Genomic DNA, 57,671 nt, shown 5'->3' with positions numbered 1-57,671 from the left:
AGAGAGGACTAGGAAACGGATCCGGTGACCAGCGAAAACTATAGGCGGGGGAAAGACTTGTTGAAAAGAGCCGTTGTGAAAGGGGTCTGAATGTGAAAGCGAATGAAGCCTTAGTCATGAGGGGTGCTAGATTTCGAGCATTCGAGACCTGTAAAATAGGGGTCATTTAGGGGCTTTGATTTTTCCAAATAGGGTCAGTCAAGGTTTTTGAACTTTTCAGTCGCTTGAGAACAATCCGACCATTGGCGGTCATGCTCCGCGCTATGGCAGATGAAAGGGACGAGCCAATCCGTGGGGTGACGGCCCACCTATGTTCTGGTTCGCACCGGAGGTTCCACAATGCGAATCGCCGGGTTCGTCCTTAAAGGACGAAGATTTGCCTCCCTGCGTGTTCCTTCCTGGTCTGGCAGGACAGGGCAGGAATGCCCTTGCTCCGTTTTTGATCAGGTAATCCAGGGGTCGAGTTCGCAGAGGCCGCCGCCGAGGTAGAGGTGATGCCAGAGTTGGGTGGCGAGCACGCCGACAAAGCTGACTTCCCAGCCCATGTGCGGTGGCAGTCGGCCGGGATAGCGGCGCAGACGTTCGCGGATGTGGTGGACTTTGCGGACGTCGAAATACCCCGTTTTTTCCAAGGCTTCAGTGCTCATGAGTTGCTGCACGAAGGGAGGCTCGGGATCGAGGAAGGAACCGGAGTAGCGCGCGCGAAAGATGTTTTTCGGACGCTGTGCGATTTCTGGCGGCAGGATATTTCCGGCAAATCGTCGGAGGAGATCTTTGTCACGGCGCAGGCCGCGCAGCTTGAACTCCGGGGCCAGGTTGGCGCAGTAATCGACGAGCTTTTCATCGAGAAAAGGAAAGCGCGTCTCCACCGAGTTTGCCATGGCGGGGCGGTCTCCTTTGTGGGTCATGAGAAGGCCCGGGAGCATGACTTGATAACCGAGATAGAGGGAACGGTTGAGCGGGTCCCAGTGCTTCATCCGCTCAAGGTTCAGTGACAGGTCGTCGGTGGCAGTGTGCCCTTCGAGCCGGGATTCAAATTCCTGCGAGTAAACGCCGTCGCCGGACAAACTACAGAAGGCGTAGAGGTCGGCCATGGCGTGGTAGCCGCCCATCTGCTCGTAGCGTTTTTGGTAACGCGACCACGGGTGATGCTTGGGGCGTTCGAAAACGCTTTGTCGCCAGCGGTTGGCGAGGCCGATCCGGTCGAGCGGCGCGATGTAGCGGCTGGCTTTGAGCCAGGGATAACCTGCCAGAGCTTCATCGGCACCCTCCCCTGTTAAGGCCACCTTGTAGCCGGCGTTTTTGACCGAGGTGGCGAGCTGATAGATGGCGGCCGATGAGGTATCGATGACCGGGCATTCCGCTGCGATGACAAGGTCGCGGTAGCCATTGGCGATCTCCTTTTCCCCGCACTCGATCTGGGTGGGCAGGCTGCCGATTCGTTCCGCCGCCATCAGCGCGCGGTCGGTCTCGTCGAGCTTGGGATGCCGCATCCGGATGGTGAAGGTCGGGATCGGGCGCTTGAGTTGACGGCTGGCTAACAGAGCCACGGTGGTCGAATCGACGCCGCCGGACAGGTAGCTCACGACCGGGACATCCGCCCGCAGTCTGAGGCGAACGGCTTCTTCGAGATGATCGCCAAACTCGGTGACTAATTTCTCCGGAGCGCCTCCTTGTTCGGCGCCTTGATCAGGAAAATCCATTTGCCAATAGCTGTGTTCACGGATCTCTGCGGGACGACTCGCGGTGGGCAGGTCGATCTTCATGAAAGTGCCCGGTAGCAAGGCGGAGACGCCGGCAAACATCGTTCGCGCCGTCCCCATGGCGAAGAAGCTGAAGATATGATCGAGTCCGAGGGGATCGACTTCGGCCGCGACACGACCCGAGGCGAGCAGTGCTTTGATTTCCGATCCGAAGTAGAGTCTTTGGTTGCGTTGGGCCCAGTAGAGCGGGCAGATCCCAAAGCGGTCACGGGCCAGAATCAGGGTGCGTTGTTTGAAATCCACCAGCGCGAATGCGAACTGGCCGTGCAGGTGTTCGAACATCTCGCAGCCATACTCTTCCCAAAGGTGGACGAGGATCTCCGTATCACATTGGGTTTTGAAACGGTGCCCTAGCTTTTCGAGGCGCTGACGCTGCTCGGGGTGGTCGAATAGCTCGCCGTTGTAGACCACGGCGACATTGCCATCTTCATTGAAGATCGGCTGCTGACCGTCTTCGAGGCCGACGATGCTCAGCCGGCGCGACGCCAGACCGATGCCGGGTCTCGTCAGTTGCCCGCCCTCGTCGGGACCACGATGGATGATCGCGTGGGCCATCCGTTCGAGTTCTTCGGGTCGGACCTCCCGCGGTCCGGCGAGGTCGATGATTCCAGCAATGCCACACATCCTGCAGTTCAGCTTTTCTGGGTGGCGGGGGAGTCTCCCCCAAAGTGTGCGACAAGAATCATTCGAGAATTTTTTTCACGGCGTGATGCCAACTATGTTCCGGCGGGTCACTCTTGACACGGATCCCGGCTTATCAAGCTCGGTCTTCTCATCAGAACGCCGACATTTCGACCTTCCATACCTTTTTTGGTCGTATCGGCTTGGGGACAGGGCTAAGGGTTTTCTCTCAGGGTATGAAATCGCTACTTCTGACTCTTATCACATTCCTTCCTTTTTCGACGATCACCGCCGGCGAGAAGGTGACGGTGACCGTTGAGGTGAGCAATATTCCCACTGCTCAAGGAAACCTCCTGATCGGGATCTACGATTCCGCCGGTACTTTCGTGAAGACGCCGCTGCCCCAGTCGCCGAAGATCCCCTTGAAGAGTACCGAGCCGATCCGAGCGCGGATCAAGGGGGTGAAACCGGGAACTTATGCCATCGTGATCATCCACGACGTGAATGGAAACGGGAAGCTCGACAAGAACTTCATCGGGATGCCCAAGGAGCCGATTGCCTTCTCGCAGAATCCGAAGATTCCAATGGGTCTCCCTTCCTTCGACGCTTGTTCCTTTGTCGTCGATGGGGAGGATCTCTCGCTCAGCATTCCGTTGAAATTAAAGTAAGGCGTTTTTCTTGCCGATTGACCGACCAAGGACAGGTCCGTCATAGTCCACGCAGTGAGATTCCGGTTGAAGGCGATGGCCTGGGCAATGGCCATGGGCTTGATTGGAGGTAATGCGTCGGCCCTCCAGAACGATGCCTTCGGGAGTGCTACGGATCTTGGTTCCGTGGCGTCCGTCCGGGTTTCGTTCGACTCGCGTCCTGCCACGCGTCAGGTCGGCGAACCTTCACATGGCGGAGATAGTTACACGGGTTCGGTTTGGTGGCGTTGGACGGCACCGGCCGACGGTTTGCTCTGGCTTTCCCTTCCCCATTCATCGGCCGACTCCGGGACGCGTGTGGTCTACACCGGGGAAAGCCTGGGTTCACTCATTGAGGTCGCCGACGACTCCTATGGGCGGCTGGAGGTAACGGTCGAGGCGGGGCAGTCGTATGCGATTGTCCTGGCCGAAGAGGTCTTGGGGCAGCTCGAGTTGGAGTTTCATCCGGTGCCGTCGAATGATGACTTTGCGAACCGGCAGGACATGGGTGCCAATGCAGTGTGGTCGGTCGGCGGATCGACTGTGGCGGCGAGTCGGGAAGAGGGTGAGCCGTTGCCAAAGGGGGACAGCACGCAGGGGCCATCGATTTGGTGGAAATGGGAAGTGCCGGAGGACGGACTGGTAAGTTTTGATCTGATAGGGACGGATGAGGCGTACTGGAATGTGGGTGTCTACTCGGGTGAGTCCATTGAGGCTCTCGAAGTCGTCCACGAAAGTAGCCGCTACTCCAACACGTACGCATCGTTGAGCCGTTTCCGCGTCGCCAGGGGAGAGAGCCTTTCCATTGTGGCCGCGACCGATACCACTGGAAAGGCTGGCGACATCCGGATCAACTGGAGTTTGGAACCAACGCGTTATCAGGGAAACCCGGAGTCGGCGGTCGATTTGGGGATGGTGACGGAAGCAGTCGGCGAGGGAATTACGACCGCTGTGGGCAATGTTTTGGGTGGCTCGAATCCGCTGATCTGGTGGGCGTGGACGGCGCCCGCCAACGGGTCGTTGCAATGGCAGCTGGGTCAGGTGGGTGAGGGCTCGGCTCCGACTTCGGCGGTCTATGATGCGGAGTTGAATCGCTTGAACATCCGCGATTCCGATGGCGGCTACTACTGTCGTGCTGGAGAGACGTATTTTCTCACCGCATCGACCAGCCAGCAGGATCAGGTGACGTATGCGCTGTCTTTCACCGCCGCGGACGCCAAGGACGACCTCGCAGCGGCCGCCCCGCTCGTGATGGGAGACAACCCGTATGACCTGAGCACTGCAGGGCTTGAGGCGAACGAACCGCAAGGTTCCTCGTGGCCTTGGGATCGGTCGGTCTGGTGGTCGTGGACGCCGCCATCGGACGGAGTAATCTTTCTTGAGGTCGATGGCCGCTACGATAAGCCCCATCTCGGCTTATGGCTGGAGTCGAACCTTGCCGAGCCGCTCGCGTTTCAGAGTTTCCCCCGGCAGCTCAGTATGACGGTCGAGGCCGGTGCTCCGATAAAGATCGGGGTGCTTGGGGATCTCTACAACAATGATGCACTGGGTCCCGACTTGCTCCGAGCGAGCTTTATTCCGGCGGTGGGTGATCATGATGATTTCGCCGATGCAATCGATCTTGGCGATGGTTTGCGGGTGCTGGGTTTCGGCGATACCGAAAATGCGACCAGCGAGCCGGGTGAGACCGTGCGGCCCTATGGCGATGCGAGTTTGTGGTGGAAGTGGACGGCACCGGTCGACTGTTATGTTCGGGCACGCAATGGTCGACCGGGATCGAACATGGACAGTTTCGTTTCGAGGATTTCTCTGCGCATGGGAAGCGCGGTGGATACGCTGGTGGACTACACGCCGGGATCGCTCGTCCCGGCGGGCGAGGTGCTGTGGATTTCACTCGGAAACTGGAGTGGCACGTCCCTTCCGGTTTTGTTTGAGCTGACGGCGTTGCCCGCACCTGCGAACGACTCCTTTGCTGCGGCGACGGATCTCGGTGGGATCGATGAGTGGGATGAGCGCTTGGTGCTCGATGGTGCGAGTCTCGAGACGGGCGAGTCCCATCCGACGAGTGGTGGCAGTCTCTGGTGGCAGTGGACAGCGCCGCGCGATGGGAACGTCGAATTTTTTGGTCCGAACTGGCATGTTTATCATGGGACGGCAATCGACGCGCTGCAGCGCCTTGGCTCGTCGAGTTCGACAGAGTCGTGCCGCTTCGCTGCCGTGGCGGGGCGCCGCTACTACTTTGCTTTGGTGGGGGCGTCCGGGATGCCTGCGGCGGTGCGGATGAAGCTTGGACCCATCCCCGGGGGTGACTGGTTCGATGATCCCGTGGTGGTGAGCTCGGCGGGAGACTTCGAGCTGACTCCCCCGCAAGGAGGGACGCTTGAGGCGGAAGACCTGCTCTGGTTCCCCGATGTGACCAAGACCTTCTGGTGGCGTTGGGAGGCGAGCGAGGATGGTTCTCTGGCACCCGAGGATTCGGTGGGTGAAGGGATTCCGTGGTATCTTTTCGAGGAAAGCGGAGGAGCGCTCGTGCCGGTGAACGACTGGGCCGTTTCGGCGGGGCGAAGCTACCGTATCGCCTATGCGTCGAAGTTCGAGGGATCGGCGCGTCGGTGGCTGTTTCATGCGGCGGTGGCGAATGATGACTTCGTAAATGCGCTCGATCTTGGGACTTCGACTGAATGGACCGACGATCAATCGATCTGGAGCGCGACCGTGGATGCCGGGGAACTCGAACTTCTACCGACTTGGGCAAGCTTGGCGACGGGCGGCACGTGGTGGAAATGGACGGCTCCTTCTGATGGTGCCCTGACGATTGAGGCCCGAATGCTCGGCTCATTTGGAAGCTGTGCCTTGGTGGTGGGAAGTGGCTCGGATCCGGCATCGATGGAGGTGCTGCTGAGCCCCGGCACCTCGATGGGATCAACCCGATCGGGAACCGTGCGGGTCAAAGGGGGGCAGCAGCTTGCGATTCTCGTAGGAACGAGATTCTGGCGGGACGAGGGAGACCTGCAGCTCACTCTCGAGTTTGCTCAAACGCCTCCGAACGACCACTGGACCGAGGCCACCGATCTCGGTTCTGCGGCAAGTGCTGTTGGCTCCGGAACGAACGTCGGTGCGTTGCGGGACGAGTTCGAGGAAACCTATCTGGGAGGTGCGGTCTGGTGGAGTTGGGTGGCGTCCGCTACCGGCAACGCCTTCGTGACGGCGGATTTGCTGAGCGATGGTGAGAGGCTTGCTGTGTTCCGAGCCGAATCTGGATCGGACCCGGTTGCGGCAGCAGTGACTCCGGCGTCGGCGGCCAGTGGGCAGACGGCCCTTTCGTTCCGGGCGACCGGCGGCGAGCGTTACCTGTTTCGAGTTTCATCGGATTCAACGGACGTCGGTTTGATCGAGATTGGCGTGCAGCTTGGAGAGATGCCTGAGAACGATGATTTCGCCGGGCGTATCGTCCTGCCGGGTGATGAGTTACCGCAGCTTTCCGGCAATCTTGGAGGGGGCACGCTGGAAGTCGGCGAGCCGGTCTCCGGGTCGTGGACGTCTTCGGCATGGTGGAGCTGGACTCCGGATGAATCGCAAGGGCTGCTCATCACAGCAAACGACATCGGCGTGGGCGTGCTTCGAGGTGAGGATCTGGCAACGCTTGAATGGTTGGCAGGTCCCCGGTCGGGGGCGTTCTCGCTGGAGTTTGTCGGTGGTGAGACTTATCACCTCGTGGCTCTTTCCGGAACGAATTCCAGTGGCGTCTTCGAGGTTGATTTCGAGAGGATCGAGCGCGCTTCCAATGATGATTTTGCCCAAAGAATCGACCTTGGAAATGAAGTGCCTTTCGAGTGGTCGGGGCACAACTACTTGACGACGGTTGAGGAGGGCGAGCCGCTCTCCTCAACGTCAGCACGCAATTCGATCTGGTATGCATGGACCGCCCCTGTCACCGGTGTGTTTCGGATAGAAGGCTCCGGTTCCGGGCTGTTCACTCATATCGGTGTCTATCGTGGAGATGCGGTCGATAGCCTAACAGAAATCACGAATCGAAGTGGAGTCGTTCTGTTTGAGGCAAGCGAGAATGAGGTTCTGATGTTTTCGATAAGATCCTCGGCTGTTGAAGGGGCAATGGACTTCCGGATCGAAGTGGGGGCTCTTTCCGTGAACGACGATTTCGCGGATCGAATTTTGATTGAGGATTCTTCACTCGTCCTTGAAGGAGACACGGCGTTTGCCAGCGTTGAGCCTGGAGAGCCATGGGCCGCCTCGAATAGCTTGTGGTGGGAGTGGGTGGCCCCTCGCAGCATGGAACTCGGGTCTGCGATGACTGTCCGAGGGGGAAGCTTGTTGCTCAACGTCTACGAGACGACCTCGCCCGATCCGGAACTCTCCGATCTTCGCTACAGTGGGGGGGTGCCTGGTGACATTAGAGTCACTGCCGGAAGGCGCTATTTTTTCCAAGTAACCAGTCGATTCCAGTCCACCGTCGGATACGATTTTCGAGTTGAGCTTTTCGAAGACGTTTTCGGTAAACCTTCGCCTGCCGAACCTCTGAACAATCGCTTCGCGAACCGGTCGGATCTTGGCAGCGAGGTCGGGATCAAGGTCGCGGGCAATGTGTATGGCGCGACGCTCGAGCCAGAGCAGTCGGGTAGAGACTACGACGGATCGATCTGGTGGTCATGGACGGCACCGACAAGCGGTGTGTTCGGACTCCGGCCCGGACAAGGGAACTACCCTCGACCGCTGACCGTTTACACAGGTGACGAGCTGTCATCCCTGACTTCGATTGCCAGCAGCACCTTCCGCGACCTTTGGTTTGAGGCGGAAGCGGGAGTGAGCTATGCCTTCGAGTGGCGTTCCTCTGATATCAGGTATCTGGATTGGCGAAGCTTTGTCTCGTTCGAGATTATCGAGGCTCCCGCCAGTCCGGCGAACGACGACTTTGCCGGAGCTTTTTCTCTCGATTCCGGATGGGGCGCGTTTGCGACCGGGTTGAATGTCTTGGCGACTTCCGAAGTGGGCGAACCATCGCACGGTGGAAGCCCTGCTACGGCAAGCGTGTGGTATCGGTGGACGGCAGAAGAAACCGGTCGGGCAGAGGTGTCCTGTTTTGGGGTGGTCCTGCGGACGGGGGTCTATCAGGGCAGTGGATTTGGAACCTTGATCGAGATCGCTTCCGGAACAGAACCGATCGAATTTGATGTGGTGGCGGGTCAGGAATATTGGATTGCTCTCGACTCCGAGCAGCCATTCTCGTTCTTGATTCGGGTTAATGAGGTGGTGGTTCCGCCAAGCAGCCCCGATTTCTTTGCCGATGCGGAGGAGCTTTCGGGAGCGGTGGCGAGCGTGGAGGTATCAACGGTCGGGGCGAGTCTCGAGGAGGGTGAGCCGTATCATACCGGGAGCATTTTTCAGGGCGGCTCGGTCTGGTATCGCTGGACGGCACCGGCCAATGGCCCGGTTGAAGTCTCCGGCATGGATTCCTCGAGTTATCATTTGGCGGTATATCTCGGAGACGAGCTTGCTTCACTCGCTCCCATCGCTACCGGTCTGGATTATACGCGATTGCGGTTTTTCGCGGAGCTGGGCACGGAATACCGGATTGCAGTTTCGGCGTCCTCTTCGGTGAGCGCGGAATTTCAGCTTCAGCTCGAGCAAGCCGCCACCTTTCCAACAAACGACCGGCTCGCGGAGGGCACGATCCTGCTAGGGCTGAGCGGTACGGCCTCGGGGGACCTCAGTCTGGCTTCGCGGGATGCAGGTGAGCCGTGGCATGCTTCGTCCCCGTGGGAGGCGACCGTTTGGTATCTCTGGACGGCGCCGGTCGACGGCAGCTGCGTGTTCGAAGTCAACGGCAGTGGTGATGAGTGGCTGGCGGCTTATCAAGGTGATTCCTACAGTGCGTTGCTGTTTGAGGCTTCAGGCAAGCAGCAGGTCGGATTTTCAGTCCAAGCGGGCAAGGTCTATTCGATTGCGGTTGGCGTGCCGTCGTATGAAGACGCAGGTGGATTCGAGATCTCCTTCGATTGCCGCGAACATGCTTCGAATGATGCCTTCCTCAGCTTGAGTGATCTGGGGACGACGAGTTCGGCAATGCTTTCCGGACGCCTGCTCGGAGCGACTCGAGAGTCCATGGAGCCGAATCATGGGGGTGGGACAGGAAGTGGCTCGCTGTGGTGGCGCTGGACCGCACCTGCCGACGGGATCTGGATTCTTGATGGAACGGGGAGCAAATCTTCGGCTGCAATGGCGATTTATCAAGGTGAGGAGATCAATGAATTGCTCAAAAGGGCTTCCGTCTCGAGGAATGGTGGAGATCTTCTTGTTTGGAAGGCGCAGGCTGGTGAAAGCTATTTGATCGTGGTCGATGGGCTGCCGGAAAATGGTGGAGTGGGAGAACTCGAGGTGATTCTTGAGCCGATTTCGGCGCCGAACGATGCCTTCGCAGGTCGGCGACTACTGTCACCCGGGCTGCCGGCTGAGGATCGAATCGTGGTGAATGGAGCAAGTAGCGAAATCGGTGAGTCGAGGAATATGGGAACCGATACACTGTGGTGGGAATGGCAGGCTCTTGAGGACGGCTGGGTCGATATCGATCTAACGGAGTGTGAGAATGCTGCCAGGCCGTGGGTCGGAGTCGGTTCGGAAGTTTCGCTGTTAGGTGAGGTCGCGCTGCAAGAGGTTGCCAGCGATACCTGGAGTTTCAAGGCCGTCGCGGGCAGTCGCTACCAGCTCGCGATTGGATCGCGCTATTCAAACCGGGTGATCACGGGCGAGGTCGTTCTTCTGATGACCGAGGCAGATCGTGCTTCAAACGACATGTTCGCGGATGCTTTCGAGCTGCCCGCAGAACCTGGATTGATCGTGTCCACCAGTCGCGGTGCCGGACTCGAAGCTGGAGAGCCGGTCATCATTCAGCCCACCAACCGCTACCGTTCACTGTGGTGGCATTGGACGGCACCGCGCGACGGGCTGGTTGGGTTTGAGACTGGAAGCGGTGAGTGGGCGGCAATCTTCCATGATGCGGAGGAAATCGCTGAGCTCGTCGAGCTTGGCGAAGTCGTTCCCAACTCTGGCCGATTCCGGGTGGAAAGAGGTCACCGCTACCGCATTTCCGCTGGTGATCGAATTGGGCGAGCATTTGAGATCAAGGTTCTCTTCGGACCGCGTGGGGACCTGTTCGACCAGCCGGTTGAGCTGGGTTCCGCTTTTGAAGTCCGGCGTGACGATTCCCTGACGGGAGGATCCCATGAACAAGGCGAGCCGCTGCACTTCAATTCCCCTCCCGACCGTTCGCGGTGGTACCGTTGGATTGCCCCGTCGGCAGGTCGCCTTGAAGTTGGAATCCTCGCCGAAAGTGCGATTTGGGTTTCGGCCTATTCCGGAGGCCAGATCGATCGGCTCCGCTGCCTTACAGAAGGCTTGAATGAGATCTCGCTCGATCTCGTCGCCGGACAGGAACTTCGACTTGCGGTCGATACTTCATCATCGGTCGCTTCGCCGGACTATCGACTCACGCTCTCGTTCCTTCCCGTCGGCTACGAGGAGTGGCGGGATGGCTACTTCGCCGCAGACGAGCAAGATTCCGGACCGGATGACGATGCGGATCACGACGGGCGCAGCAACTTCCTTGAGTTGAGCATGGGCACGCATCCGAAGATCTTTGATCAAGGGGCGGCGATGAGTTTCGACTTCGTTGATGGAAAGGTGCGACTGAATCTTCGCCGAACCGCTGGGCAGTCCGACTGGTCGCACCACTTCGAGGTTTCGGAAGATCTGCGGGTCTGGACTCCGACGACCTTGCTGGAGCACGTCGACTCGATCACCGACCACGGTGATGGGACGGAGACCTTCCACAGCTTGCTACCGAACTTCGGGCCGGCCACGCAATCGCGATTGCATTTCCGCCCGGTGGCGACGGGCTCGGGTGGCTAGTTCGGGTCAGTTGCGATTCGAGGCTGTCAGGGTGGCCGGTGTCGAAGGGGTTGCAGCGCTGCTCATGCTTGCTGCCGATTTTGCCTGAGCTTCAGAGGCAGCTCTGGTCTGTTCGGCAATGATTGCTTCCTTCCTTTGGTAGAGATTCCAGGTGAAGGCGATGGCGACGAGGAGGAAGGAAATGACTGCGAGATTCTGCAAGAGTGCCCAATTGACCTGCTTGGCTTTGACCGGTGCCGGAGGAGCGGGGCGAGGAGCTGGGCGGTAGGAGGTGATCAGTCTTGGCTGACTCCAGCTTTCAAGAGCCTGGAGAAAATCGCTGATGGTCGGGTACCTCATGGCGGGATCGGCGGCGGTGGCTTTGGCGTAGATCTTTGCCAGTCGCGGATCTCCAAGGACTGCTTGGTCGAAGCCCGTAGCATTCGGATGAATGCCGGTGAGCAATTCCTTCAGAATGATCCCTATGGAGTAAATATCTGAGCGTGGGTCATCTTCCGTAGAATGACCCCCTGCTTCCGGGGCCGCGTAGCCGTTCGGGTCCGATGAAATGTTCTCGCCGGGAGAGTTGCTCGGGCGAGCAACTCCGAAGTCACCGATCTTTGGTTCACATTTTTTCGTCAGAAGGATGCTGGTGGGCTTGATGTTGCGGTGGACGATCCCGTTTGCGTGGGCGTGGGCGATCCCCTGGCAAGCAGCAATTGCGATCTCCACGGCTTGATGAATTTCAATTCGGTGGCCGTAGGAGGAATGGTGGAGGGATTTGCCATGCACATACTCCATGACTTTGTAGAGCAATCCGTCAGCGTCACCGTAGTCAAAGACCTTGATCAAGTTCGGGTGGGAAAGCCGGGCCATGGCCTTGGCTTTGGACTCAAAGGCTTCACGGAAGTGTGGGTCGCTACCAAGCCCGTGAGGGAGGATCTTGATGGCAACGTCACGGTCAAGGGAACGCTGGCGAGCCTTGTAAATGGCCCCTGTGCTTCCTTCAGCGATGAGGAACTCGAATTCGTAAGCTGGAAGAAACTCGGAAAGGCGCTCCACGGTCGGAGCGGTGCAGGAGACAGGCTTCATGGGGTGCTGGGGTGGTTGAACTGAGCCAGAGGAAAAACCTGAAAGTCTTGCGGTCCAGATTATTTATGTTGCCGAACAATGGGAATCTAACGGTTTTGCTCGTTGGCCTCTACCCGCGATGACGTAGGGAACGATTTCCGAGTTGAGCATCGCCCTCTTGGAGAGTGATCGCTTTCAGTGGTTCATTGCCGAACGACCTGTGGCTGCCACGGTTCCCGAGCATTTCGCCGCAGCGCTTGCGATTGAAGGAGTTGCATTTCAGCAGGACTTGCTTGTCACCTTCCGAGATCAGGAAGATCAGGATCTAACGGGTCGGCTTTTTATCTGAAGCATGGCGGTCGGAACGATTTCGATCTCCGCCGATCTCAGCGCTGACATTGATAATTCCCCTCGCTTCTCGGGGGGAGTCATAGGATTGTCCGAAGCGCCATCGATTTCTCGCAGCAATGTACTCTCTCCTCAGGTCATTGGTCTTAATTGGTCTTCTCACCGCAACGGGCTGGGCTGATTGGCCGGAGCCATTGCGGGACTCGGGATTTGATGGCAGTCACACTGTGGATCAGTTCGGAGCAGTCGGGGACGGCTGGCTTGCAATGCGGTTCGGCTACAAGGTGATCAGAGTCCTTGATACCGAATCGGGCGAAGAGCTTCTTTCTTTGGAGGTGCCCCGTGACGATCTCCCGGACCCGTCCGGCAACGGGGACAATCTATTCATTGAGAACTTTGACCGTAATCCTGTCGCCGACGGTGATCGTCTGGCGGCTTTGTGCAGGGCACGTGTCAAGCGGGATGGTCTCTGGATCGGTTGGAAGCTGGTGGTCATGACATGGGAGGTTCCCGACGGACGTCTGGTCGGCCTGGAAACGATGCCGGACGGTAATATCAGCGAGACCTTCACCTCGCTCCGGCATGGCCGGCTCGTGGTCTTCGTGCCCGGTCCAGAAGCTGCCTTCTACCAATGGGATGCCGAGAACATGGACCCGCTACCTGCAATCGCACTGCCTGATGGAGTCAAGGAACCCGATCCTGGTCCAAGCTGGCACGGGTATGGGAGGGCCTGGCACGGCGATGATGTGCTGGCTTACTTTCCCTTCGTCGAAACAAGTGTTTTCGTTTCCGTCGATCTTAAGGCGGGAACAGTGAAGCAGTTTGATTTTCCCGAGGGACGGAGGACCATGCACTCTTCCGTGGAACCCTCAGGCTTTGGGAGGACGGTTCTTGTCCCCATTCAAGAAGGGATGAGCGGCCAAACGTTTTTCGTCGGATTCTTCGATGTGGATTCGGGAAGTTTTGAGGGTGAGGTTCGACTTGTTGAGGCTCCCGCATCAAATAGGATGCTGATTGGCGCGAGTGACGACGGCCGTTGGCATGCCTTTGTGGGAAGTCAAGAGACCCATGTCTTTTCGGGAGACGGAATGAAGCTTACGGAGGTGGAGGGTCGCGGGATCGGCCTGCGTCCGATGGCGGGGTCCAATCGCTACGGACTTCCCTATGCCTTGCGCAGCGGGCGCCTGTGGCTGTTAAGAAGCGGACCCTCCGCAGATGGGGAGCTTGCCTTCAGCATACCTTATTCGATTGATTCAGACGCAAGCCTGACTTTTGAAACAACTGCAACACCGGAGGCCGACGGGTTGATGAGCTTGCATCTTCAACTCGACCGACCGGCCAGCCGAGAGATGACGGTCGTGATCGACACGGGTTCAGGCACCGCGATCGAAGGAGAAGATTTTTTGCCGTTTCCCCGACAGGTTCGCTTCGCCGAAGGTGAGGTGAGTCGGACGGTCGAAGCGGTGCTGCAGCGAGATCAGGAGATCGAGCCGGATGAATGGTTCGAGGTGACGCTCACCGAATCCTCAGGGATCCTCAACATCGTTGATCCGGTGAGGCCTTGTGTGATCAAGGGGTCCGAAATTTCTAATATTGGCTATACTGAAAGTTGGCTGTGGAGGGATTCCGTCGGGCCGAGAGATACCGCGCTTTCGGGAGGCTTCCTGATTCAGACGAACCGCTACGTCGGCTTCGACTACAGCGTCCGCCAGCCAAAGGTCTTCCGAAAACCCTTGCGAGGAGGATCATGGATGCCAAGTGCGGTATGGGTCGAGGACACGATGGACTCATTTGACGTCGCCACCATCAAGGATTCGTCGAGAGGCACACTGTTGGTGGTTGAGACCAGCTACCCCGAGGTTGCGACCGTGTATGATGGGGCCACGGATACCGCGATTCACAGGAGGGACGATGGAGTCTATTACACGAATCATGCCGTGGATGCCGATGCCTTTCTCTATGAAGAACTCTACCAGCTCGAGGGCGCGTGGGAGGCGACCTGGGATGGCGGCCCGGGTTCGAGAAGGATCACGACCAAAAGGACGGGAGCGGATTTCCGCTACACCAGCCGATTCATTGTCGAACTCGGTCACTCCAACGAAGTCAGATTGTATTCCAGAACGACCGGAAACCTGGTGGGGCAAATTCTTAAGGGAAAACCGTGGATTGGTGAACCGAAGTTGGATACCGACGGGGAGTTTCTCGTCTTGCATGGCGAGCGGGTCGTGGTTTGTGACCTGAGTGGGACGTCGGAGTCAGGTCCCGTCGGAGTGCCGAGTCACGTATTTCTCGAGTCGCCCGGTTCGGAAGCTTCAGAATTCCAGAAAGTAATCGTAACGAATGGCAAGGTGGTCGCGGCGAGAATCGTGGAGGGTGGCAAGATCTTGCTCGATGTGTTTGATGCGCGAAGCGGTGAGTGGCAGGGCGGTAGCTCATGCAGCCTTCCGGATCACCTCTATCAAATTACCTACCTTCGGAGCCTTTCGGGCGAAGACGGCAGCGTCATCGCTTCCTTTGAAAATGGAGAAAGGTTCGAACTGGCCCATTTCGAGTTGGACAAGCTTCTGCCCGGAGTGGAGGTCGCCGACGACCATCGCGAGGGAGAAGGTGGGATTGCGGTGCGATTGAATGAGGCGGCCCCGTTTGATCTGACGGTCGAGGCAAGTTTGGTCGCTCCCGATGCGGAGATGTCATCCAGATGGCAGGGGGGCGGAGCGGCGGTGGTGATCCCGGCTGGCAGAACGAGTGCCTACCTCCCCCTGATGCTGGTAGATGACGGGACGCCGAAAACGGATGGTGAGGTGCAGATCGAAGTGACGATTCAGGGTGGAGGAGTGACGAGTGTTCGGAGGTCGGTGGTGGAATTTCGTGACGACGATTACCTTCCGCTCGAAGGCCTCACACGAATCCCTTTCCCTAAAGTCGAGGGAATCCATGCTCTCGGCGACGGCTGGGTCGCGAATCATCTGGACGCTGGCTTGCCCAGTTTGGATTCGTTGCGGTGGTCGAGCGATATCGAATTTCAGACGCATTATCCGGTGGTTCCGCTGGACAATCCGGTGGCCTTCCATGTTGTGGGAGCTGCCGAAGACTGGTTGGCGATCAGGACGGCTCCGATCTATGGCCCCACCTTGGCCTCCGGGCTGGCTCCGCAACTCATCGTGTTCAAACCCCAGTTCCCCGAAGCTCCGGTACACTATTGGAAGGGTGTTTATGCCATCGATAATTTCGGGTCCGACGTCACGATCAGCGGTGATCGGATCTGGGTGGGTATTCCAGGAATTGGGGCCGATCAATCCACTCGCCCGCGCGCCGGATCAGTGAGGCGCTACGATCTCGGCAATTCCCTTCTGCGGAAAACGATTCGCCCTCCAGCCGATGTGAAATGGAATTTCGGCAAGAGAATGGTGAACAATGGGAAATACCTATGGATCGCATCCCCGGGCACTTCTGATGGCCGGGGGGCAATCACGCAGTATGGAATCCAGGATGAACGTTTCAGGCACACAATATGGGCCCCCGAGGGAAATCCCAATGCGCACCTCTTCGGTGAATACATGTTTCAGAATGATGAATTACTGATCGTTCACCTGCCTGACAAGGTCTACCCACCCACGTATAGTTCGCTCTTTGGATACTCGGCAGAGAGCGGAGATTTGCTGTGGACACTCAGTGGTGAGCTCAGCCCGGACGAGCGGAATTTTGGATATGCGGCCGAGTTGATTGGAGACGATTTGATGGTGCTTGCCAGCGATGTCGGCTGGACATTCTACGGACTGAAGGATCCGACGAATCCTCGCTTGCTGGTTCAACTTCGTCGGCCGGAAAATTCGAATCGATACAACTATTCCTTTCGGGGCAACCTTCCCTATCTCCATGTGAGTTCGCAGATTGTCGGTGGTGGGACCGAGCACTATCTGCTCGATCTGCGGCAGACCAGCCAGTTGTGGCCGTATGTAGGAAGCGCTTCGGATTCGCGGAATTGGAGCAGCGTTTTTGAGACGGGATCCGAGTCGCTCGTGCTTCAAAGGGGAGCCCGCTCGTGGGCTGTGGAGCTTCCCGGGGCATTGGTTCCGCCCGTGTCCGGGGAGCTGATCATGGAGTGCTCTGAAGACCTTCTGGTCTGGCACGAAGTGCTGACGCTTTCTGAATCCGGCGAGTGGCAGCTCCATCAGTCTGCAGCGAAAAGTCACGCACTGCGCAACGACGGCGCGAGCCTTGAGATTCTCGGGGAGCGCCCTGCCTGTTTCCTACGGTTCAACCATCGTCAAGGACCTTGACGATGGTTGAAGGCAAAGAGGATGGGAACGATCCTATTCCTTCTTCTTCAACAACGGAAATAGCACCACGTCACGGATGGTCGGGGCACCGGTGAGCATCATGATGAGGCGGTCGATGCCGATGCCGATGCCGCCGGCAGGGGGCATACCGTGTTCGAGGGTCTCGATGAAGTCGTAGTCGATCTTCTGCTCCTCTTCGCCGCCGGCCTGGTGTTCGAGGCGGGCCTTCTGGACGTCGGGGTCGTTGAGCTCGGAGTAACCGGGGGAGATCTCCTGGCCGTTGATGATGAGTTCGTAGACTTCCACCGTTTTGCCGCCGGGCGTGACCTTGGCGAGCGGGATGAGCTCGCTGGGGACGCGGGTGACGAAGCAGGGATCGAAGGTGTGTTCCTCGACCTTCTTTTCGAAGACTTGCTGGATGACTTCGTAGTCCTCCATGTTTTCGGAAAGCTGCACGCCGAGTTCGTCGCACTTGGCGCGGCGTTGCTCGGGGGTGATGTCGAAGAAGTCTTCACCGGCGACGCCCTTGACGAGGTCGTGGTAGTTGGCGCGCTTCCAGGGACGGGCAAGGTTGATGGTGCGAAGCACTTCGCCGTTCTCGTCCTTGTGCTCGATTTGCAGGCCGCCGCAGAATTTCTCGGCGAGGAAGCAGGTCATTTCTTCAACCAGCTCCGCCATGATTTCGAAGTCGGCGAAGGCCTGGTAGGCTTCGAGCATGGTGAACTCCGGGTTGTGACGACGCGAGATGCCTTCGTTGCGGAAGTTGCGGTTGAGTTCGAAGAGTTTGGTGAAGCCACCGACGAGCAGGCGCTTGAGGAAAAGCTCGGGCGCGATGCGCATGGTGAGCGGCATGCCGAGGGCGTTGTGATGCGTCTCGAAAGGGCGCGCGGCGGCGCCACCGGCGACGCTTTGAAGCATCGGGGTTTCGACTTCGAGGTAGCCACGGGCGTGGAAGAAGTCGCGGATGGCGGCGACCATTTGCGAGCGCGTGACGAAGATCGCGGCGCTTTCTTCGTTCGACATCAGGTCGAGGTGGCGCTTGCGGTACTTCAGTTCGCGGTCGGCGACGCCGTGCCACTTGTCGGGCATCGGGCGCAGGGCTTTGGAAAGGATGGTGAAGTTCTCGACTTTGACGGTGGGTTCACCGGTGCGGGTCATGAAGGTTTCGCCTTCGATGCCGAGCCAGTCGCCGCGGTCGAGGCATTCGAAGATGGCGAGCTGGTCTTCAGGAAGTTTCTTGACGGCGATGAAGCCCTGGATGTTGCCGAGCACGTCGGCGATGTGGAAGAAGCAGGACTTGCCCATGTTGCGCAGGCCGGTGATGCGGCCGGCGACCTTGACCTGCTGGCCTTCTTCGAAACTGGCGCGCAGCTCGGCGGGGGTATGGGTGGTTTCGAAGGCCTGGCCGAAGGGATCGACACCGAGGTCGCGAAGTTTCGCCAGTTTACCGCGACGAACGGCGATGAGTTCGGCTTCGGTGGACTGGGGTTCTTGGGGCGTCGCTTCGGCTTCGGACATGCGCGGAAGAGACCAGAGACCAGAGGTGGTAGGCCAGAGAAAAGAGCGGTCGCTTCAACCGCTGGTGAAGCCGAAGGATTCGACCCAGGCTTCGATGTCTTCGGCGGCCGCGGCTTTTTCGGAAATCATGAGGGCGGCTTCGCGCTGACCAATGTCCTCGGCGGCTTGGGCTTCTTCCTTGAGGCGGCTGACGTAGGAGTCGCGGATGGCTTCGGCCTTGGTGATGAAGCGGAGGTCGATGACCTTTTGCTTGTTCAGGTAAAAGCGGGCGATTTCCCAAAGCGGTTCGGGGTAGGTGGCATCGGGCTTTTCCGGGATATCCGCGGGAAGCCGGTCATCCTTGACGGCGGCTTTGATCTTCAGAACGCGGGGGGTCCAAGCAGTGATCTCCGTGTTGTTTCCGCGACGGCGAAGCCAGACATCCAGCTTCCAGAGATACTCTTCCGAGTTTTCGGCGGCGGCTTTGCGGCGAGTTTTGTCGAGTCCCTTGAGCAGGTCATTCGCACGCGCGGCGAGCAGGTCGAGATCGACGATCGATGCCGGTGTGGGCTCGGCTTCGTCGCTCCACTCGATGACGAATCCGGATGCGATGCTGTCCTGACCGGCGGGTGCCCAGCCTGATTTCGGTTTGATGAGTAGGGCGTCACCGCTGCCCGGGGTTGAGGAAGGCGACCAGCGGGCGAAGGTCCAGGGTTGGAGGTCATTCCAGTTCCAGAGGGGCTCGGTGAAATTGGCACCGAGCCAGAGGCCGTCGGGGGCGACGAGATTCTTGACGCGCTGTTCGAGCCAATCGGCTTCTTCGGCGGTGGCCGCGCTCATCAGTTTGCCGCCGCCGAGTTTGGCGAGTTCGACCGCCGTCGAGTAGGGGTGCGATTCTTCGACGACGAGGAAGCGGCGGTCGCCGAGGTCTTCGATGCCAGGCGGGAAAAACGGTTGACCGCTTTGCTGCGATGCCCCGCTGGCGGTCAGGAGTTCGCGAATTCGGGTCGGGTTGGAGCCGTCGCGATGCCATTGGATGAAGAAGGGGTGGTTGGTTTCCTTGGCTCTTGCGTGAATCTTGCCGTGGATGTCGATTGCGGCGAACTTGCCGGTCCCGGTCGGCGGTGATCCGAGTGGCCATGGTCGTCCACTCACCTGCTGCCATTGTTCGGGCGTGGTGCGTGAGGCTCCGATCCATGCGGCTTGTTTTTCGGAAGTGGTGGTGGAGTCGCTCGGGATGGCCTCGGCCAACCATGTCCGGAGCTCATCATCGGTCAATAAAGGGAGGTGGCCGCCGAAGGCTCTCGCCATCCGGCTTGCCGACTGCCAGGAGGTCGCTCTGGTGACGAAGAAGTAGTGCGAGTCATCCTTGGTCAGTGTGCCGACAGGGAGTTCGCTGAAGTCACCTGCATTGAGCTTGTCGCGGAGCCGGAGCAGGGACTGGGCAGGCGTTTCAGTCGGTTGGGTGTCGACGACCGGCGGAGGTTCGGGTGCCACCGGTTCGACTGGCTCCGTTGGTTCGATGGGAAAGGCGGGCGGGGTCGGTTTGGGCGGCGTGACGACGATTGGCGGCAGCTTCTGGGCCTTGGCGCGCGCGGCTTTTTCTTCGGCGACTTCCTTGGCCAAGGCGGTGGCCATTTTTTTCCGCTCAAGCAACTTCCATGCCCCGAAAATGGCGGCGAGCAGCACGACGATGATTGCCAAATTGCGGCCCAGAGAGTGGCTTGCCGAGTGGTCGGTGACGGGGCTTGGTTTCGGGGATGAATTTTCCGACGGAGCTTCTTGGAGCTGAAGCCATGATTTCAAGTCAGCGGCCAGTGAGTTGGCGGATTGGTATCGTTCGGCCGGGTCGGCGTGGCTGGCTTTGGCGCAGATTTCCTGGAGTCGGGAGTCTGAAATGTTGGTTTGCGCCGTTGGATCGGTTTCGGGAGGGATTCCGGTAAGTAGCTCACGGAGAATGACGCCGATGGCAAAAATGTCGGAGCGTTGATCGCCGTGTTCCGGTTGCTGGATCACTTCCGGGGCGATGTAGCCGGGCGTGCCCATGGCGAGACCCTCGCCTTGATGGCCGGCAGCCATTGCCAGACCGAAGTCGCCGATCTTGGGTTCGCGTTTCGGCGTGAGCAGCACGTTCGCGGGCTTGAGATCGCGGTGGACGATGTCGTGTTCGTGGGCCTGCCCGATTCCCCGACAGATCCCAATGACGAGTTCGACCGCCTGCCGTGGATCAACCTTCTTCATGTGGGCGGAGTAGTAGAGGGATTTTCCCGGAACATACTCCATGACAATGAATAACAATCCTTCGACATCACCGTGGTCATAGATGGTGATGAGGTTGGGGTGAGTGACTTTCGCCATCGCCTTGGCTTCGGCTTCGAAGGAAGTCCGAAATTGCGGATTGGCCCCCATTTCCCGCGGCAGGATCTTGATCGCGACGTCGCGATCAAGTGAGCGTTGTCGCGCCTTGTAGACGGCGCCCATGCCGCCTTGGGCGATCAGGTGATCGATATCGAATGCAGGGAAAAGCTCAGCGATCGATTGGATCGATGGGGCTTCAAAAGGAGCGTCCGACATGCCGGGAAGAGACCAGAGATTCGCGCAAGGATGCCAGAGAAAAAGCGATCAGAAACGGGGCTGAGCTTTTTAGGTCCTTGTGACGGGTAATGTTTTGAGTCTTGTAGTAAACTCCCATGCGAGCGCGCTGAAGATGGTGATGTTGGTGATGGTGGCCAGATACCACAGGCCCTGAGTGAGCCATGCATTGTCGTAGAGCCGATAAACGAAGTCCTGGCTGGCGGGGAATACGGTGTGAATCAGGTTGAGGATCAACCAGAACGCGCTGGTGAGGAGACTGAGGCCGATGCTGATCACGACGACGAGGAAGGTTTTACTTTTGGTAAGAACAAAACACTTCCAGCACCCGAGTGCGAGGAGTGCGCTACCGATGTATCCCGAGAGGGTGAATAGGGAGCCAAGGGATCGATAGATGTCGAAATCCATCATGAAGGTGTCTGGTGGAGGGTCTTCTCATGGTGGCGGAGGATCTCTTTCTTTGCGAAGAAAAAGATGCCCATTCCAAAGAAGAACAGGGCGACGCTGTGAAGTGAGAAGCTCAAGGAAAACAGCCTGGAATAAAGCTCTCCGACCCGAACCTGGTCGATCAGAATCGTTGTGCCAGCCGAGCTGTAGGGGTTGTTGGCTTCGGGGAAAATCTGGAAGAGCCAGTCCTGAACCTGCTGGGTGCCGACGACCATGTGGATGGCCTGGGGAATGTGAAGGAGGGGCATCAAAACACTTCCAAGCAAAAGCGTCTTAGGCAGCTTCCGACGCTGGTGGTATTTCAGAAGAACGGTGAGCAGAACAAGCGGGGGGATTGTCGATGAAAGCAGGTAGGGAAGTTGCATGGCAGTCTTCAGAATTGCCAACCGAGTCCGACGGTGAAGCCGAGGGCGTCGATGCCGGGGTTCGGGTTGGTCTGGCCGCCATTGGAATGGTGGACGAAGTACGCTCCGACTAGTAGTGAGAGGTCTTTGGCGATCTCCCGGCGCAAGCCGAGCTGGGTGAACCAATTGAGAGTGAAGTCCTGACCCTGGCCGCCGGGGATGCGGGTGGAATCGGTGAGGCCGACGCCGCCGCCGATGGAAAAGAAGATGGAAGTCTTGGCATCGGCGAACCAGTACTCGACGGAGGGGGCGCCGGAGATGCCGAGGTAGTAGGATTCGGGGCCGACGGTGATGGTTTCCATCATCAGCGAGAAGCGTCCGCGGACGATCAGGCGTGCTCCGTTTTCATCCTCCCACCAGGTCAGGTGGGTAGGAGTGCGGAGAGTGAGCTGGGTGGGAACGATCTCGTAATCGATGGAAGTATTCGAACCGACGTTCCAGGTGTAGCCGGATTCGAGGGTCAGCTCCCAGGCCTCGGCGGGGTGGGATACCTTGCTTTCGAGTGCGCAGGAGGTGATGTGCTTGCGGTTCTCGAGATCCCTTTCGAGAATTTCACCGGAAAATGCGCTGATGGGAGTGAGCAGCAATAGAATGGAGAGGATTGGTTTCATCGTGGCGGCTTTCATTTTCACGGCAGATCATCTTCGTCGCCCGGGACGGGTGGAATGAAGTCTTCGCGCATCAGCAGCAGCTGGATGTCGAGATCGGGTAGCAGGTCGTCGGGAGTGCGGACGACGGTGGTGGCGTAGGGGGCGATGCGATCGAGTTCGGCGACGGTGCAGTGGACCATCGAGGTGATGATGTCGGCGTCGTACTTTTCTTTCTCGAAAACGTTGGTGATGCGGAAGACGAGGCGGGAGCGGTCGAGGTCGAATTCGAAACCGCCGAGGTTGAGGGATTTGTTGGCGCGGGTGAGCAGTTCGAGCAGCGCGGGTTGGTGATCGTCATCGAGCGGCAGTGGCATTTCACCGATGATGGCGAGGGCATTCATCGGGGTGTAGGCCTGGGCGATGAGTTCGATGCGCGTGTGGTGACCGGTGAAGACCGCGCGCAGGACGTCTTTGCCTTCGACGGGTTCGCAGTGCCAGCTGTTTTGGCCGAAGGCTTCTTCGACGGAGAGGATTTGAAGTGAGGGTGGGCGCATGGGTGAGGGTGGGAATTGAACCGCAAAGACGCGGAGAGGCAAAGGTTTGAGATGGAAATGTGGCGGTGTGCCGGACGGGAAGGTCCCTATTTTTGTGAAGTGGCAAGGCGGCCTTCGAGAGCCCGGACGAGGAGCGGGCGGATGGATTTTTCGATCGGGGAAAGGGCAAGATGGATGCCGCTGCTTTGGTCCTCGGCAAAGTGGAGGGTGATGACGTGTTCGCCAATTTCGATTTCCGTGATCTGGCTCCAGGGGATCATCTGCATGCCGCTGGCGGGTTTGAAGAAGGGAAAGATCTCGACGCCCAGAGGGGAGAGAATCAGGTAGGCGTGTTTGGTGCAGCGGATGGCGATCCGGATGCAGAGCCAGCTCAGGGTCAGGGGAATGATGGCCCAGAGCGGATGGGGCAGGGCGGGGTTCTCGGATCGGTAAAAAAGAAGAACCAGCAGGATGATCGTCGTGATGCCGAAGACGGCGGCGGCGATCCAGAAGGGGACGGCTTGGGCGGCGCGGGTGAAGCGGAGCTCCTTTTGGGGTTCGGCGACGGCCATCGCAGCGGAGTATTTGCCGGTAGCGGGAAAGGTCGATCTTGTTTTCCGCAAGGTGCTGGGAATGATGGTGGCATGCGGCGAGTTGGGTTAGGGATGCTGATCTTGGGACTGCCATTGGCGGCGGATCCGAGGGTGGACTTTGCGCGCGGTGTGCTGGAGGAGGCACGGGGAAATGAGGGGATGTCATGGTTCGAGTCGGCGCTTGAGGCGGATCCGGATGCGGAGCCTCTTGTCAGGCGGGTGGCGGATCGGCGCTTTGTCGAGGGCGATCTGGAGGGGGCGGCGACGCTTTACCGCGAGTTTGCTGAAAGGCATCCGGATGAGGTGGGGCCTCAGGTGGCCTACGCCGACTACCTGCGGCAAGCCGCGCCGAACGATGACCTCGCGGCGAGACTGGCGACGGAGGTTCTGGAGCGTGCGCTACTGCTTTCGCCGGGCAGTCTGGCGATCAATCGTCGGCTGTTCCGCCTCTACGAACAGCGGGGCATGAGGGAGCAGTCTCTCGCCATGTTTGATCAAGTGAGTGAGGCGGATGGGGTCGAAGCTGCGCTGGCGAGTGCGGAGATGGCGCGCACGCTTTTTCCTGCTGACGATCCTGAGGCGAGGGTGAAGCTCGACGGCATCTTCGGGCGGGCGATGCGGCGGAACGCGGCGAATCCTCAGTTGGCGCGGGCGGCGAGTGAGTATTTTCGGAAATCGGGGCGCATGGCTCAGGCGGTGGAGATGCTTGAACTCCATGCCGAGGCCGCGCCTGCGTCGCTTGAGTTGAGGGTCAGGCTGGGGGTGCTTCTATTGGCGGCGGAGCGGATGGATGAGGGCGAGCATGTTCTCAAAGAGGTGCTGAAGATCGACCCGCGGCAGGCGCTGGCACACCAGGCATTGGCGAAACTTTATCGGCGGAAGGAGAAGGCCGACGAGGCGCGTCCCCATGCGGCGGAGCTCCTCAAGATTCGCGGAGGAGATGCGGATGAGTTCGTGACCCTGGCGGAGGAGTTTCTGGAAGCAGGACAGGTGAGGGAGGCACGGCTGTTGTTAGAAAAAGGTCTTTATGATCATCCGGACGAGGCGGGGATTGCGGTGCAGTTGGCGATCGCGACACGGCGTGATCCGGAAACGCGTGCTGGAGCGGCGAGATTTTTCCGTGAAGCCGAATCGCTTTCCGGAGTCGATGGTCCCGCGACTGAGCCGGAGTTCTTGAGGGAGTTTGCGGAGTGCTTGCTGGAGGATGGAGCGGTGCGCCCGGCGGAAGATCGGCTGCGTGCGGCGATCAAGGCCTATCCCGCTGAGGCCCGCCTGGAAATGGCGGCGGCGATGAGACGCTTGGCCGAGATCTGGCTTTCTGAGAATCGCAACGAGGCTGCTGCGAAATCCCTGCAGAAACGGGCGGATGCGCTGGAGAAGTGATGGGTCGGGAGTCGCCATTTTTCCGTGATAACCCGCGATCCCGGGGGTTGCGCCTGCGGGAATCCTCAAGTATAGACCCGTCGTCCTAGTGCTCAGATGAAATTGATTCTCAAGCCATTCGGCATTCTTGCCTGCCTTCTGGTCGTCCTGCTGTCAAGCTGTGCGGATCGAAATAGCGTGACCTACGGCCCCGACGGGAAGCCGATTAGGGATGGCCAGCATTTCAATCCCTACGAGCCCGGGACTTACGATCACTTCAAGGCTGAGAAGGATTATCCGAAAAACATGAAGGTCTGGCGGGATGAATCGGTGCTCGCCCGCACCGGACCTGCGAATGCCCGGATCGTGGTTTCCCTCAACATGCAGCGGGCATTTCTGATGAACGGTCAGGATGTCGCGATGGACTACCCCATTTCTAGTGGAACATCGAGTCGCCCGACGCCTCCGGGAGAGTATGTGATTCTTGAGAAGATCGTGGACAAGGCTTCGAATGCCTACGGCAAGGTCTACGATGCCGATGGTAACCGGATTTACGGTGAGGAGACGCCGGCAGCGGTGCCGGAAGGGGGCAAGTTCGTCGGTGCGCCGATGCCGTACTGGATGCGCCTGACCTGGGATGGCATTGGTCACCACATTGGGCCGATTCCCAAAGGACGCTACCCGGCATCCCATGCCTGCATTCGTGGTCTGCGTGCGGCGGTGCCCACGGTCTACGAGAAGGTCAAGGTGGGCACTCCCGTGGTGGTTCGGTGAAGCTGTCGAGGAAAGGAAGATTTACACCCCGCCTCTAACCGTGTTCTCTTCGGAGAAACGGGTCAATGGATGAGGAAGAGGCAGGATCAAGTCGGCGGACACGGGGCAACGAGCAGACCCTGAGGGTGGCTCTTGCCTTCTCGGGGATCCTCGGGGTGATGTGGCTGATGGTGATGGAAGCGGCACCAGTGGCAAGGGTGGCGGCCGGAGGTGTTTCGATTTTGGCGATCGCAGCGCTTTCCTGGAACCACCGGCGTAAGGCGGGCGATGCCAACCGTGAGTCCGAGATCCTTGCGGAGCGGCTTGTGAATCAGAACCAGCAGCTCAGTTCCGAGCTCAGGCAGATCAAGGACCGTCACAGGCTCCTGGATCACTATTTTGAAACGCTGATGGAGCACATTCCATCGAACATTTATTTCAAGGATCTGGAGTCGAGGTTCCTGATGGTGAACCAGAGCACGGCGGAGAGTTTCGGATTTGCCCATCCGGCGGATCTTGAAGGAAAGACGGATCATGACTTTTTCGACAAGGTGCATGCGGACTCGGCGCTGGCCGATGAGAAGAAGATCATTGAAACCGGGAAGGGTATAAGCGGTTTCGTCGAGCATGAAACCTTCGCGGACGGGAAGGAGGGTTGGGTGCTGACGACCAAAATGCCTTTCCGTGATCGGCACGGAACGATCATCGGGACCTTTGGGATGTCGAGTAACGTTACGGAGTTGGTCGAAACACAAAACACGCTCGAACGTGAGCGCAATGTCCTGCGATCGCTGATCGACAGCTTCCCGGACAGGATCTTCGTGCGGGATCCGGGCCGGCACTATCTGGTGGTGAACAAGGCGATGGCGGATTGGGTGGGCGCGAAGTCGCCCGAGGCGATGCTCGGCAAGACTCCGGCAGACTTTTTCCCGAAATCGGTCGTCGAACAGGGAGCGGCGGAAGAGCTCGAGATCCTTGCCAGTGGCACGCCGATTCTGAATCGCGAGTGGCGTTTCAAAACCCACGATGGAGAAATCCGTGATATGGTGACGACCAAGGTTCCTCTGCTCGATCCGGATGGGAGGTCGTGGGGTATTGTGGGAATGGACCGTGATGTGACGGAGACACGGCGTGCTCGTCAGATTCTGTTAGAGACGGAGCAGCGGCTTCAGGAGATGATGGATAACAGTCCGGCAGTGGTGTATCTGAAGGATCTCGAAGGTCGCTATCTGATGGTCAATCGCGGTTATGAGGAGCTGTTTGGAATCGACCGTGATGATGTGCTGGGGCGGACGGATCACGAGTTCATCGGAGATCGCGAGTTTGCCGACAAGTTCCGGGAGAATGACCTGAAGGTGATGGAGGCAGGCGAGGCCTTGCAGATGGATGAGGAGCTCTACGTGGAAGGCGAGCCGCGTTGGTATGTGACGGCGCGGTTTCCGCTCAGGGATATCGATGGCAAGATCCATGCGGTGGGGGGTATTTCAACGGACATCACCGACCGCAAGCGGGCTGAAGAGGAGACCCGCCAGTTGAACGACGAACTGGTGAGCGCCAACGTGGAGCTGCAGCAAGCGCAGGAGCAACTGATTCAGGCAGAAAAAATGGAGTCGGTAGGCCGATTGGCATCGGGCGTGGCCCACGAGGTCAAGAATCCGCTGGCGATGATCGGCATGGGCCTCGAGCTTCTGGCGCGGAAGATTCCGGAGGACGATGAAAAGGGACGTGAGACGATTGAACGGATGAAGCGTGGAATCGACCGTGCCAAGAAGATTGTCAAAGGCCTGGTCGACTTCTCATCCGCCCGTCAGTTGTCGCTCGAACCCAAGGACCTCAACGAGGTCGTCCGGGATTCTCATGCCTTGGTGGAATATCAGTTGAAGAAGGCACGGGTGAGGGTGATCGAAGAGCTCTCTGAAAGTTTGCCGGAAGTGAAGCTGGATACCACCAAGTTGGAACAGGTCTTGGTGAATTTGATGATCAATGCGTCCCATGCAATGCCGGATGGAGGCGAGATTACGCTTAGGACCTACGCGACCACGCTTGAAGATGTCCGGCGTGACGAGGGATTGAGGACGGCGGGTCATCTGCGGGCCGGAGACTCAGTGGTGCGGATCGAGATTGATGACACGGGCACCGGAATCAGTGAGGAGAACGCAGGGAAACTCTACGATCCCTTTTTTACGACCAAACCGACGGGGGTCGGCACGGGCTTGGGGCTTTCGGTATCGCGCAAAATCATCGAGTTGCACCAAGGCACGCTTGAGTTGGCGAACCGGCCGGAAGGGGGCGTGCGTGCGACGATAACGATGAAGGTCTGAAGGATAAATCTCGACCGTGACGAAGCGATGGCTTGCAAGGTCGTTGGCAAGGGGCGTATTGCTGTTCAATGCGATCCACCCGAATTCTCATTGTCGATGACGAACCTGACTTCACCGCGCTGCTCAAGGAGAATCTCGAGGAGTCCGGGGATTTCATGGTTCGTCAGATCAATGACTCTTCGCAGGCCCTCAAGGCGGCCCGCGAGTTTCGCCCCCACTTGTGCATCATCGATGTGGTGATGCCCGGTATGGATGGCGGGGATGTCGTGGCACAGGTCCGTGCCGATCCGGAACTGGCGAAGGTGCCAATAATGATGCTGACGGCTTTGGTGGAAGAGAATCCGAATTCAAGCGACGGAGAGACCCTGACCGGCGGCCTGCCCTTCGTCAGCAAGACTTCGGGATTCGAGACGATTCTCGCCTGCATCGAGAAGCACCTTGAGGAAAAGGACTGAATCGGCCGTCCGGTTTTTTGAGGAGAGGGCCTGGTTTAGGATTCGTCTCTCGCGAGATACTTTCGGGACTGGAGGACATACTTTTCGGCCCAGTGCCGGACGCCCTGTTGCTCATCCAATGACAGGGTTCGAATGACCTTGGCGGGTGTCCCAAGTACGAGGGATCCCGGAGGAATTTCAGTGCCACCGGTGACAAGCGCCCCGGCTCCAATGATCGAGCGTTCCCCGATGACGGCCCCATCAAGTACGATCGCACCCATGCCAATGAGGACTTCGTCTTTGATTGTGCAGGCATGGATGATGGCGGAGTGGCCAACGGTGACCAGTTCTCCGACGTAGCAGCCGTAGTCGTCCGCGAGGTGGACGACGGCGTTGTCCTGGATGTTTGATCTTGGCCCGATCACGATTTCGTTGATGTCGCCGCGCAGGGTGGTGTTGTACCAGATGCTTGATTCCTCGTGAAGTTTCACCCTTCCGATGACGTCAGCGCTGGCGGCGACGAAGGAGCTCGGATGGATCTCCGGCGAGTAGGTTTCGTAGGTTTCGATGGCCATTGGTGATAGGCTGGCACAGAAGGCTTTGGAGGGCCAGTGATGAGGTCAAGCTGGCCCGATGATTCGTCGATCAGATGGCTATTGTCAGCCGGTCCGTGGTGCTGGTGCAAATATTGGGAATCCTGCCCCTTGACGGATCGCTGGGATGCCCTTTGCTTGCGGTCTGCCGAATCACCTTTCCTGACCCTTCCGAGAATCCCATGCGTGAAACCCTAGTCGTCGTTGGCCTTGCCGTGCTCGCGCTGGGTCTGCGTTCGTCGCGGCGACCTATGCCGCGGAAATTGGGGGCTCTTGGTTTTCTGGCGGTGGGCTTCGTGCTGGTCTATTTCCTCACCGATTGTTGGTGGTGCGGGATTTTTGGAGTGGTTCCGTGGTTTCTTCTGCCGTGGGTGGAGCTTCTGACCCGGATTCGCCGGATGCGCCTGCCGATGGAGAATAGTCTTCGTCACCGGACCCCACCGGACCCGGCGTTTTTTCCCAACGCTTCCGAAGCAGCGCTCGCCATGGAAGAGGCGGGCTTTGATCATGTCGAGGATTGCGGCTGGGAGTGGTCCGGCATGCAGCAGTATTTCAAGCTCCACTGGAACCCCTCGGAACGTGCTGAAGCTGCCATCTGCCTGTGTGAGCAGGAGGAGGTCGCGTTCGCCTTCATCACGGTGACTTCGCGCGATGCGGAAGGCCGGCTTTGGAGAACGACGAACTACCCTTTTTCTCCGACCTTGAAGTGTCCGCCGCTGGTGAAGTGGAATCACGTGCCCTGCGAGCGCAACTGCTTCCATCAGATTCTGGCGGATCACCGGGAGTTCTTGAAGAAGGTCAAGGTGGATCCCGACAGTCTGATGATTCCGGATCCGGATGATCTTGAAGAGTCGATCGAAGCAGAGATGAAGAGCCAGATCCGCTACAACCTCGATGCCGGGATCATCCGGCCAAGTGGCGAACACCACTTCGAATATTCCTTCCGCGGACTGCTTTTCCTTTGGGGGCAGTTTCTGAAGGACATGGTCCGACTTTGCTGATTTGTTAGAGAAGGCGGTCGTCTTTGGCTTCCGTGAAACCGGTGTCTTCGAGAAGTCGGGGACCTTGAGAAGCAGTGACAGCAAGCACGTCGCAACGTTCATTGTCGTGGTGACCGGCATGACCGCGGATCCAGGCCCAGTCGACCTGATGCCTTGCGGTGGCGGCATCGAGTCGTCTCCAGAGATCCTCGTTTTTCACGGCCTGCTTGTTCGCCGTCAGCCAGCCCCGGGTTTTCCACCCCCGCAGCCAACCCTTGCTCATGGCATTGATGACGTAGCGGGAATCTGAAACGAACCTGACCCGGCACGGCGCTTTGAGCGCCTCGAAGGCGACGACCCCAGCGAGCAGTTCCATGCGGTTGTTGGTCGTGCGGCGGTAGCCCTGGGAAAGTTCGAGGCGATGCTTTCCGCTGACCATGACGACCCCGTAGCCACCGGGACCAGGATTGCCACGACAGGCGCCATCGGTATGGATTTCTACTTTCTTCACTGGGATGCCTGCGGGCGGAGAAGAACAAGCAGGCTGGCTGCTGTCGAGGTCAGGCTTTGGAGATTGGACTGACGGCTGGAGAGAACGGGATGAAACATCACTGGCATCGATTCTCCGTTGCCGTTTATCGATGAACGAAGCGGGCGGATTCTGTCTATGATGGCAGGATGAGTGCGGAGAATTCCATTGAATCCGAGATCGCGCGTATTCGGGATCACCTGAACGAACTGGCGATCCGTCAGGTGGAGGAAATCGGTCGTTTAAGGATGTCGCTTGCGGATCTGGAGCGACGATCCACGGGCGTGGCCGAGCCGCAGGTGAAGACCGGGGAGAAACCAGAACGCCTTCCTGAGCTGAAGCGGGTTCCGAACCCTCCGCCGGTTCCCAAACCGGCAAGGCCGCTGGCTGAGGAGCCGGTGCCGGCGATGAAGCCTGCCGCTGAGAAAGTGGCATCGGTGCCGAAGGGATCTTTTGAGCTTCAGTTCGGGCGGGTCTGGCTGGTGCGCCTGGGGGTGGCCCTGCTGGTGACCGGCTTGGTGCTGCTTGGAAACTATGCTTATCGTAATTGGATTCGCGAGCTGCCTGCGATGGTGAGGTTGGCATTCCTTTTCCTGAGTTCGCTTGGATTGGTGGGGGTGGGTTGGCGTTTTACGCTGAAGGAGGGGATGAAGCGCTTCGGTGAGGTGCTGCTGGCAGGTGGCCTGGCGTTCTTCTACTGGTGTGTCTTTGCTGCGCATCACGTTGACCGACTGCGGGTGGTGGAGTCGCCGGTCGTCGCCGGGTTGATGCTGCTATTGGCTGCTGGGGCGATCGTTGGCGTTTCCTTGAAACGGAATGCCCGATATACGGCCGTGCTGGGCTTGCTGCTGGCATCGTATGCAACCGTCTTGCAACCGCTTGGATGGCTTTCTTCGGTTTCGAACGTGATCCTCGCCATCGCCGGGATCGGACTGATGCGACGGCCGGGCTGGGGCGGTCCGGGGATTGCCAGCATGGTGGGCACCTATGTCTCGTTTCTCTGGTGGCAGGTGGCGGGTGCAGCCGGTGGTGAAGTGGTTCGCATGGGCCTTTTCTTCCTGCCGGCGACTTGGTTGGTGTTCGCGCTTCCGGGGATTGCTGGGTTTGCGAAAGGATTCAGTCGATCCCTTTCAGAGCGAGGTCGGGCTTGGTTTGCCGCCGCCAACAACGGTGCCTTCTTTGGCCTGTTCTCGCTGCTCTGGCTGATGCTCGGCTATGAAGATTACTGGCAGGTTCCCGCGGTTTTTGGGGCCGTCGTTCTATGCATGGGCTCGCTGGGGCGGAGTCGTGAGCAGTCGGGGAGCACTCATGTCGGCCAAGGGCTTGCCATGCTGACGCTTGCCTTGGTTTTGAAGTTGGAAGGGTATCAGCTGGCGCTTGGTCTGGCTTTGGAGGGACTGATGCTTGCCGGGGCTTTCTTGCGTTTTCGTCGACCGCTCGAACTGGTGTTCTCACTTTTCGCGCAGATCCTCGCGGTGCTGGCAGTGTTCGACTCGATCGGAGAAGCGAACGGGGTATTCGCCCCGGTGGCGGTCCTGCTGGTCGGGGCGGGATTGTTGGTCAGACTCGGGCATGATCGGCTTGAGGATTCGCTGGATCTCAAGGGGCCCGCGCGGATTGGCTCCGCCTTGGGCTTCGTCGCTGCGACGGTGGTGGCCGTGGTGTGGTCGATGGGTCTTGAGGGGCCGTGGACGCTGCTTTCGATGGAGCTTTTGGCGCTGGGCCTCGCCTTGCTGGTGCTGAAAGTGGATCGCAAAGTCTGGTTGCCCGAGCTGCAAGGAATGGGCTTGGTATTCGGAGCGCTATCGGCGTGGCTTGTTTTCAGGGGCTGGGATGCCTTCCAGCCGTGGGTGTGGCTCACGAGTATGCTGGTGATCGGTGGTATGGCGATCTTGTGGGAGAAAGCGATTCACGGGGAGAAGGTGCCCAAGTTGCTCGCGGTGCCTCAAGTTTGGTTGTTCGGTGTGACCGCTGCTTGGTCGCTGTTCGCAGGATTCGGAGCCCTCGATCTTGAGATTAAAGTAAGACTGGGTTGGCTGGCAGTTCTGGTGCCGGGTCTGGCGGTGATTGCGGCTCGGGTGTTGAATTGTCCAAGACTCCGCACGTCGATCTCCCTGCTGTTGTGGGTGATCTTACTGCTTTCTTTGTTTGTCAGTAGATCGTCCGCACCTCTGCATTTCCTCGTGCCCATCTCGGCTCTGGCGACTCTGTTAGGTTCGCGTGGGGGATCGGTTCGGGATCGCGCCGCAGATTCGATCCTGATGCTTGGCACTCGGGCCGTGGCCTTGATCGGTTGGTGGCTGGCCTGGGTGGCTGCCGCACCGGATCATTGGCTGGAGGTGCTGGCCTTGAGTGGCGCTGCCCTGATGCTTTGGGCCCGACGCTCCGAGGGTCGCCGAATTCCGGAAGCCTGGATCCTGCTTTGCGGCACGGGTGCGGGCTTGATGATGTTCCTTGCTGATGCTCAATGGGGACTGCTTCGCGAGGCCGGGGTGCCGATGGGATGGGGCGTGGTAGCGGCCTATCTGGTGGCGGCATTGAGTCAAAGAAAGTCGAGTGGCACGCCGCTCGCGGTATTGCTTCTCTGGACGGCGGTCTTCGTGAGTGCGCTTTGGTCGACGCTATTCGTGGTGCAGTCGCTGGGGTGGACGGTGGTCTCCATTGTGTGGACCCTGCTTGGATTCGGCTACGTCTGCAGCGGGCTCTGGCTGCGTCTCGTCGCGTGGCGTCACGCGGGATTTGCCTTGCTCGGACTTGCTCTGATCAAACTTTTCGCGATGGATGTCTGGGACTTCGGAGCTTTCAGCCGGGTCGCTGCCTTCATCGCACTCGGAGTCGCGCTGGTCGTTCTCGGTTTCTTCTACAATCGCTTCGCGGAGATCTTGAAGAGATTGTTTGAGGGTGAGGGAGGGTAGGTTCAGACATTCCGGTCCGCTTTTCCTTGCTTGGTCGCTGTGACTGGCTGCGGCATCTCAAGGAGGGGAGGTTGGTGGGTGATGGGGACTTGTAATCGTTTTGAGAAAAAATCTGGAATTTGTAATAGTTTTGGTTGGTCGCATAATCGTTTTTTCTGTATTTAAGTCTTTTGTAATCGTTTTGAGATCAAATTAGCGATTGGTAAGTGTTTTGGAAGCATCGTAATCGAAAAATCATGGAATCGCCCAAAGGTAATCGAATTGGATACGCGTGGTTGGCTGATCGTTTCGGAGTGGTGACTCTGCCTTATTGGCGGGAGACCCGTGTGCTGGAAAAGGGAGTGCGGCGATTGGTTGAGAGAGACGGCCGGGAGATCGAGTTCTTACCAGCCGTCCGTGATCCTGGAGATGCTGTGTTTGCTCAGCTTGAGTTTGCGCTGAAGAGGGAGGGATTTCATCCGGAGTTGCTGCGGAAGGTGATCCCGAAACTTGAGGCGGAGGAAGTGGCTGCTTTCGTAAAAGGCAAGCCGACCGGGCGCTATGCGCGGGTGATCTGGTGGCTGTATGAGGAATTTTCCCGGACGAGGCTGGATGTGCCGGATCTGGAAATGGGAGGCTACGTGGATCTTCTCGATGAGGATCTTTATGTGACAGGGCGAGTGGAGAAGGTTCGCCGCCAGAGGATCAATGTGAACCTATTGGGGACGGCGGACTTTTCTCCCATGGTTCGCAAAAAGGGATTGGGAGTGTGGAGTGAAAAGGATCTGCGGAAGCGTTGTGAAGAGATCGCGGGAGAGTATCCGTCGGAGATTTTTGAGCGGGCGGTGCGTTACCTTTACGCGAAGGAGAGCAAGAGTAGTCACGAGATCGAACGGGAGACGCCGGATCAAAAGAGGGCGAAGAAATTCATCGGGCTGCTGGAGCAGGCATGGCACCGGAGCTTCTTGAAGAAAGAGGCTCTCGTGGAACTTCAGAAGGCGATCGTGGACGAACGCTACGCCAATGATGGTTGGCGGAGCGAAATTGATGAGCAGGTGTATGTGGGAGAGACAATTGGGCCGGGCTCTGAGAGGATTCATTTTGCGGCACCGAAGCCGGAAGATCTGGATGAGTTGATGGCCTCGTTTTTGCTGATGGCCCGAAGTATCACGTCGAGAAGGATCCGAATCGGCGAAGCGGTTAATTTGGAGCACTCATGCGTACCGACCCTCGTGGCGGCTGCGGTGGTTTCGTTTGTCTTCGATTTCCTGCATCCGTTCAGCGATGGAAACGGCAGGATTCACCGGTTTCTTTTGCACCATGTTCTCGCACGGAATGGCTTTGGTCCCGCAGGGATCATTTTGCCGGTTTCGGCGGTGATTTTGAATCGGCCGAGGGAGTATGATCAGGCCTTGGAGAGTTTCTCGAAGCCGTTGATGGAGTTGATGGAATACAGCTTGGACGATCGCCAGCGAATGACGGTGACGAATGACACGGTGGACTTTTACCGCTACATCGATTGCACGGAGCTCACTCGGATCACGATCGATTTTATTCGGGAGACGATTGAGACGGAGTTGCCGTCAGAGTTACGTTATCTGGCGAGTTACGACGAGATCCGGAGAGGAATGCGAGAAGTCGTGGAGATGCCGGATCGGCATGCGGATTTATTCGTGATGCTTGTGAGGCAGAATGGAGGAACTCTATCAAAGAAGAAGCGGCAGCTTTCTGAGTTTCATCTGCTCACGGATGAGGAGGTCGTGGCGATGGAGAAAGTTGTTAGAGAGGGGCTGGCAGTTGACGGGAAGCCGTTAGGAGAAAAGTAAGAAATGTCTCAATTGATGTTTTTTGGCCCCAGCAATTGCTGGAAATTCGCCAAGCTACTTTCGCGATTTAAGGAGCCTCAGTAAATCAAGAAGTCCAGCGCTGGGAAGTGAGGGGTCGACATAGGCGTGCAGGACGTGGAAGAGAAAGTAGTAGAATCGGCAGGCAGACCAGACGCAGACACCTAACAGAATCGCTTCCTGCCAGACTGGCAGGTCGGTGAGAAGCTGGAGGATGCCGGCAAAGAGCGTGAGGATCAGGAAGAGGATGCCTTTGGCGATGATCCAGCGTTTATTGGTGAGGTCGGGACCCATGGAAAGATTCAGGAGTCGCTCTCAAGCGTGATCTCGGAGATCGCGGCGATGAGTTCGTCGTCGCGGAGTACTCCGGCGACATAGTGACCGGCGGCGGAGCGGACAATGGCGATGGTTGGCCCAGCCAACTTCAAGTATGGGGCTGTTCGCAAGTTCGCGCTCAGGTTGGAAGGTGGTGCCTTTTTGCAGGGTTCGCAGGTGGGTCGCCGGATTGTCCCATCGCCAATAAGGGCGATGCTCCGGAAGGCTCTGCGCCGCTCCGGCGCAGCCACTCTTCAGCTCGGAACCTGGTCGAGATGGAAGGCATCGTGGACGGCGCGGGCGGCGTCTTCGATGCGGGTCTCGTCGACGGTGACGGCGATCTTGATTTCCGAGGTGGAGATCATGCCGATGTTGATGCCTTGCTCGCCGAGGGCCTTGAACATGGTGGCGGCGACGCCGGAGTGAGAACGCATGCCGATGCCGACACAGGAAAGTTTGGCGATGCCGGCTTCGGTTTCGACCTTGGCCCCTTCGCTGATGTCGGCGAGCACGGGCTTGAGTGCGGCTTGGGCGCGACCGAGGTCGTTCGAGTGCATGGTGAACGAGTGGCGTGCCATGCCATCGCTGGCGGTATTCGACAGGATCATGTCGATATTGATCTCGGCGTCGGCGAGGGCACCGAGGATCTTGCCGGACATGCCAGGCTTGTCCGGGATGTCGGTGATGGTGACGCGGGCTTGGGAGCGCTCGATCGAGACTCCGCGGATAACGACGTTTTCCATAGCGGGATGTTCTTCGAGCACCATGGTGCCCGGATTATCATTGAGTGAGGAACGGACTTCGAAAACGACTCCGTATTTTTTGGCGAATTCGACGGAACGCGATTGCATGACCTTAGCTCCTGAAGAAGCGAGTTCGAGCATTTCGTCGTAGGAAATTTCGGGAAGCTTGCGGGCGTTTTTCACGACGCGCGGATCGCAGGTGTAGACGCCATCGACGTCGGTGAGGATCTGGCAGACGTCGGCCTTGATGGCGGCGGCGACGGCGATGGCGGTGAGGTCGGAGCCACCACGGCCAAGGGTGTGAACCATGCCTTCGAGGGTGCAGCCCTGGAAGCCGGCGACGACGAGCGAGTTGCCTTCGTCGAGCGACTTGGTCATGAAGGAAGGGTCGATGTCTTCGATGCGACCGCGGGTGTGGCTACCGGAGGTGCGGATGCCGGCCTGGCGCCCGGTGACGGAGAGGGCTTTCACGCCGATTTCGTGGAGCGCCATCGAGACGAGGGCGATCGATTGCTGTTCGCCGGTGGCGAGGAGCACGTCGAGTTCGCGCTCGGCGGGGGTGTCGCCGAACTCGCGGGCCATACCGATGAGCTTGTCGGTGATGCCGGACATGGCGGAAACGACGGCGACGACCTGATTGCCGTCGTCGCGGGTGCGCTTCATGCGTGCGGCGACGTTGCGCATGCGATCGATGGTGCCGACGGAGGTTCCGCCGTATTTTTGGACGATAAGGGCCATGCCGGGGGCGGGAGTGAAGAAGAGAGCGGGACGCTTGGCAAGAACGGGATGGTAGGGGGGAAGCTCAATTTTTGACGAATGAAACGGCAACTCCGACATCATTATGGTATCGAAGGACCGGATGGCGGCGATTCGCTTGCTCCGGGTCGTTTGTCGTGATGACAATTTGCCGTGCCTGCCGTTACCAATATTTCCGCCTACCGTTTTGCTCGGCTTTCAGGTCTGGAGTCCCTGCGTGTGGAGCTTCTTGCTTGGTGCAAGGAGTGGGAGCTGAAGGGGACGATTCTGCTGAGCGGTGAAGGCATCAATTTGTTCGTGGCGGGGGCGGCGGAATCGATCGATCAGCTTCTTGAGAAGCTTCGCTCGGTTTCTGGGCTTGAGGGGCTGACTCCGAAGGTGAGCCTCAGTGACTCTCAGCCGTTCAATCGAATGCTGGTGCGGATCAAGAAGGAGATCATTTCCTTTGGCGTCGAGGCGGTGCGGCCAGCGGATTACACCTCGCCGAAGATTGCGGCGAAGGAGCTGAAGAAGTGGCTGGACGAGGGCAAGCCGGTGACGCTGCTCGACACGCGCAATGACTACGAGGTGAAGCTCGGGACTTTCAAGGGAGCGATCGATCCGAACATCAAGACCTTCCGTGGATTTCCCGATGCGGTGAGGAAGCTGCCGGAGGAAATGAAGAATCAGCCGGTGGTGATGTTTTGCACTGGGGGGATTCGTTGCGAAAAGGCGGGGCCATTCATGGAGTTGGAAGGCTTCAAGGAAATCTATCAGCTCGATGGTGGGATTCTGAAATACTTCGAGGAATGCGGTGGGGAGCACTACGAGGGTGACTGCTTTGTTTTCGATCAACGGGTGGGAGTGGATCCTGGATTGAGTGAAAGCGATCACGCGGTTTGCTTTGCCTGTCAGGCTCCGCTGAATACGGCTGAGCAGGAAGATCCACGCTATGTGCAGGGGAAGAGCTGTCCGCATTGCCACGTGGATGAGGCGGCCAAGCTCGCGGAGCGGATCGCCTCACGTCAGGCGAGGCTAAACGTGGAGCGCGATCCTCTGCCGGGCTCGGTGCCGCAGGAGAACCGGCGGCCGGTGACGATTCCAGCGAGGCACGATAAGCGGGAGCTGTTAGATGCTCTGATTGCTTTGATTCCGCAGGTTTCTCCGGGAGAGCTTGAGCAATGGTGTGATGAAGGACGCTTCGTGACCTACAGCGGTGTGGTGCGTGGAAAAGATCATGTTGTTCGAGCGGGTGAGCGGGTGCTTCAGATTTTTCCACCGAAGGTCGAGCCGTGGGTGTCTACCGACATTCGGGTGACCTATGAAGACGATGCTTTGATCGTGGTGCGGAAACCAGCACCACTGCCGATGGCCGAGCTTGGTCCCTTCCATCGCAATACGCTTCAATACCTGATGAACCAAGTTTGTGAGCTGCCGCATGTTCCGCGGGCCGTGAATCGTTTGGATACGAGCATGACGGGCTTGGTGGTCTTCGCCCGGACGAGGCATCTTTGCCGGGTTCTCAAGCGGCAGTTCATTGATGGAGATGTGGAGAGGGTGTTTCTTGTGCTGGTGAGCGGGCACCCGAAGAAGGATCGCTTCTTCTGCGACTCGCCGATTCCTTCCGAGTCGAAGCCGAAGGAAGGTGAAGAGTCGATCGTTTTGCCATCGCGGACGGATTTCCAAGTGGTCGAGCGTCGGGACGATGGCAGTGCCTTGCTTGAGGCGGTATCGAAAACGGGCTGCGCGGATCAAATTCGCATTCACCTTTCACGGCTTGGACTTCCAGTTGTGGGCGATCCTGAATTCGTTCAAGGCCGGCTGCTTGATGAGGCGCTGACTTTTGATGGGGATGCGCCGCCGATTCTGCTGCACTTGTGGAAGTTGTCTTTCGCCCACCCAAGCACAGGTGGGGCGGTGCATTTCGAGGCCGAGCGGCCGGAGTGGGCTTAGGTTTTTCTCGCTGTTGAAGTGAGCTTGTAATCGTGGGGTTGATATCCACGATTACGTGCTTGTTTCCCCCGATCAGGCGGTCCCGAGGAGGCTGCGGGTCATCTCTACGGGTTCAGAGGTCAGGAGAATCATGGTGTTTTCACCTTGGGACCAGACGGCTGAAGTGAGGGAATCGATGCTGCTCAGTTTCGGCTGACTTCCATCGCTTGGAGCGCCTGACAGGCCTGCGGTCGGGGTGGTGAAGAGGTGGATTTCCCGCATTCCGGGAAGGAGGAAGCATTCGAGGCTCACCCGGTGACCTTCGATGTCGTAGATGTGGCAGCCTTTTCGGCCGAGGGCATCGAGTGCGGGAGGCAAGGTGCTGGCGCGCGGTGCTTGGTTTGAGACAAGCCAGTCTACCACCTCTTCCTTTTCCATGCTCATGAGTGAAAGGGTGACGCCTTCGATTGAATAATTCGCCAGTGTTGCGACAAGGCGTGAAAGAGGCAGCTGTTTGGAGCGATGCCAGGTGTAGGCAATGCCGGTCGTCAGTGCGGCGGCGGCAGCCATGCCGAGCCAATGCCTCCGTGAAAATGCGTTCGGTGGTGCTTCCACAATATTCGCAGCGACGGCGGCCCGGCGAGTCTCGCGAAGGGTGGAGAGGAGTTGCTCTTCAAGTTCTGGTGGTGGCTCGGTGGCGCGGAGGCTTTCGGAGATGGCAAGGTCGGCCCCGCGCTCGGCAGTTAGTTCTGCTGCAAGCTCCGGGTCGGCCGCGATGGCTTCATGGGCAGCAGCGATCTCAGGATCGTGATCATCCTTTCCGGAAGGACTTGCAGCACGAGCCAGGAGGCGGTGTTTGTCGGATTCCGGATTCATGATGTCGGACGGAGGAGGCGGCGGATGGCGTCTTTGGCGCGGCTGAGACGCGACATGACGGTGCCGGCGGGAAGGTCGAGGACGGTGGCGATTTCGCGATAGGAGAGTTCGTCGAGGTAATAGAGAGCGAGGACGGAGCGATGAGGTTCAGGTAGTGAGTGAAGGGCATCGACGGCGCTTTGGCCATCAGTAGATTTCTCTTGGGGAGCGGGGAGGGAGGGTTCGTGGTTGGCGTTGGTTTCGTCGATGGCGACCATTCGCGAATTCTTCCGTTTCATTCGCAGGAATTCACGATAAAGGCAGGAATAGAGCCAGGATTTGACCTTGGAACGGTCGCGGATGTCTTGCCAACGGGTGGAAAGAATGACGGTGGTTTGCTGGGTGAGATCGGCGGCATCGGCGGCGTTTCTCGTCAGGGAGAGGGCGTAGGTGTAGAGGCCGCGGTAGTTGTCCCGGACGACCAGTTCGAGCCACTCATCCACGGATCCATCTTCGGTCGAAGAAGGATCTTCGGCGTTGCTGACTGCCACCGGGGAAGTAGTCGCGCCTTTTGTCGGAACATCCGAGGGTCGGGGCATCCAGTCGTAGAGACGTGGCGCAGAGATTTCTTCCCTGAAAAATGAAAATTCTTCCCAAAAAGTCTGAGCCGGTGTGTTCAGCAGTATTCTTCAGGGGAATCGGTAGCGAAATTTTCGTGATCGGAAGCCGATAAACAGCGCGCCCGGATTTTTTTTTGGAGGGGACGGAATAATTCGGTCCGGCCGGGTATCAGGGGGGCAGCAACTCAGCGGGAAACCGTCGGGTGGTCTGTCCAAAACCCCCAAACCAAACCACAAACAACATCAAATGAAATCAATCGTCATTGCAGCCGGAACCGTATTTGCCGCCACGAATCTCTGCCATGGGGTGTCGGTCCAGGTCAGTGTCACCGCCGGATCGAATCTCGCGCTTGCACCGAGCTACGGCTCCTTTAGTAGTAGTAGCACGGGCATCATCTCGGGAGGAACCATGGCTTCGGCTGGTATCGAGAGCCTCGCGGAAGATGGAGGAACCGCAGCCCTCATCGGTGAACGGGGAGGGCTCCAGCTCTTTGGCCCGACCTTCGCAGGACAAACAAGCATGACGGTGGTCGAAGTCTCGGCGACTGAGAATTTCTTCGACTTTGCGGCGATGATTCTTCCTTCAAACGATTTCTTTGTCGCCACGGGAGGGGTTGTCGGACCACTCGATATCACGAGTCTTCTCAATGGAAGTGCGAGCAGTCTGACGCTTGTTTTCAACCGCATGTATGATGCGGGAACGGAGGTTGAGGATTTTGATTTCGTCGCTGGCGGTGGTCTGGCAGGTGTCGCGGGACAGTCGGGCCCGAATCAAGGTGCTGCTCAAGGAGCGAACATCAGCCTCGTGGACGATGGCAGCAACCCCTTCGCCAGCTTTGCCAATGCGGGAGGCGTTGATATCGCCGCTCTTGATCCAGCCACCAATGGTCCGTTGGCGTCGATCACCCTGACAGTGGTTCCTGAACCGTCTTCGGTGTTACTTCTGGGACTGGGTGCGTTGGGTGTGTTCCGCCGCCGTCGGGTCTGAGTTTTTCAAATAACCGAGATCCTATCCAACAGGCCGATCTTCTGGTGAGGGGGTCGGCTTGTTGCGTGTCGTCAAAGCGCCAGCGACCGTGGCCTTTACCGGCGAAGCTGGAGGGCTTGTTACGGGGTTTGGCTTTGACATGGTGAGGTGGTGGCTAGGGTGAGGGCGGATGGGCTTTCCCAAAGGGTTTCTTTTCGGCACGGCGAACGCGGATCATCAGGTCGAGGCGCATGACCCGGCGCGGGAAGATGTGTGGGATTGGTGGGAGCGAACGCAGGGTCTGACGCCACGAGGGCGGGCGACGGATTTTTGGAGCCGATATGAGGAGGACATCGCGAATGCGGCGGCGATGGGGATGAAAGTGTTTCGTTTTTCAATCGCATGGGCACGAGTCCAGCCGACTTGCGGGACATTCGACAAGGAGGCGCTGGCGCATTACCGGATGGTGGCGGAGTGCGTGAGATCGCATGGGATGGAGGTGATGGTGACGCTGCACCACTTCGTCTGGCCGGTATGGCTGGAGCGGGATCATGGAGGGATGATCGGTGAGGAGTTTCCGGAACTCTTCGCGGGTTATGCGGAGCAGGTGGCGGAGTCGATGGGCGATGTGGTGGACTGGTGGATCACGTTCAACGAGCCGAGCCAGCTGACTTTCGGCTATATCAAGCCGTGGTGGCAGAACCGCTATTTCATGCCACCGGGCTTGCCGCGTGGCTCATCGGTGGATGCGGAGGCGGAAGCGGTGGGGAAGCTGGTGCCGAACTTGTTTCGGGCTCATGCGCGGGCGCGCGAGGTGGTCAGAGCCCGCTGGCCCGAGACGAAAGTCGGGGCGAACCCGCTGGTGACGGGATTTCCAGGCTGGTTGCAAATGCTGATGGATTGGGGGGCTTGTCATCGTGGGCTCTCGGAAGCTTTGTTCAAGTTCACGACCAAGAAGCCGCTGGTGAGCGAGCGGGGTGAGGTGGATCTGGTGATTGGTGAAGTGACTCCTCAGGAAGCGCTGCGTTTCGAGACGAGCGATCCGTATCGCGAGGGACTGACGGATGAAAGCGGTGGGGGATTCGTGGTGGCGGCACCCTATGGTCACTCGCGTCTGTTAGAGCAGGTGGACCGGGTGATTGCGGATTGGAGAGACGACGATGTCGAGGCAGGGAAGCGCGAGCGGGTGGCACCGATGTCGCTGCATGAGGTTTTCAAAAAGGGCGACAGCCTGCCGGATCACATGTCGAGCGGGCGTGGTTTTCGTCGGGTGAGGCGGCGGGGAAAAGTGCGGATCGCGCTGCTGGCTGGGGCGAGTAATGAGGAGAGGTCACTGGCACGAGCGATTGCGAGGGAGTTGCTCGGGGATGGGGGTAAGCTGGATCTGATCGAATTGCGCGTGGTCGAGCGGTTGCAGGTTTTGGAAACCAAGTCCGGCTGGTTGAACTGGGCGTGGCGATTTTGGGGGACGACGAGTCTGATCGCGAACGCGAACTGGTGGTATCTGGGGATGGCCGGGAAGCTGCCACAAGAGCTGTGTCCGAAGGAGGCGGTCGGTGCGCAGGACTTTGTGGGTCTGGACTACTACTGGGGATTGCCGACCTGGCGCTTGCATCGTTTCCGGCTGCTGGAGGATGCGGCGCATGGGCGCTTTCTCAAGGCACCGGTGTGGGCGCGGGGATTGTTTCATGCGCTGAAACGGCTGCACCGGTGGTTCCCGGATCTGGAGCTTTTGGTGGTGGAAAATGGCTGTGTGCCGCAGGCGGATGGGATGACTCGTAGCGAATACGTCCGCGCTCACCTGGCGGAGGTGGAGAAGGCGATCGATGAAGGGGTCCCGGTGAAGTCCTACACGTATTGGTCGATCACTTCGAATCGCGAGTGGGGTCATGCCTTCGATCCAAACACGGATTTTGGCCTGTACTTTGTGGACTTGGACAAGGATCGCGAGTTGAGACGAGTGGCTTCGACGGAGGTGGAACTGTTGAAGCGGGTGATTGGGGAGGCGGCGGGTGGTGAGGGCTGATTTTGGGGGTGTTGGGTTGGGGCGGCTGGAAAGCCGCCTTGCCCACTCATGGCGCTCGGGAGAGCGCCACTCCTGAAAGAGCCACTCCTTGGCTTGCCGGATGGGGGATGGGGGGGGATGATGGGCGGCATGGATGCGGTCGCCCACGGGAAACGTGTGATTGAGTTGGAAGCCAATGCCTTGAAGAAGATGCAGGAGAGGCTGAGCGAACCGTTTGGTCAGGCGGTGGAGATGCTCAAGGCTGCCTTGGATACGCGCGGCAAGATCGTGGTGGTGGGGATTGGGAAATCGGGAAACATCGGCCACAAGATTGCGGCAACGCTGAACTCGACTGGCTCGACTGCGGTGGTGCTGAACTCCCAGAATGCGCTTCACGGTGACCTTGGACTGCTTTCGGATGGTGATGCTGTGATCGTGCTTTCCTACTCGGGTGAGACGGTCGAAATGCTCGATCTGCTGCCCCACATCAAACGCTTCGAGGTCAAGGTGATCACCTTGACGGGAAAGCCGGACTCGACCTTGTCACGGCATTCGGACGTGACGCTGGATACTTCGGTCGAGCGCGAGGCCTGCCCGATGAATCTGGCGCCAACTTCTTCGTCAACGGCGATGCTGGTGATGGGCGACGCACTGGCGATGGTGTTGCTTGAGGCGCGTGGGTTTGATGAGGAACAGTTCGCAAGATTCCATCCCGGAGGAGCGCTGGGTCGGGCGCTGCTGACGAAGGTTTCCGACATCATGCGCGCTGGCGACAAGCTGGCCTCGGTGGATGAGGGAGGAACGGTGCAGGACGCATTGGTTGCGATGTCGAGTGCTCGTGCGGGTGCTTGTGTGGTGGTCGCGGCCGATGGGAAACTGGCGGGGATTTTTACTCACGGAGACTTCGCCCGCAGCTATCAGGAGGATCCGATGGTTGGCGGGAAAGCGGTGGCGGATCTGATGACGCGCGGGCCGATTTGTGTTTCGGCGGATTCGCTGGCGGCGGAAGCGGTGAAGACCATCGGCTCGCATCGGGTGGACGATGTGGTGGTTCTCGATGCCGAAGGAAAGCCGGTTGGTCTGGTCGACACACAGGACCTGGCGCGGTTGAAGATCGTCTAGAATTGGGAAAACCGCATGACAGATCGGGGGAAGGCTGGCATGTTCCCGCCGTCCCGCCCCAATCCTGTTTTCCTATGTTTCGAACTATTCCGGGTCTTGTCCTGATTGCTGCAATATCGATGGCTGCGGTGGCAGAGGTGCCACGCGCCCTGCCTGTTGATCCTTCCGAGATTACGCCTGAGTCCGGCTTGAAGCCGTTGGATCCCGGGCCACCGGCAAGAGAGGCGAAACCGTTGCCTCCGGGTGAGGTGGTCTTGCCGGAGATGAAGAAGAACCCGAGGTCCGATACGCCGGACATCAACGGTCTTCCGACCGGGGACGATGCGGTGCGTTTGCAGATCTTTCTCGATCAAAGCCATTTCGGTCCGGGCGTCATCGATGGCAAGCCGGGGAGGTTCACGATTCTCGCGGTGAATTCCTGGAATGAGGTGAATGGCCATCCTTCCGGAGAAATGGGTCCGGTAATGGCGGCGGCGCGCGCGGCCGTGCCGAATCCCTTCGCGGTGGCGATCGTACCCGAGGTGGCGACGAAGTGGGTGAACACCAAGCTTTCGTATAAAAAAGCGCAGCAGGCCAAGGAAAAGCGGATGAGCTACCGGAGTTACGCGGAATTCATGTCGGAGCGCTATCATACCGACGTCGAGTTCCTGATCGATCTGAATGGATCGAGCAAGACGTATGGCTTGCAGCCGAGGTCGTCGGTGATCGTGCCGAATGTCGGTCCTTTCACGATCGAGAGCCTCACCGGTTCACGCTACGATCCGGAACCGCTCCTCGAGTCGCGCCATGTGGTGGTGGATACGAAGATCAATCAGGCGCGTATTTATGAAGCGACCCCGAAAGCGCTGGTGGTGACCGATCCGGACGCACCGATGCTGGTGACGGCGAATCAGGCTTTGGTTGCCTCGTTTCCGATCACGCCTGGCAAGCCGCAGTTCATCAAGTATGGCCAGTGGAAGCTGAAGAACTGTGTGCAGTTGCCGGTGTGGCGCTACGATCAGTCTTTGCTCGATGGCAAGGGGCGCAGCAGCAATTACCTGAACATTCCGCCGGGTCCTAACAGCCCGGTGGGTGTGATTTGGGCGGGCCTCACCGTTTCTGGTATCGGGATGCATGGCACCTCGGATCCGGAGACCATTGGTCGAGCCAAGAGCGCGGGCTGCATTCGGATGGCGAATTGGGATGCGGTGAGGTTGCCGGACTTCATTCGCCCGGGGGCCACGGTGGAGATCCGCTAGGAGGACCCCTCTTTTCACCATGCGTCCTGCCAAGAATTTTGTGGTTCGAGTGATCGTCTATTCGATCGGATTGCTCTACTTGGCGGGTGATCTGTTTCTTTTCAACGGACCACTGAACCGGAAGATCCAAGCGGGGAGACCGGACAGTCCCGAGTCTCTGCAAAGAGCCAAAGCGCAGGGGGTGGTGGCACGGGTCTTCGGGCATTCGATCTATCTTCCCCAGGTCGAGCGGGCCGCTCGGGAACGGTTGTGGTTGGAGGGCAGGAAGATCGAGGACTTGAGTAATGACCAGCGCCGGATCGTCAGGCTCGCGGCCATGAATGATCTGATCGACCACCAGATTCTACGGACAAAGGTTCTCCACAATACGGCGGATGTGCCGGTTTCTGAGTCCGAGATTGATGAGGCGGTGCTGAGGCTTGCGGCACGCTATCCGGGCCGCGATGAAATGCAGGCGGATCTCATCGCCGAAGGCATCGACAGTGAAGAGGAATTGCGACTTCGCCTGGGGGCGAGGATTCAGCAGCACAAGTATGTCGAAAGTCGAATCGCTGACGGGATCACCGTGGCAGAGGACGAGGGAAGGGAGTGGTTCGAGCAGCATGCGGATGATTTCGCCATGCCGCCGAGGGTCCGGGTCCGGCACCTTTTCAGGGCAACCTTGCGCACGGAGTCTGAGGCGGCGAAGGAAGTGCTCCTTGAGGCACTCGAGGACTTGAAGGCGGAACGGAAGAGCTTTGATGAACTGGCATCGACGCTGAGTGAAGATCCACGGACCAAGGAGTCCGGAGGCGAGCTGGGCTGGATGACGGCGGCGCGTTTGCCCGATGATTTCGCCAAGCCGGTCTTTGCGATGGAGGTGGGGGAACCGCAGTTGATTCGCACTAAGATCGGATGGCATCTGGTGGAGGTGTTGGAAAAGCGACCGGCTGAAAAACGTTCGTATGATGATGCGAAGGAGGAGGTCATCGCTGCCATTGAAGCCTCGAAGCGTGAGATCATGGTCGGGCGGTTGCGCCAGGCCCTGAGGTCACGCGAGGAGGTGGGAGTCCATGTGTTTCCGGAAATGATCAGTGGCGAATGAAGGAGGGAGCCGAAAGACTCCGAGACAGAGGACGGAAGACAGGAATTTTCCCGCGGACCGCCTGTGTGGCATCGGCTTTCCTGGTGATGCTGGGGTGTCGGGAGGAGGCACCACCGAAGACGGTGGCAATTCGGCAAGATGGCGTGCTTGAATTGAGGCTTTGTAGTTTCAACGTCCGCTATGAGGGCGATCAGGACAAGGGCTGGAGAGCATGGCCGAGGAGGCTGGATCGAGTGGTGCGAAGCCTGCGCGAGATCGATCCGGATGTCTTCGGCATTCAGGAGGCGCTGCACGGACAGGCTGCTGACCTCCGGGCGTCGCTTCCGGATTATGGTTTCTTCGGCGTCGGGCGTGATGACGGAAAGCGGGCTGGCGAGTATTCGGCGATCATGTGGAAAGCGGATCGCTTCGAACTGGATCCCGAGGATCAGGGAACCTTCTGGCTTTCAGACGATCCTGAGACACCGGGGTCGAAGAGTTGGGGAAACAGTGTGGTTCGCGTCGCGACTTGGGTGCGGCTCGGGGATCGTGCGACCGGTCGATCATTTTATGTGTTCAACACCCACTGGGATCATCGTAGTCAGGCATTTCGCGAGCGGGCGGCGCCGTTGATGGCTATCCGGATTGATGGCCGGAAGCACCCCGAGGATCCGGTGGTCTTGCTCGGCGACTTCAACGCGACGAGGGGTAACCCGGCGGTGGATTATTTTGTGGGTGATCGGGTCACGCTGGCGGGGAGCAGGGAAGGTCCCTGGGTGGGTAAGATGCTCGATCCGTATCAGGCGCTGAAGGGCAAGGAGCGGAATCGACGAACCCTTCATTTTTGGGAAGCCGATGGCGGTTCCCGGCTGGACCGCTTGAAGGTCGACCACATTTTCGTCAGCGGTGGTGCCGATTTACTCGATGCGGGTATCTGGAAGACCGCGAACCGCAGGACCGAGCCTTCGGATCATTATCCGGTGTGGGCGAAGGTGGCTTGGCCGGAGTAAGCTTTTCTAGTCGAGGAACTTGCCAGGATTGAGCGTTGCCTGCGGGTCGAGGGCTTTCTTGATGGCGCGGTGCACTTCGAGGTTGTTCTCGCCGAGGGCTTTTTCGATCCAGGGCTTTTTGGCGAGTCCCACGCCGTGCTCTCCGGTGATCGCGCCGCCCTTTTTCAAGACCCAGGCGAAGAGTTGATCGAGAGCGGCATCGGCTTTCATGCGAACCTTTGGATCATCATAATCGGCCACCATCAGGTTGGTGTGGATGTTGCCGTCTCCGGCGTGGCCGAAGCAGGCCACCGAGATGCCGGTTTTCTCTTCGAGCTCGCGGGCATACTCGACGAGTTCGACCAGCTTCGAGCGGGGAACGACAATGTCCTCGTTGAGTTTGGTGAGGCCGGTGTCGCGCAGTGAATAGGAAAACTCGCGTCGCATTTTCCAGATCGCCTCGCAGGCGGCCTCGCTTTCCGCCTTATCAATGCGGGTGGCACCCACTTTCCCAAGCAGGGTGAAGAGTTCATTGAGTTCGGCGGCCACGCCCTTGGGTCGCCCATCGATTTCGACGATCAAATGTGCCTGTCCCTCGGGCAGCATTTCCGTCCCGAGCCGCTTGCGTGCGGCGGCGAGGGTGAAGCCATCGGTGATTTCCAGAGCGGACGGCAGATGCCCGGCATTGAGAATGGCCTGCACGGCTGCGGCTGCGGTTGAGAATTCGGGGAAGACGGCTGCCAGCATGGCACGAGCGGGCGGTTTGGGAATCAAACGCAGGGTGGCTTCGGTGACGACGCCGAGCATGCCTTCGGAACCGGTGAAGAGTCCGACAAGGTCGAAGCCGGTCTTGTTCTTGTGGACCCGGCCGCCGCAGCGCATCACGCGTCCGCTGGGAAGGACGACTTCCAGGCCGAGGACGTAATTACGAGTGACGCCGTACTTCAGACAGCGTGGTCCACCGGCATTGGTGGCGATGTTTCCTCCAAGTGAGCATTCCTTGAGCGAGGCGGGATCTGGCGGGTAGTCCCAGCCGACGGCTGCGGCGGCCTCTTGCAGCACGCCGGTAATGACTCCGGGCTGGACGACGGCCACGCCATCTTCCGGATTCAGTTCGATGATCCGGTTCATGCGTGCGACGGAGAGGGCGATGCCTCCGTGGACAGGGACGCAGCCTCCGACATAACCGACGCCGGCTCCCCGGGTGGTCACGGGGAGCTTGTGGCGGTTGGCAAACTTGAGGACCTCCATGACATCCTCCCGGGTTTCGGCGAAGACGACGATCTCCGGATTGTGCTTCGCATTCCACTTGTCCTTGGAGTGGAGGTCGATGTCTTCCTTCGAAAGTGAGATCAGCCGCGGTTCGATGCGCTCTCCGAGCAACTCGGCCAAAATCTTCGGGTCGGTCTCGGTCCGCTCTGTGGAGGAATCTTCGAACGCGCTGGGTTCGTCAAGATCCCGAAATTCGTCGTTGTCGTAGGCCGTTGCAATGACGGGACGGCCCGACTTGTTGACTTGGTCGCGCTTGACCCAGGAATTCCGTTTCGGCGGCAGTTTCACAGGTTTTAGGATGCGCCGGGCGCGAGGTCGCGTCAACAGGGATGGTGGTGGATTTGTACTGATTTGCAGCAATTTGCTGCAGGATTTGCGGTCTACAGGGTGCGGATTTCCTGACACGATTCGGTAGAAAATGAGTGGGACCAAGGTCGATATCCAAGCAAGGCAGGTGGCGGCTCACTATGATGACCTCGACACGATTTACCGGAAGATTTGGGGAGAGAATCTGCACCATGGATTGTGGGTGGATGGGGTGAGGTCGGCGGCCGAGGCTGGTAGACGGATGACCGATCTTGTTGGTGAGAATCTCGATCTTCGTCCGGGAGAGCGACTGTTCGATGTTGGCTGCGGCTATGGGAGGATGGCGGCTGATTTGGCGCGCCGATTTGGGGTGGCTGCTGAAGGGATGACCCTTTCACGCAAGCAATGGGAGCAGGCGGTTCCGGGGGTGGAGGTGAGCTTGGGGGATTGGCTCGAGAACCGCCTGCCTGATGAGCATTATGAGGCCCTGGTGGCAGTTGAGAGTCTTGAACACATGGCAGACCCGCAAGGTGCCTTGGCGCAAATGGCTCGGGTGATGAAACCAGCAGGGCGTGCCGTGCTTTGCTGTTGGCTGGTGGTGGAGCGGCCAAGTTGGCTGGAGCAGCACCTGTTTTTGAACCCCATCCGTCGCGCCGGCCGGCTTGGGGGAATGACGAATGAGCGAAACCTGAGGCGGTGGATCGAGGCGGGGGGCCTGAAACTCATGACCGCCAGTGATTTGAGCAGGGAAGTTGCCGGGACTTGGTCATCGGTCCTCTGGCGTGGTTTGATGGGGGGTTTGAGAGATTCCGAATACCGTCGGGCCGCTCTGGCCGCTTGGCGAAGATCGGACCTGTGGCTGATATCAATCAGAATCAGATTTGCTTACCACATCGGAGTGCTTCGCTACCTCATTTTGACAGTTGGACATCCTGATTGATAGGGGTTTAGACGAGTTGCTTGATTGAAGCGTATCGGCCTTTGCATCGAATGCGACTGGCGCTAGATTCGATCTCATGGAACAGCGACGACTCGGCAAGAGTGGATTGGTGGTGAGTGAGATCTGTATGGGGACGATGACCTTCGGGCTTCAGGCCGATGAGGCGGAGAGTTTTCGAATCATGGATCGGTCGGTGGAGGCGGGTATCGATTTCTTCGATACGGCGGAGGTCTATCCCGTGCCGCCCAGCGCAGAGACCGCCGGGCAGACTGAGGAGATCGTCGGGCGTTGGCTGAGAACGAAGCCGCGTGAGAGTGTGATCATTGCCACGAAGATTGCGGGGGCGGCGCATGGTTGGTTCAACCCACCGATCCGCAGCGGCAAAGCAGCACTGGATCGAGTGCATCTGCGCAAGGCACTGGAGGGGAGTCTGCGCCGCCTGCAGACCGACTACATTGATCTCTACCAGATTCACTGGCCGGACCATGGCATGCGCTATGAAGACATGCTGGAGCCGCTTGATGAGTTTGTCCGGGAAGGCAAAGTCAGAGTGATCGGAACCAGCAATGATAACTCGTATGGCCTGATGAAGTCGCTGTGGGCTTCGGACAGTGGTGGCTATGCTCGGATGGACACGATCCAGAACAACTTTTCGCTCAACAATCGACGGTTCGAGGACGAGTTGGCGGATGTCTGTCGGCGCGAAGGTGTCAGCCTGTTGCCCTACAGCCCGATTGCGGGAGGGGTGCTATCGGGAAAATACAACGATGGTGCGACACCGAAAGGGGCCCGTTTCAGTGACTACATCTTGGCAGGAGGTCCGCGTCAGAAGGCGATGGCGGCCCGTTTTGTCAATGATCGCAGTGTCGAATCAACGAAGCGTTTCATGTCGATTGCCGCGGAAACAGGTATCGATCCAGTGACGCTTGCGGTTGCTTGGAGCAAGCAGCACGACTTCGTGGCAAGTACGATCGTTGGAGTAAGTGCGGAAGCCCAGCTCGATCCGATCTTTGCGGCTGCGGGCTTGAAGCTCGACGAGCCAACGCTCAAGGCCATCGACAAGGTGAGCAGGGAACTTTTGTATCCAATGGGATGATCAGCGACCCATCGCCTCGCTCAATGCCTTGAGCTTTGACTGGATCGACTCGAGGGCTGTTCTGGTTTTCGAGCTTTCTTCTGCCGTTTCCTTGGTATCGAGGGCAGCCTGCTGCCACGCTTCGATGGCGAGCTTGAGTTCGGGGATGGAAAGCGCTTTCTGATACCTTGCCGCCTTTGCTTTGGCCAAGGTCTGTTGGGTGATGGAGATCTCGAAGTCGTTGCCGCCACCGATCGCTCTCTTGTAGGCTGTTGAGGCCATCGCTTCGGCGTGATTGGAGTCCGCCATCTCAGGGTGATTCGCCAAGGCTTCCGCTAGCGCCGAATAGGCCTCTTTCTCAGCGGCACCCTTTGGGGTTGCCTGCTTCTCGCGCTCTCTTTCGGCGATTGCCTCGATGGCTGGACGCTGGGCAAGAACCTCTTCCGCCTGGCGGGTTCGTTCATCAACGTACTCCCAGGAAAGGTCAGCGATGGCGGTGGTGGGGAGAAGGAGCGCGGCGACGGCGAACAATCTCATAAGTGAGGGTAACGTGAGGCTGGAGTTCGCCCATTACGTGATCGCGTAGTGGAAGATCAGTTTGTGGGTCGAGGTTGCGGGCGGCAGCGGAATTTTTCGAATAAGGAAAGGTCTTCGGGTATGGTCGGGGCTCGTGATCTACTGGTCGAAACGATTTCAGGTTTTGAAAACTTGATACAAGTCAGATCGTGATGGGTTGATGCCGAGCGACGCGGATTTTAACTTATCAGCCAAATTGACTTGGAGGGAATCGGGCTTATCGTCGGGGGTCGATTTTCTCCTTGGAGAGAAACAGGCCAGAAGAGATCATCGCGATCATTTCCGGAACCTCTACAACGATACAAACCATGAGCACTCTGCCACGTCGCCGATTCATCCAGCAGTCCTTGTTTGCTGCTGGTTCTACTCTAGCCCTAGTAGGTCGAGGGATGGCCGCCCCCAGCGAAACCATGCATGCTGCCGTGATCGGTCTGGGAGACCGGGGCAGGTTGCTGGCGAATCAGGCAGCGGCGGTTCCTGGCCTCAAGATTACATGGTTGATCGATGCGGACGAGTCGCGTGCCAAGGCAGCGCTGAAGATTGCCCCGGGAGCTAAGGTTGCGCAGGACATGCGTGAGGCGCTTGATGACAAGGAAGTGGATGTGGTCATTATCGCCACGTGCAATCACTGGCATTGTCTGGCGGCCATTTGGGCCTGCGAGGCAGGAAAGGATGTGTATGTGGAGAAGCCGCTGGGTCACAATATCATGGAACAGCGCCGCCTGATTGAGGCGACCGACCACTACAAGCGGATCGTGCAGGTTGGCACGCAGCAACGTTCTGATACCGTTCAGGAAGAAATCCGTCAGTTCCTCCATGATGAGAAAGAGCTCGGTGAGATCCAGTATATCCGGGCTAACCGCTATGGTTTGAGACCTCCGGTTCCAAGGACCAAAAGTGCGTTGAAGATTCCAGGAAGCGTCGACTACGATCTCTGGTGCGGTCCTGCCGAGAAGAAAAAGCTGCACCGGGAGAAGCTCCATTACGATTGGCACTGGGATTGGAACACTGGCAATGGAGAGATGGGGAATTGGGGGGTCCACATTCTCGACGATGTGAGGAACGTTGGCCTTGCCGATGCGGTGGGCTTGCCCAAACGGCTCTTGGTCGGTGGAGGTCGGGTGCTCTGGAATGATGCGGGCCAGACTCCGAATGTGCATTTTGCCTACTACGATACCGGGTCGATTCCGGTGTTGTTCGACCTTTCAAATCTCTCGATCAAACCGGGCTCGAAGGGCGAGCCAGCTTACATGGGCACCCGGAGTGGATACACCGTGTTTTGCGAAGGTGGTCGCTACAGCGGTGGGCGTGGTGGCGGTGCTGCCTTCGATAAGGACAACAAGAGGATCCGCAAATTCAGCGGAAATGCCGGCAAGGGTCATATGGAGAATTTCGTCGATGCCGTCAGGCAGAGAAAGCGCTCCATGCTTCATGCAGATGTCGTTCAAGGGCACTACTCAAGTGCTTGGTGCGAATTGGCAAATGTCGGCTACAAGGTCGGAGGCGACTACTCGCGCGAAGCCGCGATTGAGGTCAACAAGTCGAAGGCCGAGTGGGCGGAATTGGTCGATCAGGCCAATGAGCGTCTCGTCAACCATGGCATCTCGTTGGAGGATCCGGCGATCAAGCTCAGTCCGGTGATGGATCTGGATCCGGAGTCCGAGCGCTTCACGGGTGGCTTGGCTGACAAGGCGAACGGCTATCTGAGTTGCGATTACCGGCCGGGCTTTGAGTTGCCGACGGTCGGGTGATGCATGCTCAAGGTTTGCCCGGTCACGCGACTACGCTGTTGGTTCGCATGGACTACAACGGCGGGAGGCTTTCGAGAATCGTGGTGAGGCGCTCGCGGGTGCCGTGGGTGTCGCACCAGTTTTCGATGTAGGGCATGTCGAGGGTCTCGGGGCCTTGGACGGCGAGGACATCGCGGGCGTCGTCGAGGTCTTTGGATCGGCCCCAGCGGATTTTCTGGACGATCACGTCTTCGGCGGTGGGGAGCCAGGTTTCGAGCTGGAGTTGTTCGCTGGGTAGCAGGAGTCGCCGTTCGAATTGTGATTGGACGAAGGGATCGTCGAAGAGTTCGAAAAGTTCAACTTGGATGGCGGAGTGGCCAATCGGCTGACCGATATGACGTCGACCCCGTGTTAGAGTATCGAATTGGACTTGGGCACCGAACTCGATTTTGGGGGCAAGCCTAGTGATGATTGATTCGATTTTACCTTTACCCGCAACGTCGAGGACGATGTCAAAGTCTTTGGTCGAGCGGGGAATGCCATAGTAGTTGAAGGCGAAGGCTCCCGTCACCATGTGACGGACATCTTCCGCTTCGCAGGCCTTGATGACCAGGGTGGCGAGTTCTTCAACGGTGGGCATGAGCCGGCAATTCGGTGGTGTAGCGGCCGTGGTCGTGAACCTTGCGAAGACGGGCGAGCTGGCGACGAATTTCGGCCCAGCCGAGGTCGATGTCGTCGGTCTTCAGTTTCCACATGGCTCCGGCAAGCATGCGCTGTCCGACTTCGTTGGTGATTTCGAAACCGGCTTCCTAGCGTTGCTCTGGAGTCATCGAGCGGGCGCGGAGAACCTTTTCCCGGTAGATCGAGTCCTGAAGGTCCTTCAGGGCTGTGGGGTGATCGTGCGGGTTGCTCATGGGGCAAGATTACCGAATGGATGCGATGGCTGCAACTCATCAGGCAATGAGGCTCTAGGGAGAGTTTTGGCTTAGAGCTCGATCCGTATCGGATCCTGCTCGTCTTAGGGGCGAGCATGATCCAGTTTTATTTTGCTAATGAGTGCCAGTGTTTATGGGAAAGACGAATTTAATTGCGGATTGAGCGGTGCGGAAAAGATCGCGATTTTTATCCAGATGGTTCGGATTCGGCGTTTTGAGCAAAGGATGATTTTGGACTTTTCCAGAGGAGAGATGGGTGGATTTTTGGTTTCCAGTATGGGTCAGGAGTCGATCGCGGCTGGGGTGCGATCCGTGATGATTCCGGCCGATCACGGAGTGAGTGGCTGGCGGGGAATGGGGCATGCTTTGGCGGCGGGGATGAGTATGGAGTCCATGGCGGCGGAGCTGATGGGTCGAAGTGGCGGCTGCTCGAAAGGGAAGGGAGGAATGTTTTCCTTTTTCGATTCGTCGAAGCATCACTGGGGATGTCATGCGACGGCGGCGGGTCAGGTGCCCCTGGCGGCGGGCTTTGCGTTTGCTCTAAAAATGAGGGAGATCCGGGGAGCTGCGGTTTGTTTTTTGGGAGAGGGAGCGGTTAATCAAGGTGTCTATCACGAGTCCTTAAACCTCGCAGCTTTGTTCGATTTGCCGGTGGTCTTTGTTATTGAGAACAATGGCTATTCGATGGGTACTTCACAGCAGCGATCCTCGGCCTTTAAGGACTGCCTCGCCAAGCGAGCGGAGGGTTATGATATCGAGTGGGACCGCTTTCCTGATAGCGATGTCTATGAAATTCGGACTCGTGCAGGGCGGGCTTTGCAACGGGCGAGAAATGAGTCGAAGCCTACGGTGTTGGAAATTGAGACTTACCGCTACCATGGAGCGACAATTGCGGATGCAAGTTCGAAAAAGTATCGGACACCAGAAGAGATCATGCTCTGGAGGAATACCCGCGACACACTGACCTTGTGGGAGGAAAGGTTAGTGCATGAAGGTGTTCTCGATGAACGCCAAGCGAAGGGAATTCACGAGCAGGCGAAGCATGAAGCGCTGGCAGCGGCGAAGTTTGCGATCGACTCACCGCCACCAATGATCGCGGACATTGGGACGGATGTTTATGCTGAGGTGGACGAGAAGGGTCTGGATCAGCTTCTTGGGAGATATTTCTTCTGAAGCTGCTGAAGCTAGGTAGAGGAAGAAGCTTCTTTTTTTGTCAGAGAGCAGGATAGCTGGCGGAAGGAGTTGCAAACTCCTTCTCCCTATTAGGCTCCGCCGGTGGCGATGTGGGCGAATTTGTTGTCGAGATGCCTAAGGACGAGTGCTTCGACTTTGTCGTCGCCGAGGCGCTCGATCACTTCAACGGAGAAACCGCGGGCAATGAGTTGGCGAGCGCGGATGGGGTCGATGCCGCGGGCGCGGAGATAGAAGATTTCTTCTTCGCTGATCTGTGAGCTGGTGCTGCCGTGCGAGCATTTCACATCGTCGGCATTGATCTCAAGACCGGGCATGGAGTTGGCCTCGGCATCGTTGCTCATGAAAAGATTGCGGCAGGTCTGGTAGGCGTCGGTGCGGTGCGCCTTCTCGTCGACGAAGATGAGTCCGGAAAAAATGGTACGAGACTTATCGTAGAGAGAATTCTTGTAGAGCAGATCGCTGTAGGCTCCGGCAGAGACGTGGTGCTGGAAGGTGCGCTGGTCGTATTCCTGAGTGCGCGCGGGAACGCTGACACTGAGCATGTCCGAGCGTGAGCCCTCGCCTTCGAGACGCGAAAGGGATTCGTTGCGCGCCCAGCTTGCTCCGGTGTTGAGGATGAAACCTTTGGCGGTGGCGTCGCGGGCGGCACCGGTTTCGTTGATCTGGATGATTTTGGTGTTTTCGTTGAAGGCTTGGATGGCGACGTAGTCGAGCTTCGATCCGGGGCCGGCACAGAGGTCGTTGAAGGCGATGCAGAGGCCGGCGTCGCTGTCGTTTTCCGAAAGGAAGGTGTCGATGACGCGGACTTTTGCATTCGTGCCAGTGACGATGAGGGTGTGCGGGAAGATCGTGCTCTTTTCACCGGAGAGCCAGTGGAAGACTTCGATGCTGCCTTCGACTTCGACGTTGTCGGGGACGTGAACGAAGAGTCCGTTTGAGAGGCGCGCTTCGTGCAGGGCGGCCCATTTGGCGGAGCCGAGACGGGTGTCCTGCTGCATGAAGTGCTGCTTCACGAGATCGCCGTGCAGAAGCATGGCTTCGGCGAGCGGCATGCAAATGACGTTCTCGGGAAGTTTGGACTCAATCTCGATGAGGGTGTCGTTGACGAAGATGAACTTGGCAGCCGATGCCTCCAGGCCGAGCGAACGTTCGATGAGGCTGCCGGTGTCTTCTGGGACTTCGGCGTTTGCAAGGTAGCTGGAAAATTCGAGCTGCTTGATGCTGGAGAAACGCCAGTTTTCGTCATTGCGCTTGGGCGACGGAGTTTCGAGGAAACGTTGCCAGGCGGAGCGCTGACGTTCGGCGAACCAGTTGGGCAGGTCGGCAGGAGTTTCCGGGGCGCTGTCGAGGATGGAAGGAGATGGTTCGAGCACGGTGGACATCGAGAATAGAGGTAGAGGAAAAGTTCAGGGGGTACCACGCCTGTTAGGAACAGGCGTTCGTTGTTCAGCCGACGGAACCTTCCATTTCAAGGTCGATCAGGCGCTTGAGTTCGACGGAGTACTCCATTGGGAACTCGCGGACGAGGTCGTTGATGAATCCGTTGACGGCGAGCGACATGGCCTGGCCTTCGTCGAGGCCGCGTTGCTGCATGTAGAAGAGCATGTCTTCGGAGACTTGGCTGACGCTCGCCTCATGCTGAGTGGCGTGTTGGTTGCCCTTGACGGTGATGGCCGGGTAGGTGTCCGTGCGGCTGTTCGTATTGATCAGCAGCGCGTCACACTCGGTGTTGTTCTTGCAGCCCTTGAGGTGCTTGGGAATGTGGACCTGACCGCGGTAGGTGGAGCGTCCTTCGCCGACGGAGATCGACTTGGAGACGACGTTCGAGGTCGTGTTGTTCGCGGCGTGGATCATCTTGGCACCGGTGTCCTGGTGCTGGCCGGAGTTGGCGAGGGCGATGGAGATGACTTCGCCTCGGGCGCGCTCGCCCTTCATGATGACGCCAGGATATTTCATGGTGAGGCGGGAGCCGATGTTGCAGTCGATCCAGCGGACTTCGGCGTCTTCCATGGCGAGGCCGCG

Annotated in this window: 44 protein-coding genes; 22 read left to right on the top strand and 22 right to left on the bottom strand. The window is 58.5% G+C overall.

All coding sequences use genetic code 11. The features are described 5' to 3' along the window. Nucleotides 1–443 precede the first annotated feature (443 nt). The gene (gene asnB, locus WBG04_RS15460; protein WP_424315356.1) at nucleotides 444–2,387 is read right to left on the bottom strand and encodes an asparagine synthase (glutamine-hydrolyzing); all 1,944 of its coding nucleotides are present in this window, start codon (nucleotides 2,385–2,387) and stop codon (nucleotides 444–446) included. Nucleotides 2,388–2,620: 233 nt separating this feature from the next. Here asnB and WBG04_RS15455 point away from each other — a divergent pair, with 233 nt between their 5' ends. Beyond that, nucleotides 2,621–3,052, top strand: coding sequence for a DUF2141 domain-containing protein (locus WBG04_RS15455; protein WP_424315355.1), 432 nt, complete (start codon nucleotides 2,621–2,623; stop codon nucleotides 3,050–3,052). A 54-nt stretch (nucleotides 3,053–3,106) separates the two neighbouring features. Then, nucleotides 3,107–10,993: a hypothetical protein gene (locus tag WBG04_RS15450; RefSeq protein ID WP_424315354.1), complete on the top strand. Its 7,887-nt coding sequence runs from the start codon at nucleotides 3,107–3,109 to the stop codon at nucleotides 10,991–10,993. A gap of 6 nt (nucleotides 10,994–10,999) precedes the next feature. Here the strand turns inward: WBG04_RS15450 and WBG04_RS15445 are convergent, their stop codons facing one another. Then, a complete protein-coding gene (locus WBG04_RS15445; protein WP_424315353.1) occupies nucleotides 11,000–12,064 on the bottom strand; it encodes a serine/threonine-protein kinase in 1,065 nt (354 codons plus the stop codon). 142 nt (nucleotides 12,065–12,206) lie between these two features. Here WBG04_RS15445 and WBG04_RS15440 point away from each other — a divergent pair, with 142 nt between their 5' ends. After that, entirely contained in the window at nucleotides 12,207–12,392 is a 186-nt protein-coding gene (locus tag WBG04_RS15440; protein ID WP_424315352.1) for a hypothetical protein, read from the top strand. 118 nt (nucleotides 12,393–12,510) lie between these two features. Continuing rightward, complete coding sequence (locus tag WBG04_RS15435; RefSeq protein ID WP_424315351.1) at nucleotides 12,511–16,671, top strand: Calx-beta domain-containing protein; 4,161 nt, start codon at nucleotides 12,511–12,513, stop codon at nucleotides 16,669–16,671. Nucleotides 16,672–16,704: 33 nt separating this feature from the next. On the opposite strand, the gene lysS is transcribed toward WBG04_RS15435, so the two are convergent. The 7 genes from lysS to WBG04_RS15400 form a co-directional block, all read right to left on the bottom strand. Further along, nucleotides 16,705–18,189 (bottom strand): lysine--tRNA ligase, encoded by a 1,485-nt coding sequence (gene lysS, locus WBG04_RS15430; protein ID WP_424315350.1) that lies wholly within the window; start codon nucleotides 18,187–18,189, stop codon nucleotides 16,705–16,707. Between the two features lie 54 nt (nucleotides 18,190–18,243). Beyond that, nucleotides 18,244–20,742, bottom strand: coding sequence for a protein kinase domain-containing protein (locus tag WBG04_RS15425; RefSeq protein WP_424315349.1), 2,499 nt, complete (start codon nucleotides 20,740–20,742; stop codon nucleotides 18,244–18,246). A gap of 69 nt (nucleotides 20,743–20,811) precedes the next feature. Next, the gene (locus WBG04_RS15420) at nucleotides 20,812–21,171 is read right to left on the bottom strand and encodes a hypothetical protein (RefSeq protein ID WP_424315348.1); all 360 of its coding nucleotides are present in this window, start codon (nucleotides 21,169–21,171) and stop codon (nucleotides 20,812–20,814) included. Next, on the bottom strand, nucleotides 21,168–21,572 hold the full coding sequence (locus WBG04_RS15415; protein WP_424315347.1) for a hypothetical protein: 405 nt from the start codon (nucleotides 21,570–21,572) through the stop codon (nucleotides 21,168–21,170). Before WBG04_RS15415 ends, WBG04_RS15420 begins: the two co-directional genes overlap by 4 nt. A gap of 8 nt (nucleotides 21,573–21,580) precedes the next feature. After that, a complete protein-coding gene (locus tag WBG04_RS15410; protein ID WP_424315346.1) occupies nucleotides 21,581–22,222 on the bottom strand; it encodes an acyloxyacyl hydrolase in 642 nt (213 codons plus the stop codon). Nucleotides 22,223–22,239: 17 nt separating this feature from the next. Continuing rightward, entirely contained in the window at nucleotides 22,240–22,755 is a 516-nt protein-coding gene (locus WBG04_RS15405) for a YbjN domain-containing protein (RefSeq protein WP_424315345.1), read from the bottom strand. 86 nt (nucleotides 22,756–22,841) lie between these two features. Beyond that, nucleotides 22,842–23,357, bottom strand: coding sequence for a hypothetical protein (locus WBG04_RS15400; RefSeq protein ID WP_424315344.1), 516 nt, complete (start codon nucleotides 23,355–23,357; stop codon nucleotides 22,842–22,844). A 21-nt stretch (nucleotides 23,358–23,378) separates the two neighbouring features. On the opposite strand from WBG04_RS15400, the gene WBG04_RS15395 reads away from it, so the two are divergent. The 4 genes from WBG04_RS15395 (at nucleotide 23,379) to WBG04_RS15380 (ending at nucleotide 28,218) form a co-directional block, all read left to right on the top strand. Beyond that, nucleotides 23,379–24,710 (top strand): tetratricopeptide repeat protein, encoded by a 1,332-nt coding sequence (locus WBG04_RS15395; protein ID WP_424315343.1) that lies wholly within the window; start codon nucleotides 23,379–23,381, stop codon nucleotides 24,708–24,710. Nucleotides 24,711–24,806: 96 nt separating this feature from the next. Then, nucleotides 24,807–25,463 carry a L,D-transpeptidase gene (locus WBG04_RS15390; RefSeq protein WP_424315342.1) on the top strand — a complete coding sequence of 219 codons (657 nt, stop codon included), beginning with the start codon at nucleotides 24,807–24,809 and terminating at the stop codon, nucleotides 25,461–25,463. 65 nt (nucleotides 25,464–25,528) lie between these two features. Continuing rightward, nucleotides 25,529–27,763: a PAS domain-containing protein gene (locus WBG04_RS15385; protein ID WP_424315341.1), complete on the top strand. Its 2,235-nt coding sequence runs from the start codon at nucleotides 25,529–25,531 to the stop codon at nucleotides 27,761–27,763. Nucleotides 27,764–27,831: 68 nt separating this feature from the next. Then, a complete protein-coding gene (locus tag WBG04_RS15380; RefSeq protein ID WP_424315340.1) occupies nucleotides 27,832–28,218 on the top strand; it encodes a response regulator in 387 nt (128 codons plus the stop codon). 35 nt (nucleotides 28,219–28,253) lie between these two features. On the opposite strand, the gene WBG04_RS15375 is transcribed toward WBG04_RS15380, so the two are convergent. Continuing rightward, nucleotides 28,254–28,772 (bottom strand): gamma carbonic anhydrase family protein, encoded by a 519-nt coding sequence (locus WBG04_RS15375; RefSeq protein WP_424315339.1) that lies wholly within the window; start codon nucleotides 28,770–28,772, stop codon nucleotides 28,254–28,256. 200 nt (nucleotides 28,773–28,972) lie between these two features. Between WBG04_RS15375 and WBG04_RS15370 the strand changes: the two genes are divergently transcribed. Beyond that, on the top strand, nucleotides 28,973–29,791 hold the full coding sequence (locus tag WBG04_RS15370) for a hypothetical protein (RefSeq protein WP_424315338.1): 819 nt from the start codon (nucleotides 28,973–28,975) through the stop codon (nucleotides 29,789–29,791). Between the two features lie 4 nt (nucleotides 29,792–29,795). On the opposite strand, the gene rnhA is transcribed toward WBG04_RS15370, so the two are convergent. Beyond that, nucleotides 29,796–30,281, bottom strand: a complete 486-nt coding sequence (gene rnhA / locus WBG04_RS15365) for a ribonuclease HI (RefSeq protein WP_424315337.1) — start codon at nucleotides 30,279–30,281, stop codon at nucleotides 29,796–29,798. A 167-nt stretch (nucleotides 30,282–30,448) separates the two neighbouring features. Here rnhA and WBG04_RS15360 point away from each other — a divergent pair, with 167 nt between their 5' ends. Then, nucleotides 30,449–33,214, top strand: coding sequence for a DUF2339 domain-containing protein (locus tag WBG04_RS15360; RefSeq protein WP_424315336.1), 2,766 nt, complete (start codon nucleotides 30,449–30,451; stop codon nucleotides 33,212–33,214). Between the two features lie 236 nt (nucleotides 33,215–33,450). Then, a complete protein-coding gene (locus WBG04_RS15355) occupies nucleotides 33,451–35,019 on the top strand; it encodes a Fic family protein (RefSeq protein WP_424315335.1) in 1,569 nt (522 codons plus the stop codon). 54 nt (nucleotides 35,020–35,073) lie between these two features. Here the strand turns inward: WBG04_RS15355 and WBG04_RS15350 are convergent, their stop codons facing one another. From WBG04_RS15350 to WBG04_RS15340, 3 genes are all read right to left on the bottom strand, one after another. Then, nucleotides 35,074–35,331, bottom strand: a complete 258-nt coding sequence (locus tag WBG04_RS15350) for a hypothetical protein (protein ID WP_424315334.1) — start codon at nucleotides 35,329–35,331, stop codon at nucleotides 35,074–35,076. 8 nt (nucleotides 35,332–35,339) lie between these two features. Further along, nucleotides 35,340–35,483 carry a hypothetical protein gene (locus WBG04_RS15345; protein ID WP_424315333.1) on the bottom strand — a complete coding sequence of 48 codons (144 nt, stop codon included), beginning with the start codon at nucleotides 35,481–35,483 and terminating at the stop codon, nucleotides 35,340–35,342. A gap of 123 nt (nucleotides 35,484–35,606) precedes the next feature. Beyond that, nucleotides 35,607–36,833 (bottom strand): aspartate kinase, encoded by a 1,227-nt coding sequence (locus WBG04_RS15340; protein ID WP_424315332.1) that lies wholly within the window; start codon nucleotides 36,831–36,833, stop codon nucleotides 35,607–35,609. Nucleotides 36,834–37,004: 171 nt separating this feature from the next. Between WBG04_RS15340 and WBG04_RS15335 the strand changes: the two genes are divergently transcribed. Continuing rightward, the gene (locus WBG04_RS15335) at nucleotides 37,005–38,783 is read left to right on the top strand and encodes a sulfurtransferase (RefSeq protein WP_424315331.1); all 1,779 of its coding nucleotides are present in this window, start codon (nucleotides 37,005–37,007) and stop codon (nucleotides 38,781–38,783) included. Nucleotides 38,784–38,855: 72 nt separating this feature from the next. Here the strand turns inward: WBG04_RS15335 and WBG04_RS15330 are convergent, their stop codons facing one another. After that, on the bottom strand, nucleotides 38,856–39,638 hold the full coding sequence (locus WBG04_RS15330; protein ID WP_424315330.1) for a hypothetical protein: 783 nt from the start codon (nucleotides 39,636–39,638) through the stop codon (nucleotides 38,856–38,858). Then, entirely contained in the window at nucleotides 39,635–40,216 is a 582-nt protein-coding gene (locus tag WBG04_RS15325; RefSeq protein WP_424315329.1) for an RNA polymerase sigma factor, read from the bottom strand. The genes WBG04_RS15330 and WBG04_RS15325 overlap by 4 nt, the downstream gene beginning before the upstream one ends. Before the next feature lie 268 nt (nucleotides 40,217–40,484). Between WBG04_RS15325 and WBG04_RS15320 the strand changes: the two genes are divergently transcribed. The 6 genes from WBG04_RS15320 to WBG04_RS15295 all read left to right on the top strand — a co-directional run bounded on the left by WBG04_RS15320 (nucleotide 40,485) and on the right by WBG04_RS15295 (nucleotide 47,642). Then, complete coding sequence (locus WBG04_RS15320) at nucleotides 40,485–41,225, top strand: spondin domain-containing protein (protein WP_424315328.1); 741 nt, start codon at nucleotides 40,485–40,487, stop codon at nucleotides 41,223–41,225. 169 nt (nucleotides 41,226–41,394) lie between these two features. Next, nucleotides 41,395–43,230 (top strand): family 1 glycosylhydrolase, encoded by a 1,836-nt coding sequence (locus WBG04_RS15315; RefSeq protein WP_424315327.1) that lies wholly within the window; start codon nucleotides 41,395–41,397, stop codon nucleotides 43,228–43,230. Between the two features lie 48 nt (nucleotides 43,231–43,278). Further along, on the top strand, nucleotides 43,279–44,331 hold the full coding sequence (locus tag WBG04_RS15310) for a KpsF/GutQ family sugar-phosphate isomerase (protein WP_424315326.1): 1,053 nt from the start codon (nucleotides 43,279–43,281) through the stop codon (nucleotides 44,329–44,331). 74 nt (nucleotides 44,332–44,405) lie between these two features. Next, nucleotides 44,406–45,569, top strand: coding sequence for a L,D-transpeptidase (locus WBG04_RS15305; protein ID WP_424315325.1), 1,164 nt, complete (start codon nucleotides 44,406–44,408; stop codon nucleotides 45,567–45,569). 19 nt (nucleotides 45,570–45,588) lie between these two features. Continuing rightward, nucleotides 45,589–46,653 (top strand): peptidylprolyl isomerase, encoded by a 1,065-nt coding sequence (locus WBG04_RS15300; protein WP_424315324.1) that lies wholly within the window; start codon nucleotides 45,589–45,591, stop codon nucleotides 46,651–46,653. A gap of 122 nt (nucleotides 46,654–46,775) precedes the next feature. Further along, nucleotides 46,776–47,642, top strand: coding sequence for an endonuclease/exonuclease/phosphatase family protein (locus tag WBG04_RS15295; protein WP_424315323.1), 867 nt, complete (start codon nucleotides 46,776–46,778; stop codon nucleotides 47,640–47,642). Nucleotides 47,643–47,648: 6 nt separating this feature from the next. On the opposite strand, the gene WBG04_RS15290 is transcribed toward WBG04_RS15295, so the two are convergent. Beyond that, nucleotides 47,649–49,181: an FAD-binding oxidoreductase gene (locus WBG04_RS15290; RefSeq protein ID WP_424315322.1), complete on the bottom strand. Its 1,533-nt coding sequence runs from the start codon at nucleotides 49,179–49,181 to the stop codon at nucleotides 47,649–47,651. A 130-nt stretch (nucleotides 49,182–49,311) separates the two neighbouring features. Here WBG04_RS15290 and WBG04_RS15285 point away from each other — a divergent pair, with 130 nt between their 5' ends. Continuing rightward, entirely contained in the window at nucleotides 49,312–50,139 is an 828-nt protein-coding gene (locus tag WBG04_RS15285; RefSeq protein WP_424315321.1) for an SAM-dependent methyltransferase, read from the top strand. A 76-nt stretch (nucleotides 50,140–50,215) separates the two neighbouring features. Continuing rightward, the gene (locus WBG04_RS15280; RefSeq protein WP_424315320.1) at nucleotides 50,216–51,235 is read left to right on the top strand and encodes an aldo/keto reductase; all 1,020 of its coding nucleotides are present in this window, start codon (nucleotides 50,216–50,218) and stop codon (nucleotides 51,233–51,235) included. On the opposite strand, the gene WBG04_RS15275 is transcribed toward WBG04_RS15280, so the two are convergent. Next, a complete protein-coding gene (locus WBG04_RS15275) occupies nucleotides 51,236–51,751 on the bottom strand; it encodes a hypothetical protein (RefSeq protein ID WP_424315319.1) in 516 nt (171 codons plus the stop codon). A 347-nt stretch (nucleotides 51,752–52,098) separates the two neighbouring features. Here WBG04_RS15275 and WBG04_RS15270 point away from each other — a divergent pair, with 347 nt between their 5' ends. Then, entirely contained in the window at nucleotides 52,099–53,541 is a 1,443-nt protein-coding gene (locus WBG04_RS15270; RefSeq protein WP_424315318.1) for a Gfo/Idh/MocA family protein, read from the top strand. A gap of 52 nt (nucleotides 53,542–53,593) precedes the next feature. Here the strand turns inward: WBG04_RS15270 and WBG04_RS15265 are convergent, their stop codons facing one another. Both WBG04_RS15265 and WBG04_RS15260 read right to left on the bottom strand, forming a co-directional pair. Continuing rightward, on the bottom strand, nucleotides 53,594–54,160 hold the full coding sequence (locus WBG04_RS15265; protein WP_424315317.1) for a hypothetical protein: 567 nt from the start codon (nucleotides 54,158–54,160) through the stop codon (nucleotides 53,594–53,596). Beyond that, a complete protein-coding gene (locus WBG04_RS15260; RefSeq protein ID WP_424315316.1) occupies nucleotides 54,147–54,290 on the bottom strand; it encodes a hypothetical protein in 144 nt (47 codons plus the stop codon). The genes WBG04_RS15265 and WBG04_RS15260 overlap by 14 nt, the downstream gene beginning before the upstream one ends. Before the next feature lie 282 nt (nucleotides 54,291–54,572). Here WBG04_RS15260 and WBG04_RS15255 point away from each other — a divergent pair, with 282 nt between their 5' ends. Next, the gene (locus WBG04_RS15255) at nucleotides 54,573–55,628 is read left to right on the top strand and encodes a thiamine pyrophosphate-dependent dehydrogenase E1 component subunit alpha (protein ID WP_424315315.1); all 1,056 of its coding nucleotides are present in this window, start codon (nucleotides 54,573–54,575) and stop codon (nucleotides 55,626–55,628) included. Nucleotides 55,629–55,717: 89 nt separating this feature from the next. Here WBG04_RS15255 and sufD read toward each other — a convergent pair whose 3' ends face one another. Next, entirely contained in the window at nucleotides 55,718–57,031 is a 1,314-nt protein-coding gene (sufD, locus tag WBG04_RS15250) for a Fe-S cluster assembly protein SufD (protein WP_424315314.1), read from the bottom strand. 64 nt (nucleotides 57,032–57,095) lie between these two features. Then, on the bottom strand, nucleotides 57,096–57,671 hold a 576-nt coding region (locus WBG04_RS15245; protein ID WP_424315313.1), incomplete at its 5' end, for a SufD family Fe-S cluster assembly protein.

The organism is Haloferula sp., from assembly GCF_049672945.1.
Lineage (GTDB): Bacteria > Verrucomicrobiota > Verrucomicrobiia > Verrucomicrobiales > Akkermansiaceae > Haloferula.
This window is presented reverse-complemented; position numbering and strand designations above follow the sequence as displayed.

Excerpts from the sequence above, each read along its gene's own strand:
- asnB (WP_424315356.1), bottom strand. The coding sequence starts at position 2,387 with ATGTGTGGCATTGCTGGAATCATCGACCTCGCCGGACCGCGGGAGGTC.
- WBG04_RS15455 (WP_424315355.1), top strand. The coding sequence starts at position 2,621 with ATGAAATCGCTACTTCTGACTCTTATCACATTCCTTCCTTTTTCGACG.
- WBG04_RS15445 (WP_424315353.1), bottom strand. The coding sequence starts at position 12,064 with ATGAAGCCTGTCTCCTGCACCGCTCCGACCGTGGAGCGCCTTTCCGAG.
- WBG04_RS15435 (WP_424315351.1), top strand. The coding sequence starts at position 12,511 with ATGTACTCTCTCCTCAGGTCATTGGTCTTAATTGGTCTTCTCACCGCA.
- lysS (WP_424315350.1), bottom strand. The coding sequence starts at position 18,189 with ATGTCCGAAGCCGAAGCGACGCCCCAAGAACCCCAGTCCACCGAAGCC.
- WBG04_RS15425 (WP_424315349.1), bottom strand. The coding sequence starts at position 20,742 with ATGTCGGACGCTCCTTTTGAAGCCCCATCGATCCAATCGATCGCTGAG.
- WBG04_RS15420 (WP_424315348.1), bottom strand. The coding sequence starts at position 21,171 with ATGATGGATTTCGACATCTATCGATCCCTTGGCTCCCTATTCACCCTC.
- WBG04_RS15415 (WP_424315347.1), bottom strand. The coding sequence starts at position 21,572 with ATGCAACTTCCCTACCTGCTTTCATCGACAATCCCCCCGCTTGTTCTG.
- WBG04_RS15410 (WP_424315346.1), bottom strand. The coding sequence starts at position 22,222 with ATGAAACCAATCCTCTCCATTCTATTGCTGCTCACTCCCATCAGCGCA.
- WBG04_RS15405 (WP_424315345.1), bottom strand. The coding sequence starts at position 22,755 with ATGCGCCCACCCTCACTTCAAATCCTCTCCGTCGAAGAAGCCTTCGGC.
- WBG04_RS15395 (WP_424315343.1), top strand. The coding sequence starts at position 23,379 with ATGCGGCGAGTTGGGTTAGGGATGCTGATCTTGGGACTGCCATTGGCG.
- WBG04_RS15390 (WP_424315342.1), top strand. The coding sequence starts at position 24,807 with ATGAAATTGATTCTCAAGCCATTCGGCATTCTTGCCTGCCTTCTGGTC.
- WBG04_RS15385 (WP_424315341.1), top strand. The coding sequence starts at position 25,529 with ATGGATGAGGAAGAGGCAGGATCAAGTCGGCGGACACGGGGCAACGAG.
- WBG04_RS15380 (WP_424315340.1), top strand. The coding sequence starts at position 27,832 with ATGCGATCCACCCGAATTCTCATTGTCGATGACGAACCTGACTTCACC.
- WBG04_RS15375 (WP_424315339.1), bottom strand. The coding sequence starts at position 28,772 with ATGGCCATCGAAACCTACGAAACCTACTCGCCGGAGATCCATCCGAGC.
- WBG04_RS15370 (WP_424315338.1), top strand. The coding sequence starts at position 28,973 with ATGCGTGAAACCCTAGTCGTCGTTGGCCTTGCCGTGCTCGCGCTGGGT.
- WBG04_RS15360 (WP_424315336.1), top strand. The coding sequence starts at position 30,449 with ATGAGTGCGGAGAATTCCATTGAATCCGAGATCGCGCGTATTCGGGAT.
- WBG04_RS15355 (WP_424315335.1), top strand. The coding sequence starts at position 33,451 with ATGGAATCGCCCAAAGGTAATCGAATTGGATACGCGTGGTTGGCTGAT.
- WBG04_RS15350 (WP_424315334.1), bottom strand. The coding sequence starts at position 35,331 with ATGGGTCCCGACCTCACCAATAAACGCTGGATCATCGCCAAAGGCATC.
- WBG04_RS15340 (WP_424315332.1), bottom strand. The coding sequence starts at position 36,833 with ATGGCCCTTATCGTCCAAAAATACGGCGGAACCTCCGTCGGCACCATC.
- WBG04_RS15330 (WP_424315330.1), bottom strand. The coding sequence starts at position 39,638 with ATGAATCCGGAATCCGACAAACACCGCCTCCTGGCTCGTGCTGCAAGT.
- WBG04_RS15325 (WP_424315329.1), bottom strand. The coding sequence starts at position 40,216 with ATGCCCCGACCCTCGGATGTTCCGACAAAAGGCGCGACTACTTCCCCG.
- WBG04_RS15320 (WP_424315328.1), top strand. The coding sequence starts at position 40,485 with ATGAAATCAATCGTCATTGCAGCCGGAACCGTATTTGCCGCCACGAAT.
- WBG04_RS15315 (WP_424315327.1), top strand. The coding sequence starts at position 41,395 with ATGGGCTTTCCCAAAGGGTTTCTTTTCGGCACGGCGAACGCGGATCAT.
- WBG04_RS15310 (WP_424315326.1), top strand. The coding sequence starts at position 43,279 with ATGGCGCTCGGGAGAGCGCCACTCCTGAAAGAGCCACTCCTTGGCTTG.
- WBG04_RS15305 (WP_424315325.1), top strand. The coding sequence starts at position 44,406 with ATGTTTCGAACTATTCCGGGTCTTGTCCTGATTGCTGCAATATCGATG.
- WBG04_RS15300 (WP_424315324.1), top strand. The coding sequence starts at position 45,589 with ATGCGTCCTGCCAAGAATTTTGTGGTTCGAGTGATCGTCTATTCGATC.
- WBG04_RS15285 (WP_424315321.1), top strand. The coding sequence starts at position 49,312 with ATGAGTGGGACCAAGGTCGATATCCAAGCAAGGCAGGTGGCGGCTCAC.
- WBG04_RS15280 (WP_424315320.1), top strand. The coding sequence starts at position 50,216 with ATGGAACAGCGACGACTCGGCAAGAGTGGATTGGTGGTGAGTGAGATC.
- WBG04_RS15275 (WP_424315319.1), bottom strand. The coding sequence starts at position 51,751 with ATGAGATTGTTCGCCGTCGCCGCGCTCCTTCTCCCCACCACCGCCATC.
- WBG04_RS15270 (WP_424315318.1), top strand. The coding sequence starts at position 52,099 with ATGAGCACTCTGCCACGTCGCCGATTCATCCAGCAGTCCTTGTTTGCT.
- WBG04_RS15265 (WP_424315317.1), bottom strand. The coding sequence starts at position 54,160 with ATGCCCACCGTTGAAGAACTCGCCACCCTGGTCATCAAGGCCTGCGAA.
- WBG04_RS15260 (WP_424315316.1), bottom strand. The coding sequence starts at position 54,290 with ATGCTTGCCGGAGCCATGTGGAAACTGAAGACCGACGACATCGACCTC.
- WBG04_RS15255 (WP_424315315.1), top strand. The coding sequence starts at position 54,573 with ATGAGTGCCAGTGTTTATGGGAAAGACGAATTTAATTGCGGATTGAGC.
- sufD (WP_424315314.1), bottom strand. The coding sequence starts at position 57,031 with ATGTCCACCGTGCTCGAACCATCTCCTTCCATCCTCGACAGCGCCCCG.